Annotated in this window: 51 protein-coding genes and 2 pseudogenes (1 of these 53 running past the window's edge); 28 read left to right on the top strand and 25 right to left on the bottom strand. The window is 72.1% G+C overall.

What is annotated here, in order from left to right; translation table 11 throughout:
• The first annotated feature begins 121 nt into the window (after positions 1–121).
• On the top strand, positions 122–958 hold the full coding sequence (locus tag ACNAYW_RS14910) for a phage major capsid protein (protein WP_415850460.1): 837 nt from the start codon (positions 122–124) through the stop codon (positions 956–958).
• Between the two features lie 186 nt (positions 959–1,144).
• Here ACNAYW_RS14910 and ACNAYW_RS14905 read toward each other — a convergent pair whose 3' ends face one another.
• Together ACNAYW_RS14905 and ACNAYW_RS14900 are read right to left on the bottom strand one after the other, a co-directional pair.
• Positions 1,145–2,497, bottom strand: a complete 1,353-nt coding sequence (locus ACNAYW_RS14905; RefSeq protein WP_415850477.1) for a DEAD/DEAH box helicase — start codon at positions 2,495–2,497, stop codon at positions 1,145–1,147.
• A gap of 367 nt (positions 2,498–2,864) precedes the next feature.
• A complete protein-coding gene (locus ACNAYW_RS14900) occupies positions 2,865–3,116 on the bottom strand; it encodes a hypothetical protein (protein ID WP_415850459.1) in 252 nt (83 codons plus the stop codon).
• A 754-nt stretch (positions 3,117–3,870) separates the two neighbouring features.
• Here ACNAYW_RS14900 and ACNAYW_RS14895 point away from each other — a divergent pair.
• The 3 genes from ACNAYW_RS14895 to ACNAYW_RS14885 are packed head-to-tail and all read left to right on the top strand — an operon-like array spanning position 3,871 to position 6,415.
• Positions 3,871–5,418 (top strand): flotillin family protein, encoded by a 1,548-nt coding sequence (locus ACNAYW_RS14895; RefSeq protein WP_415850458.1) that lies wholly within the window; start codon positions 3,871–3,873, stop codon positions 5,416–5,418.
• A gap of 7 nt (positions 5,419–5,425) precedes the next feature.
• Positions 5,426–5,860, top strand: a complete 435-nt coding sequence (locus ACNAYW_RS14890; protein WP_415850457.1) for a MarR family winged helix-turn-helix transcriptional regulator — start codon at positions 5,426–5,428, stop codon at positions 5,858–5,860.
• A gap of 57 nt (positions 5,861–5,917) precedes the next feature.
• On the top strand, positions 5,918–6,415 hold the full coding sequence (locus ACNAYW_RS14885) for a DUF4395 domain-containing protein (protein WP_415850456.1): 498 nt from the start codon (positions 5,918–5,920) through the stop codon (positions 6,413–6,415).
• A gap of 86 nt (positions 6,416–6,501) precedes the next feature.
• Here ACNAYW_RS14885 and ACNAYW_RS14880 read toward each other — a convergent pair whose 3' ends face one another.
• The gene (locus tag ACNAYW_RS14880) at positions 6,502–6,945 is read right to left on the bottom strand and encodes a flavodoxin domain-containing protein (RefSeq protein ID WP_415850455.1); all 444 of its coding nucleotides are present in this window, start codon (positions 6,943–6,945) and stop codon (positions 6,502–6,504) included.
• 76 nt (positions 6,946–7,021) lie between these two features.
• Between ACNAYW_RS14880 and ACNAYW_RS14875 the strand changes: the two genes are divergently transcribed.
• The 4 genes from ACNAYW_RS14875 to ACNAYW_RS14860 all read left to right on the top strand — a co-directional run bounded on the left by ACNAYW_RS14875 (position 7,022) and on the right by ACNAYW_RS14860 (position 10,763).
• Positions 7,022–7,819, top strand: coding sequence for an alpha/beta fold hydrolase (locus ACNAYW_RS14875; RefSeq protein ID WP_415850454.1), 798 nt, complete (start codon positions 7,022–7,024; stop codon positions 7,817–7,819).
• A 22-nt stretch (positions 7,820–7,841) separates the two neighbouring features.
• Positions 7,842–8,981, top strand: coding sequence for an alpha-hydroxy-acid oxidizing protein (locus ACNAYW_RS14870; RefSeq protein WP_415850453.1), 1,140 nt, complete (start codon positions 7,842–7,844; stop codon positions 8,979–8,981).
• Complete coding sequence (locus ACNAYW_RS14865) at positions 8,978–9,520, top strand: hypothetical protein (RefSeq protein ID WP_415850452.1); 543 nt, start codon at positions 8,978–8,980, stop codon at positions 9,518–9,520. Before ACNAYW_RS14870 ends, ACNAYW_RS14865 begins: the two co-directional genes overlap by 4 nt.
• 79 nt (positions 9,521–9,599) lie before the next feature.
• On the top strand, positions 9,600–10,763 hold the full coding sequence (locus tag ACNAYW_RS14860; RefSeq protein WP_415850451.1) for a cation:proton antiporter: 1,164 nt from the start codon (positions 9,600–9,602) through the stop codon (positions 10,761–10,763).
• Here ACNAYW_RS14860 and ACNAYW_RS14855 read toward each other — a convergent pair.
• A complete protein-coding gene (locus ACNAYW_RS14855; protein WP_415850476.1) occupies positions 10,748–11,599 on the bottom strand; it encodes an exodeoxyribonuclease III in 852 nt (283 codons plus the stop codon). The genes ACNAYW_RS14860 and ACNAYW_RS14855 overlap by 16 nt on opposite strands.
• A 14-nt stretch (positions 11,600–11,613) precedes the next feature.
• Positions 11,614–12,780 carry a zinc-binding dehydrogenase gene (locus ACNAYW_RS14850; protein WP_415850450.1) on the bottom strand — a complete coding sequence of 389 codons (1,167 nt, stop codon included), beginning with the start codon at positions 12,778–12,780 and terminating at the stop codon, positions 11,614–11,616.
• A gap of 115 nt (positions 12,781–12,895) precedes the next feature.
• Between ACNAYW_RS14850 and ACNAYW_RS14845 the strand changes: the two genes are divergently transcribed.
• From ACNAYW_RS14845 to ACNAYW_RS14835, 3 genes are read left to right on the top strand one after another with little or no spacing between them, the layout of a single operon-like run.
• Positions 12,896–13,633, top strand: a complete 738-nt coding sequence (locus ACNAYW_RS14845) for a lipase family protein (protein ID WP_415850449.1) — start codon at positions 12,896–12,898, stop codon at positions 13,631–13,633.
• 46 nt (positions 13,634–13,679) lie between these two features.
• Complete coding sequence (locus ACNAYW_RS14840; protein ID WP_415850448.1) at positions 13,680–14,135, top strand: SRPBCC family protein; 456 nt, start codon at positions 13,680–13,682, stop codon at positions 14,133–14,135.
• Positions 14,132–15,376, top strand: a complete 1,245-nt coding sequence (locus ACNAYW_RS14835) for an APC family permease (RefSeq protein WP_415850447.1) — start codon at positions 14,132–14,134, stop codon at positions 15,374–15,376. Before ACNAYW_RS14840 ends, ACNAYW_RS14835 begins: the two co-directional genes overlap by 4 nt.
• Here ACNAYW_RS14835 and ACNAYW_RS14830 read toward each other — a convergent pair.
• From ACNAYW_RS14830 to ACNAYW_RS14800, 7 genes are read right to left on the bottom strand one after another with little or no spacing between them, the layout of a single operon-like run.
• Positions 15,348–15,887: a YdcF family protein gene (locus ACNAYW_RS14830; protein WP_415850446.1), complete on the bottom strand. Its 540-nt coding sequence runs from the start codon at positions 15,885–15,887 to the stop codon at positions 15,348–15,350. The two genes, ACNAYW_RS14835 and ACNAYW_RS14830, sit on opposite strands and share 29 nt — an antisense overlap.
• A gap of 14 nt (positions 15,888–15,901) precedes the next feature.
• The gene (locus ACNAYW_RS14825) at positions 15,902–17,503 is read right to left on the bottom strand and encodes an alpha/beta hydrolase family protein (protein WP_415850445.1); all 1,602 of its coding nucleotides are present in this window, start codon (positions 17,501–17,503) and stop codon (positions 15,902–15,904) included.
• Positions 17,490–18,485 (bottom strand): CgeB family protein, encoded by a 996-nt coding sequence (locus ACNAYW_RS14820; protein ID WP_415850444.1) that lies wholly within the window; start codon positions 18,483–18,485, stop codon positions 17,490–17,492. Before ACNAYW_RS14820 ends, ACNAYW_RS14825 begins: the two co-directional genes overlap by 14 nt.
• Positions 18,482–19,726, bottom strand: a complete 1,245-nt coding sequence (locus ACNAYW_RS14815) for an oligosaccharide flippase family protein (RefSeq protein WP_415850443.1) — start codon at positions 19,724–19,726, stop codon at positions 18,482–18,484. Before ACNAYW_RS14815 ends, ACNAYW_RS14820 begins: the two co-directional genes overlap by 4 nt.
• Positions 19,723–20,862, bottom strand: a complete 1,140-nt coding sequence (locus ACNAYW_RS14810) for a glycosyltransferase (protein ID WP_415850442.1) — start codon at positions 20,860–20,862, stop codon at positions 19,723–19,725. The genes ACNAYW_RS14815 and ACNAYW_RS14810 overlap by 4 nt, the downstream gene beginning before the upstream one ends.
• Positions 20,859–21,902: a glycosyltransferase family 4 protein gene (locus ACNAYW_RS14805; protein ID WP_415850475.1), complete on the bottom strand. Its 1,044-nt coding sequence runs from the start codon at positions 21,900–21,902 to the stop codon at positions 20,859–20,861. The genes ACNAYW_RS14810 and ACNAYW_RS14805 overlap by 4 nt, the downstream gene beginning before the upstream one ends.
• Before the next feature lie 17 nt (positions 21,903–21,919).
• Positions 21,920–22,873: an amino acid--[acyl-carrier-protein] ligase gene (locus ACNAYW_RS14800; protein ID WP_415850441.1), complete on the bottom strand. Its 954-nt coding sequence runs from the start codon at positions 22,871–22,873 to the stop codon at positions 21,920–21,922.
• Between the two features lie 140 nt (positions 22,874–23,013).
• Between ACNAYW_RS14800 and ACNAYW_RS14795 the strand changes: the two genes are divergently transcribed.
• Genes ACNAYW_RS14795 through acpS form a run of 3 tightly spaced genes read left to right on the top strand, consistent with a single transcriptional unit; the run spans position 23,014 to position 24,756 of the window.
• The gene (locus ACNAYW_RS14795; protein WP_415850440.1) at positions 23,014–23,250 is read left to right on the top strand and encodes an acyl carrier protein; all 237 of its coding nucleotides are present in this window, start codon (positions 23,014–23,016) and stop codon (positions 23,248–23,250) included.
• A 7-nt stretch (positions 23,251–23,257) separates the two neighbouring features.
• On the top strand, positions 23,258–24,364 hold the full coding sequence (locus ACNAYW_RS14790) for a glycosyltransferase (RefSeq protein ID WP_415850439.1): 1,107 nt from the start codon (positions 23,258–23,260) through the stop codon (positions 24,362–24,364).
• Positions 24,361–24,756 (top strand): holo-ACP synthase, encoded by a 396-nt coding sequence (gene acpS / locus ACNAYW_RS14785; protein ID WP_415850438.1) that lies wholly within the window; start codon positions 24,361–24,363, stop codon positions 24,754–24,756. The genes ACNAYW_RS14790 and acpS overlap by 4 nt, the downstream gene beginning before the upstream one ends.
• 4 nt (positions 24,757–24,760) lie before the next feature.
• On the opposite strand, the gene ACNAYW_RS14780 is transcribed toward acpS, so the two are convergent.
• Positions 24,761–26,131, bottom strand: a complete 1,371-nt coding sequence (locus ACNAYW_RS14780; protein ID WP_415850437.1) for a sugar transferase — start codon at positions 26,129–26,131, stop codon at positions 24,761–24,763.
• Positions 26,132–26,237: 106 nt separating this feature from the next.
• Between ACNAYW_RS14780 and ACNAYW_RS14775 the strand changes: the two genes are divergently transcribed.
• Positions 26,238–27,662 carry a condensation domain-containing protein gene (locus ACNAYW_RS14775; protein ID WP_415850436.1) on the top strand — a complete coding sequence of 475 codons (1,425 nt, stop codon included), beginning with the start codon at positions 26,238–26,240 and terminating at the stop codon, positions 27,660–27,662.
• 73 nt (positions 27,663–27,735) lie between these two features.
• On the top strand, positions 27,736–28,599 hold the full coding sequence (locus ACNAYW_RS14770) for a class I SAM-dependent methyltransferase (RefSeq protein WP_415850435.1): 864 nt from the start codon (positions 27,736–27,738) through the stop codon (positions 28,597–28,599).
• Positions 28,600–28,624: 25 nt separating this feature from the next.
• Here the strand turns inward: ACNAYW_RS14770 and ACNAYW_RS14765 are convergent, their stop codons facing one another.
• The 4 genes from ACNAYW_RS14765 to ACNAYW_RS14750 form a co-directional block, all read right to left on the bottom strand.
• Positions 28,625–29,242, bottom strand: coding sequence for an LGFP repeat-containing protein (locus ACNAYW_RS14765; RefSeq protein ID WP_415850434.1), 618 nt, complete (start codon positions 29,240–29,242; stop codon positions 28,625–28,627).
• A 62-nt stretch (positions 29,243–29,304) separates the two neighbouring features.
• On the bottom strand, positions 29,305–30,072 hold the full coding sequence (locus ACNAYW_RS14760) for an acyl-CoA thioesterase domain-containing protein (RefSeq protein WP_415850433.1): 768 nt from the start codon (positions 30,070–30,072) through the stop codon (positions 29,305–29,307).
• Positions 30,073–30,211: 139 nt separating this feature from the next.
• A complete protein-coding gene (gene katG, locus ACNAYW_RS14755; RefSeq protein WP_415850432.1) occupies positions 30,212–32,431 on the bottom strand; it encodes a catalase/peroxidase HPI in 2,220 nt (739 codons plus the stop codon).
• Between the two features lie 207 nt (positions 32,432–32,638).
• Positions 32,639–33,922, bottom strand: coding sequence for a serine hydrolase (locus ACNAYW_RS14750; protein ID WP_415850431.1), 1,284 nt, complete (start codon positions 33,920–33,922; stop codon positions 32,639–32,641).
• Positions 33,923–33,950: 28 nt separating this feature from the next.
• Here ACNAYW_RS14750 and ACNAYW_RS14745 point away from each other — a divergent pair, with 28 nt between their 5' ends.
• Both ACNAYW_RS14745 and ACNAYW_RS14740 read left to right on the top strand, forming a co-directional pair.
• Complete coding sequence (locus ACNAYW_RS14745) at positions 33,951–34,661, top strand: lysoplasmalogenase (RefSeq protein WP_415850430.1); 711 nt, start codon at positions 33,951–33,953, stop codon at positions 34,659–34,661.
• A 28-nt stretch (positions 34,662–34,689) separates the two neighbouring features.
• A complete protein-coding gene (locus tag ACNAYW_RS14740; RefSeq protein WP_415850429.1) occupies positions 34,690–35,523 on the top strand; it encodes a MerR family transcriptional regulator in 834 nt (277 codons plus the stop codon).
• Position 35,524: 1 nt separating this feature from the next.
• Here the strand turns inward: ACNAYW_RS14740 and ACNAYW_RS14735 are convergent, their stop codons facing one another.
• Positions 35,525–36,469 (bottom strand): DUF808 domain-containing protein, encoded by a 945-nt coding sequence (locus ACNAYW_RS14735; protein ID WP_415850428.1) that lies wholly within the window; start codon positions 36,467–36,469, stop codon positions 35,525–35,527.
• A 157-nt stretch (positions 36,470–36,626) separates the two neighbouring features.
• Between ACNAYW_RS14735 and ACNAYW_RS14730 the strand changes: the two genes are divergently transcribed.
• Positions 36,627–38,864: an NADP-dependent isocitrate dehydrogenase gene (locus ACNAYW_RS14730; protein ID WP_415850427.1), complete on the top strand. Its 2,238-nt coding sequence runs from the start codon at positions 36,627–36,629 to the stop codon at positions 38,862–38,864.
• A gap of 51 nt (positions 38,865–38,915) precedes the next feature.
• Here ACNAYW_RS14730 and ACNAYW_RS14725 read toward each other — a convergent pair whose 3' ends face one another.
• On the bottom strand, positions 38,916–39,521 hold the full coding sequence (locus ACNAYW_RS14725) for a TetR/AcrR family transcriptional regulator (RefSeq protein WP_415850426.1): 606 nt from the start codon (positions 39,519–39,521) through the stop codon (positions 38,916–38,918).
• Positions 39,522–39,656: 135 nt separating this feature from the next.
• Here ACNAYW_RS14725 and ACNAYW_RS14720 point away from each other — a divergent pair, with 135 nt between their 5' ends.
• On the top strand, positions 39,657–41,027 hold the full coding sequence (locus tag ACNAYW_RS14720) for a flavin monoamine oxidase family protein (protein ID WP_415850425.1): 1,371 nt from the start codon (positions 39,657–39,659) through the stop codon (positions 41,025–41,027).
• 1 nt (position 41,028) lies between these two features.
• Here the strand turns inward: ACNAYW_RS14720 and ACNAYW_RS14715 are convergent, their stop codons facing one another.
• The 5 genes from ACNAYW_RS14715 to ACNAYW_RS14695 form a co-directional block, all read right to left on the bottom strand.
• Positions 41,029–41,856, bottom strand: a complete 828-nt coding sequence (locus tag ACNAYW_RS14715) for an SDR family NAD(P)-dependent oxidoreductase (protein ID WP_415850424.1) — start codon at positions 41,854–41,856, stop codon at positions 41,029–41,031.
• Between the two features lie 13 nt (positions 41,857–41,869).
• A complete protein-coding gene (locus ACNAYW_RS14710) occupies positions 41,870–43,063 on the bottom strand; it encodes a lipase family protein (protein WP_415850423.1) in 1,194 nt (397 codons plus the stop codon).
• A 23-nt stretch (positions 43,064–43,086) separates the two neighbouring features.
• Complete coding sequence (locus tag ACNAYW_RS14705; RefSeq protein WP_415850422.1) at positions 43,087–44,478, bottom strand: MFS transporter; 1,392 nt, start codon at positions 44,476–44,478, stop codon at positions 43,087–43,089.
• Between the two features lie 126 nt (positions 44,479–44,604).
• Entirely contained in the window at positions 44,605–45,426 is an 822-nt protein-coding gene (locus tag ACNAYW_RS14700; protein ID WP_415850421.1) for a PaaX family transcriptional regulator, read from the bottom strand.
• Positions 45,427–45,473: 47 nt separating this feature from the next.
• Positions 45,474–45,884: a RidA family protein gene (locus ACNAYW_RS14695; protein WP_224647983.1), complete on the bottom strand. Its 411-nt coding sequence runs from the start codon at positions 45,882–45,884 to the stop codon at positions 45,474–45,476.
• Positions 45,885–46,011: 127 nt separating this feature from the next.
• Here ACNAYW_RS14695 and ACNAYW_RS14690 point away from each other — a divergent pair, with 127 nt between their 5' ends.
• The 6 genes and pseudogenes from ACNAYW_RS14690 to ACNAYW_RS14665 form a co-directional block, all read left to right on the top strand.
• Entirely contained in the window at positions 46,012–46,842 is an 831-nt protein-coding gene (locus tag ACNAYW_RS14690; RefSeq protein WP_415850420.1) for a fumarylacetoacetate hydrolase family protein, read from the top strand.
• 35 nt (positions 46,843–46,877) lie between these two features.
• On the top strand, positions 46,878–47,333 hold the full coding sequence (locus tag ACNAYW_RS14685; protein WP_068567505.1) for a cupin domain-containing protein: 456 nt from the start codon (positions 46,878–46,880) through the stop codon (positions 47,331–47,333).
• Positions 47,330–48,244, top strand: coding sequence for an acyl-CoA thioesterase (locus ACNAYW_RS14680; RefSeq protein ID WP_415850419.1), 915 nt, complete (start codon positions 47,330–47,332; stop codon positions 48,242–48,244). Before ACNAYW_RS14685 ends, ACNAYW_RS14680 begins: the two co-directional genes overlap by 4 nt.
• 14 nt (positions 48,245–48,258) lie before the next feature.
• Complete coding sequence (locus ACNAYW_RS14675; protein WP_415850418.1) at positions 48,259–49,908, top strand: AMP-binding protein; 1,650 nt, start codon at positions 48,259–48,261, stop codon at positions 49,906–49,908.
• Between the two features lie 31 nt (positions 49,909–49,939).
• On the top strand, positions 49,940–52,297 hold the full coding sequence (locus ACNAYW_RS14670; protein ID WP_415850417.1) for a bifunctional salicylyl-CoA 5-hydroxylase/oxidoreductase: 2,358 nt from the start codon (positions 49,940–49,942) through the stop codon (positions 52,295–52,297).
• A pseudogene (locus tag ACNAYW_RS14665) lies at positions 52,285–53,590 on the top strand (MFS transporter); the annotation flags it as partial. The gene ACNAYW_RS14670 and the pseudogene ACNAYW_RS14665, both read left to right, overlap by 13 nt.
• Positions 53,591–53,675: 85 nt before the next feature.
• Here the strand turns inward: ACNAYW_RS14665 and ACNAYW_RS14660 are convergent.
• On the bottom strand, positions 53,676–54,443 hold the full coding sequence (locus ACNAYW_RS14660; protein WP_415850416.1) for a cyclase family protein: 768 nt from the start codon (positions 54,441–54,443) through the stop codon (positions 53,676–53,678).
• Positions 54,444–54,680: 237 nt separating this feature from the next.
• Here ACNAYW_RS14660 and ACNAYW_RS14655 point away from each other — a divergent pair.
• Positions 54,681–56,074, top strand: a pseudogene (locus ACNAYW_RS14655) (indolepyruvate ferredoxin oxidoreductase subunit alpha); the annotation flags it as partial.
• Positions 56,075–56,076: 2 nt separating this feature from the next.
• On the top strand, positions 56,077–56,144 hold part of the coding region annotated (locus tag ACNAYW_RS14650; protein ID WP_415850415.1) for a thiamine pyrophosphate-dependent enzyme (this coding region is incomplete at its 5' end). The annotated region continues 714 nt past the right edge of the window; 68 of 782 annotated nt are visible.

Genomic DNA, 56,144 nt, shown 5'->3' with positions numbered 1-56,144 from the left:
CATGGCGCAATTCTGGAATGCGCATAGGGTAAAGGAATCAGGTAAGCCGTACGGCTCTGTGGCGCAGTCCTCCAGGTTGAGCGCGTCTCTAACAATTCGCACTCACCTTTAGGCAACTCTTATGGCAAATACTACTGTCACCACCGCCGCGCTTCTTAAGCCCGAAGAGCTTTCCGAAGCTTTCCTGCTGCCACTGGCTAAGGAGAGCATTGCCGCGCAGGTCTCTACTGTTCTCCATCCTGGCGCTGGTCAGGTCCGACTTCCCGTCGTGTCGCCCTCTACGGCTTCGTGGACTGCGGAAGCTGCGGAAATCAACGTTTCCGATCTTCCCGTGACTGAGGTCAACGTCGAGCACCACAAGCTGGCGCAGCTGGTGCCGCTCTCCAACGAGCTTCTCGATGACTCCGCATATCCCATCGAGCAGGTTCTTTCCGACGCCCTAGTGTCGGCTGTAGCGAACAAGATCGACGCCGCGTACTTCTCCGGCCTGGCAACCGCACCCGCTGGAGTTCCGTCCGGCCTCGGCACTGTTGCGGGCGTAACTGCGTTCACGCCGACAGCTTTCGGAATCGATAGCTTCGTCGAGGCTGTCATCGCCATTGAGGCAGCAGGCGGGCGACCGCAGGCCATCGTGATGGGCGCAGACCTCGCGAGCGAGCTGTACCGGATCAAGTCGAGCACCGGCTCGAATGAGTACGTGCTCAACCACGACTCGACCTCGGACTACCGCCGGACCATCCTCGGCATTCCGGTCGTGGTCTCGGACCATGTTGCTGCCAATACCGCGTGGATTCTTGATCCCTCGGCTTCGGTCCTGTCGATCCGCAAGGATGTGTCTGTGGAAATGGATTCATCGGCGCTTTTCTCGAAGGACATGACAGCATTCCGTGTCATCGCCCGAGTCGGGACCGGTTTCAGCCGCCCGGCGCGCATCGGCAAGATCGAATTTAACGTATAACTGAATACGTCTAGCAGGTCCCACACCGCAGGCATCCGGTATTTCCTGCCTGCTAGAAACGGCAGCATTGCGCCGCATCGAGTCCGATTAGGGATAGCCGGATTCCGTGCGGGCGGTCCTCCTAACCCGCCGCGATGCTGCCAGAAAAGCCCCACCAGTTCATTCTGGTGGGGCTTCTCGCTATTCTCAGCCTTTGACGCTGGCGAATATCGCGGCGAATTGTTCCTGGGATCGGCTCATGGCCTCGCGCTCGATCCGAGTGTTCTGCCCGACTGTGGCAATGTCCTCGATCTCGCACCCGATGCTCGCCCCGTGGATGCTCTTGGTGCGCTGCTTTGGTGCCGTGACAGCCTTCCGGGTGCGCTTGACGCGAGGCTTCAAGGCCTGGAGCGCTTGCTGGTCGATATCGAGGGCGATCTCCCACAGGTGCGGCAACGCCGGGATGAACATGCGCGCCCGCACGTCCTCGCCGCGCCGAGTACGAACAATGCGGCCCATGGTCTGTTGGAATAGCAACGGGGTCGCCTTATTGGTCGCGAACACCAGCGTTTGGAGCCTTGGCAGGTCTGTTCCCTCAGACACCAGCATTACGGAAACCAACCAGGGATCGGTCGACCGGCGGAACCGGTCAATCACAGCGGCCCCGTCGTCACTGCCGACTGCCACAGGTGCCTCGATACCCGTGGTCTCCGCGAGGACTCGACGGACCATATAGGCGTGCTCAACATCGCGGCACACGATCAAGCCGCCCGCATCGGGGATCTCGCGCCGCTGCATCACCAGGTGCGCGTGTGCCTCTGCCAGCACTCCGCGCAACCACTCGCCATCGTCCAACGTCGACCGCAGAACGGACCCGCGAGCCGACCGGGGGATAGGCCGCTCGATGCTCACCTTGACCGATTGCGCGCCCTTGGCGTCCTGCCAGTTCGCGGTAGTCGAGACTGCGACGAACTCGACAGGGCGGCACACCTTGTCGCGCAAGGCATCGGCGTAGGAGTACATGGAGTCGGCAATCATCTCCCCGTCCTTGGTCCATCGGACGAACGGGATACATTCGGATTGCTTGCTCCGCCATGGTGTTCCGCTGAGAAGTAGCCTCTTGCGTGCACGCGAGAATGCGCGCGTGAGCGCAAGGCCGTACTTGGAGTCCTCGGCGGCGTGATGCACTTCGTCAAGGACCACCAGAGTGCCGGATCGCCGGGTGTCTCGCTCGATGGCCTCGCGGATCCGCTCGCCCGTCGCGCCGAGCAGTGCCGCGTACGTGAGCACCAGACCCTCGCACCCGTCCGTGTCGATGCCCTCGGCTGGCAGCCCTGCCGCGAGCTTCAACAGACCGTGAGCCGCCCACTGAGACGCCACAGCGACGGTGGGAGCGACCACGATGACGCGCCGCGCCTTGCCGCTGTCGAGGTACTCGCGAGCCGCAGTGAGGGCGAACGTCGTTTTGCCCGCACCCGGACAAGCGACAGCAAGAAAACTCGAGCGACGGGAAATACGGAATTGCTCGACGGCCTCACGCTGCCATTCGCGGAGCTGCATCACTGCCTCACATTCAATGTGGACTTGAAACGGAATGCGTGCACGTTCTCCCTCGCGCTCACGCCCGAAGGATCGCACGCTTTGAAGCAGAGGGCAAGCCGCTACCCCCTGGCGGGGTACCCCTTGGCCCCCTACGGTTCCCGTGACGCTCATCCGGTGTCTGCCAGTGCGTATACGGGTTATAGGGGTGCCGAGATCAGCACGAATCAAAGCAATTCCCCACCTGTGCTGGAACGGCTACTATGAATTGGTCGGGTAATTGCTCGGCATACGTAGCTGCTTTACGCGCAAGCGTGACGGCTGCCTTGATACGACAATGGCCGCACCAACGGGGATTCATCGGTGCGGCCATTGTCGTATGCGTCTTCTATTCGGGTAGCCAGTCCCGCTGGGCGGTCAGCGCCGCGACGTACTGGTCCAACTCGGCGCGTGACCGGATCTCAAATCCGGCGGCTGTTGCTTCGTCCCCGTGTCCCTCTGTGGTCGCCAGATACAGGACCGGCGGCTGGCCGTCGAACTGCACGCGGGCGATCTCATGCGTGCCGCACTCGGTGAACAGGACGCCCTCAACGTCGTCGTGCATGCCGCCGAGGCCGAACGGAAGGTCTGTGTACCCCATAGTGGATCTCCTATCGGTTGGTGTTGGTGGTCGAGCTGGGATCAACCAAGCGGTGCACCCAAGGGTGCCGGTGTCGATGCCCCGTCCCCGTCGATCTCCACGAAGCCAAGCCCCTATCGCGTCCGGCCAGCACAACTAGACCTTCGCCGATTGGCGAAAGTCTGAGACTGGCACGTCCGTAGCGGCGATCAAGCGCGGCGGTCGTGGCCGTCGTGGCAGGCGACGGACTGGGCTACTGCCAGCGGGTTGGTTGTCGGCGAACTCCGCAGTAACGCCGGGTGCACGGTCGGATCGGTTGTGCACGTCGTGCCCCGAGCCGGAGTCGAACCGGCTCATGCGACCGTCGGGGCGGTCGAAAGGGTTAGGCGTGAAGGCCCAGGGCGAGCAGTACGTGGAGTGCGCCGAGTGTGGCGAGATACAGCACGACGATGAAGACGAGCGAGCCGACGAACTGTCGGACCGCTATCCGTTGGCGTGAAGGTAGAATGTGGCTACGCATAGACCGGGCTACTTCCGTTCTGTGTGAGGCTCGGCGGTGTTGGCGCACCGTTCGGGCCGACCTATAGGGCGGAAGTGGGGGAATGGAGGGAATTCGAGGATGCCATCGTGCGTGCAATACGTGTGCAAGACGGGCGGGTATCGGATCGTCTCCACGGACGCGAGATCGGGGCGCACGCACCACATCGCCAGATGGGTAATCAAGCTTAAATAGCCTGCACACCAACACTTTCAATCGAAACTGAAAGGCTCTCGAATGCTTGCTATCTTGCTCGCCGTAGGTGGCGCGGTCGTGGTGCTCCTACTCGCGCTGTGGCTCTTCTTCCACAACTACATCAAGTCGCCGCCCGACCAGGTGGCCATCTTCACCGGCCGCGGCGAGATGAAGGTGGTGCGCGGCGGCGCCCGGTTCAAGGTGCCGGGCCTCGAGCGCGTGGACTACATGCCGTTGCGCCCGTTCGAGGTGCGCATCGCGCTCAGCAACGCCCGCAGCATCGACGGCGTGCCCGTCGAGCTGCAGGCCGTCGGCCTGGTGCGCATCGGCACCACCGACGAGATGACCCGCACCGCGGCCCAGCGCTTCCTCACCGCCAACATGGCGGAGCTCGAGAACCAGATCAACGAGATCCTGGCGGGCAGCCTCCGCGGCATCGCCGCGACGATGACCGTCGAGCACCTCAACAGCAACCGCGAGGCCCTCGCCCGCGGCGTGGTGGAGGAGGCCGGCGGCGACCTCGCGCGCATCGGCATGGAGGTCGACATCCTCAAGATCGCCGGCATCGAGGACCGCAACGGGTACCTCGAATCGCTCGGCCAGAAGCGCATCGCCGAGGTCAAGCGCGACGCCGACATCGGCAAGGCCGAGGCCGAGCGCGACTCGCTCATCCGCTCCGCCGACGCCCGCCGCGCCGGCGAGATCGCCCAGACCGAGGCCGAGACCGCCATCGCCGAGGCCCAGCAGGGCCGCGACGTGCGCATCGCCCAGCTCCGCGCCCAGACCGAGGCGCAGAACGCCGAGGCGGACCAGGCCGGCCCGCTCGCCAAGGCCAAGGCGGAGAAGAACGTCGGCATCGCGCTGGAGGAGGCCGAGGCGGCCCGCATCGAGGCCCGCACCGAGGTCGAGCGCAAGCGTCGCGCGCAGGCCGAGGCCGCGCTCGAGGCCGACGTGATCGCGCCCGCCGAGGCGCAGCGGCAGGCGGCGATCACCCGCGCCGAGGGTGAGCGTCAGTCCGCGATCCTCACCGCCGAGGCGCGCGCGAACTCGACCCGCCTGGACGGCGAGTCGGCGGCGGACGCCCGCAAGTCGGCCGCGGCCGCCGTCGAGGCCGAGCTGCGCGCCGACGCGGCGGGCAAGCTCGCGCAGGCCGAGGTGCACGCCGAATCGATCCGGCTCGAGGGCGAGTCCAAGGCAACGGCCCGCAAGTCGGCGGCGGAGGCCCTCGAGGCCGAGCTGCGCGCCGACGCGGCGGGCAAGCAGGCGCAGGCCGAGGCGTTCAACCAGTACAGCGCGGACGCGGCGCGGCTGCTCCTGGTGCCCCAGGTGCTCGCCACCGTCGAGGGCGCGGTCAAGTCGCAGTCCGAAGCCACCGCAGCGATCGACAGCATCAACATCATCGGCGGCGGCCAGAACGACGCCACCGGGGGCCTGCTCGGCCTCTCGGCGCAGTCGATCGCGTCGATCGTCGCCGCCCTCCGGGCGCAGGGCATCGACCTGGCGAAGCTGCTCGACGGCGACGCCTCCGCGGCGGCCGCCGCGACCACGACGGTCGAGCCCGTCGAGCCGGCCGCGGTCGAGGCCGAGTAGCGCGCCGGTGAAACCCGGCGACGCCGAGGCGCTGCGCCTCGCGGTGGGCCTGCTGGAGCAGCGACTGCAGCAGCTGCCCGCCGCGGGGCTGCGCGGCTCCGAGCTGTTCGTGCTCGCCACCGTCGAGGCGCTCGGTGCGGAGGCCTTCCCCACGGCGATCGGGGACCGGCTCGCGATGAAGCGCTCGAACGTCTCCGTCGCGATCGCCGACCTGCGGCGCCGCGGCTTCCTGCAGGGCGACGCCGATGGGTCCGACGGCCGGCGGCGTCCCGTCGCCCTGACGGACCGCGGGCGGGAGGTCCTGCACGCCCGCGACGCCGCGCAGGACGCGTGGCTCGTGGACACCGGCGGCGCACGACTCACCGCCGAGGAGGCGGCCCGCCTGCGCGACGCCGTGCCCCTGCTGCTGCGGCTCGCCGCCGGAGCGGACCCGCAGGCGTGAGAATCACGGCGAGCGCAACCCTGGGCGGCGGCCTCGCGCGGCGATAGTCTCAGCCGCGTGAGTGGTCTCTTCTCCTTCCCGAACCCGGTCAACGAGTACGCGGCGCGCGCCACCGCGGGGCTCGTCGTCGTCCTCGCGGTCGTCACGATCGTCGCCGGGCAGTGGTGGCTCTACGCCGCCCTGGCGCTCGGCTTCGCGCTGCGCGTCGCGGGTGGGCCCAGGTACTCGCCCTTCGGCCGGCTGTCGGTGCACGTCATCGCGCCGAGGCTCGGCCCGGCCAAGCTGGTCCCCGGCCCGCCGAAGCGGTTCGCGCAGACCATCGGCCTCGTCTTCTCGACCGTCGCGCTGGTGCTGTTCCTGACCGGTAACCCCGTGGCCGCCCAGATCGTGCTCGGCCTGCTCGTCGTGGCGGCCCTGCTGGAGTCGGCGGCGGGCGTGTGCCTCGGCTGCATCGTCTTCGGGTGGCTGCAGCGCCGCGGCGTCATCCCCGCGTCGGTGTGCGAGGCCTGCGCGGGCGTGAACACCGCGCCGCCGACCCTCACGGTGCCGCGGTAGCCGCACACCCGGACGAAAGAACGCCGCCGCGGATCACTCCGCGGCGGCGTTCGTCTGTCAGGGGTACGCGTCCCTCCCGGGGGAGGTCAGATCTGGCCGACGATCTCCTCGGCCCACTCGACGGCCTTCTCGTCCACGTCGTCGGTGCCGGAGTTGTCGTGCTCGAAGCGGTCGCCGACCTGGGTGGCGCCCAGCCCCGTGAGGTGCTTGACGATCGTCTTGCCGCCGGCGTTGTAGGTGTCGACGTAGATGGTGTCGCCGAGGCCGAAGACCGCGAAGCGCAGGCCCGTGAGGTCGGGGGCGGCCTCGAGCAGGTCCTCGAAGAACTCGGTGGTGCCGGCGGGCAGCTCGCCCTCGCCGTAGGTGGCGCACGAGAAGACGTGGAAGTCCGCGGGATCCAGCGCGTCGATCTCGCCGTCCATCATGTCGTGCAGCTCGACGGAGCCGGCCTTGGCGAACACGGTGTACATGGCGTTCGCTGCGCCCTCGGCGGTGCCGGTCGAGGAACCGTAGAAGATGTGAACAGACATGGGACGAGATTCTAGCCAAGCCCCACCTCGTGGTGTGAGCTGCATCCTGTCGGTGTGACGTCCTAGGCTTGCCGCCATGCCTCACGCCCCTCTCCCCGACGGTGCCTCGCTCGCCTACACCGTGCACCCCGCGGCGGCCGGCGCGACGGGCCCCGGGGTGCTGTTGTTCGCCGGGCAGGCGCTCGCCGGATCGTCGTGGGCGCCCGTCGTGGAGGATTTCCGCGCCGCGGGGCCGGTCATCACCTTCGACCACCGCGGCATCGGGGCGAGCGACGACGTGTTCCCCCGCGGCTGGAGCACCCGGGACTGCGCCGCGGACGCCCTCGCGGTGCTCGATGCGGCGCGCGCGGACGGGGCGATCGGCGACGTCGTGGACGTCTACGGCTTCTCCATGGGCGGCCGCGCCGCCCAGTGGCTCGCCGCCGACCACCCCGGCCGGGTGCGGCGGCTGATCCTCGGCGCCACGACGGTCGGCGACGCGCACGGCGTCGCCCGGCCCAGCGAGGTCCTGCGCATCCTGGTCCGCTCGGACCGGCGGGCACTGCTCGAGCTGTTCTTCACCCGCGATTGGCTCGCCGGGCACCCCGAGGCGGCGGAGGCGATCCTCGCGCAGCCGCGGTCCCTGCCGGCGCAGCGCGCCCACTTCGCCGCGAGCACCGACCACGACGCCGCGGCCGCCCTGCCGTGGATCGAGGCGCCCACGCTGGTGCTGCACGGCGCCGACGACCGCATGTGCCCGGCCGAGAATGCCGAGATCCTCCGCGCGGGCATCGACGGCGCCCGGATGCGGGTGTACCGGGGCGTCCGGCACGGCTATCACCTGCAGGAGCCCGCGGCCACCGTCGACGCCCTGGACTTCCTCGCCGCGCCCTGACCTCCACTGCTACCGTCCACCCATGGCGGACTACGGCAGCTTCCAGGACGGGATCTACGCGGAGGGGCTGGTCGCGAAGCACCGCCACTTCCCGTACACCTTCGGCGATCTCGAGGCGCGGGCGCAGCAGGTGCTCGACCACGCGCTCTTCGACTACGTGCGCGGCGGTGCCGGCGACGAGACCACGCAGGACGCGAACGTCACCGAGTTGCGGCGCTACGGCTTCGTGCCGCGGATGCTGCGCGATCGCAGCGTCCGCGACCTGTCGACCACGTTCCTCGGCGCCGAGCTCGACGCCCCGGTGATCCTGTGCCCCGTCGGCGTGAACGGCCTCGTCCACGAGAACGGCGACCTCGAGGTGGCCCGCGCCGCCGCGACGATGAACGTGGCGGCGATGTATTCGACGCTGTCGGAGGCGCCGCTCGAGGAGGTCGCGGACGCCCGCGGCGACTCCTTCGCCGCCTTCCAGCTGTACCCGACCAAGGACGACCAGCTGACGGACAACCTGGTGCGCCGCGCCGACGAGGCTGGCTTCGATGCCCTCACCATCACCCTGGACACCGGCAGCCTCGGCTGGCGGCCGCGCGACCTGGGGAACGGCTACATCCCGTTCCTGCGGGGCCGGTGCCTGGCCAACTACCTCGCCGATCCGCGGTTCATCGAGCACTGCGGGGTGGAGAATCCGGCGCCGATGCACGCGGGGATCGTCTGGTCGTCGCTGTTCAGCAAGCCCACCTTCTCCTGGGAGGACATCGCCCGGATCCGCCGGGCCACCGACCTGCCGATCATCCTCAAGGGCATCTGCCACGCCGAGGACGCGCGGCGGGCGGCCACCGAGGGCGTCGACGCGATCGCCTGCTCCAATCACGGCGGCCGGCAGGCCAACGGCGGGCTGCCCGCGGTGAGCCACCTCGAGGGCGTCCTCGAGGCCGGCCTGCCCGTCACCTTCGACAGCGGCGTGCGCGACGGCGTCGACGTCCTGCGCGTCGTGGGCCTCGGCGCGACCCTGGCCGGTATCGGCCGGCCCTACGTCTACGGGCTGACACTCGGCGGTGCGGCGGGCGTCGAGCACGTGCTCCGCTCGATGCTCGCCGAGGCCGATCTGACGATGGCCGCGGACTGCCTCACGACGCTCGCCGACCTGCACGTCGTCAGGCGGTGACGGGCGCCGGCACCGGCGCCGTGGGCGACATCGGCTTCGACTGGTTCGGCTTCGAGGACGCGGTCTGCGCGGAGCTGCGGACCGTCGCGCGGGCGCTGGTCTACCAGGCCGACGGCGAGCTGCCCTACGCGTACGTCCTCACCGCCTTCTACGCCGAGCGGGGCTCGGTCATCCACCTGCCCCACCCCGTGCTGGGCACCGCCGAGTCCGTGCCGCCCGGCCGGCTGTGGGACCCGCCCGCGTGGCCGCGCTCCGACCGCGCCTGGGCCGAGCGGCCACCGCTCGACGCCTGGCAGGACCGGCTCGTGGACGCCGTCGACGGGCTCGAGGGGGCGGCGTGGGACGCGGCGCATGCGCGGTACGGGTACGCGCTCCTGGGCGCGCTGCGCCGCGCGAAGGCCGAGCTCGTCGCGGAGGGCGCCTTCCCGACGGAGATCGTGTGCGTCCTCGACGACGAGGACGGGGAGCTGCTCGCGCGGTCCGCGACGCCCCGCGAGCACCGGGCCTTCCGCGCGGCGCGGGGACGACTCGAGCCGTAGTACCGGCGCGGCGCCCTGCGGATCCGGGCGCGGGGTCTTTTCGGTCGCAAAGCCCGCGTCGCCGGATTACTGTCTGCGCATGACGTTCTCGACGTTGGCCCTGATCACGGCATTGGGGTTGCTGGGCCCGCTGCTCTCGGCGAAGCGGCGGTGGCACATTCCCGTCGTTCTCGGTCCGGTCCTCGGCGGTGTGATCTTCGGCGCCACCGGTTTCCGGGTGCTGGACGCGAGCGAGCCGACGTTCCAGTTCCTCGCCAACGTGGGGTTCGCGATCGTGCTGTTCCTCGTCGGCACGCACATCCCGGTGCGGGATCCGGCGGTGCGCTCGGCGCTGGGGGGCGGGGCGCTGCGGGCGATCGCGATCGGGCTGATCGCCGCCGTCCTGGGCGGGGTGCTGTCCCAGGTCTTCGACACCGGGCACGCCGCGCTGTACGCGGTGCTCATGGCGTCCTCGTCGACCTCCATCGTCCAATCCGTCATCAAGATGAACGGCCTGACCGACCCCTCCCTGCTCGGACTGACCGCGCAGGTGGCGATCGCGGACGTGGTCTGCATCGTCGCGCTCCCGTTGGCCATCAACCCGCCGACCGCGCTGCGCGCCGCGGTGGGCGCCCTCGCCGTGATCGCCGCGGCGTTCGTGCTCTACCTGATCCTGCGCTGGTCGGAGAAGACCGGGCTGCGCCGGCACCTCGAGGAGGTCTCCGAGGAACGCGAGTTCGCGCTGCAGCTGCGGATCAGCCTCGTCGGCCTGTTCATCCTCGCCGCGATCGCGACCACGACCCACGTCTCGATCATGATCGCGGGCTTCACCCTCGGGCTGGCGGTCTCCGCGGTGGGGGAGCCGCGGCGGATGGCCTCGCAGCTCTTCGCCGTCGGCGAGGGCTTCCTCGGGCCCCTGTTCTCGGTGTGGCTGGGCGCGGTCGTGGACCTGCGGCACCTGATCGAACACCCGAAGTTCATCGTGCTGGGGCTGGCCCTCGGGCTGGGCTCGCTCCTCGCGCACGGCGCGATGCGCTTCGCCGGTCTGCCGGCGCCGCTGGCCGTGCTGTCCGCGGCGCAGGTCAGCCTGCCGGTGTCGGCGGTGACGGTCGGCGAGGAACTGCACGTGCTCGCGTCCGGCGAGGGCGCGGCGTTCATCGTCGGCGGAGTGGTGACGGTCCTCGGCGTCGCGGTGGCGGCCAGCCGCGCGACGCGCCTGATGGGCGATCCGGCCATGGCGCAGATGAATCAGCTGAAGATGTAGTCGACGATCACCGGCGCGTGATCGGAGAGCCGCGCGTCGGGCGAGGGCTCCTTGTCGACGGTCACCGCGACCGCCGAACGCGCCAGCCGCGGGGTGGCGAGCTGGTGGTCGATCCGCCAGCCCACGTCCTTGGTGAAGGAGGCGCCCGCCCAGCTCCACCACGAGAGCGGGCCGGGCCGATCGCCGTGCAGCGTCCGCACCACGTCGACGAGGCGGCGCGGCCCGATCCGGGCGTCGATCCAGGCGCGCTCCTCGGGGAGGAAGCCCTCCATCCGCTGCGCGGCGCGCCAGTTGGTGACGTCATGCGGCAGGTGCGCCAGGTTCAGGTCGCCGAGCAGCAGGAATTCGCGGCCCGCGGCGAGCGCGGCGCGCCGGTTGCGGTCGAGTTCGCGGGCGAAGGCGTCCAGGAAGCGCATCTTCCGGGCGTGCTTCGCGCCGCCGTCGGGGGCCTCGCGCATGTTCCCGGGCCGTTGCAGGTGCGCGGGGAGCCCGCCCTTGGGCAGGTACAGGCAGGCCACCGTCAGGCCGGGGAGGTCCGCCTCGACGTACCGTCCCTCGTGGGCGTACTCGGCGAGCCCACGCGCGCGGGGCGGGTGGCTCACCCAGGTCCGCACGGCCGACGGTGCCTCCCGGGACAGGATCGCGACCCCGTTGCGGCCCGGGACGGAGCCGCAGTCGATCGCGGCGTGGTAGCCCGGGAACCCGCCCACCTCGGCGGGCGGGCAGCGCAGCTCCTGCAGGGCCAGCACGTCCAGGCCGCGCCCCGCGAGCCAGTCGTCGAAGCCGCGGCGCCGCGACGCCCGGATCCCGTTGACGTTGAACGTGCCGATCCGCAGGCCGGCGGGGGCGGTCAGGGCGCGGTCGCCGTGCTCGACGGGTCGATGAGGATCTTGGCGTGCACCTCGGGGTCGCCGAGGGCGTCGAAGGCGGACTCCACGCCGCCCAGCCCGACGGTGCCCGTGACCAGCGGCTTCACGTCGACCTTGCCGTCCGCCATCATGTGCAGCGTGTCGTGGAACTCGCCCGGGTCGTAGCCGAAGACGAACCGCAGGTCGATCTCCTTGTTGCCGGCGAGGGCGGGCATGATCTGGTCGGGTTCCATGCACACACCGACGACGATCACGCGGGTGCGCAGCGGCGCGGCCTCGATGATCGAGTTGATCATGCCGGGCACGCCCACGCACTCGAAGACCACGGGGCCGGACGGGGTCTCGCCGATCTTGTCCGCGAGCCGGAAGACGTGCCACCACGGCAGGGGCCCGGGGACCAGGGTGAGCTTGTCCATGGTGCTCACGCCCAGCTTGAACAGGTCGCTGGCCCTGCGGATCTCGGTCCGGGGCTGCTTGTAGGCGTCCCACGGCTGCTGCTCCCGCGGGTCGACGACGACGTGGGCGCCCATCTCCTTCGCGAGGGCGCGGCGGCCGGGGGAGAAGTCGCTCGCGATGATCTTCTTCACGCCCGAGGCGCGGAGCATCGCGATGACGGCGAGGCCGATGGGGCCGCAGCCGATCACGATCGCCGTCCGCCCGCGGCCGACCTCGGCGCGGCGCACCGCGTGCCACGCGACGGCCATCGGCTCCGTGAGGGCGGCCTCCTCGTCGGACAGCTTGCCGGGGACGGGCATCGTCATCGACTCCTGGACGAGCACCTGCTCGGCGTACGAGCCGGGGGACCGCTCCGACAGGCCGACGAGCTGCGGCTCGCTGCCGACCATGAGGGTCGGCAGGGCGACCACGCGCGTGCCCTCGGGCCAGCGCTTGCGGCAGCCGGGCCCGTACTCGGCGACGGTGCCCACGAACTCGTGGCCCATGACGATGCGCTGGTCGGTGCGCATGCAGTCGGGGTATCCGGCCTTGGCGGCGAGGTCCGCGACGAGGTCGGCGTGGTGACGGGCGTGCAGGTCGGAGCCGCAGATCCCGGTGCGGGTCACGTTCAGGAGCACCTGCCCGCGGGCCGGGCTCGGGGCGGGGAGGTCTTCGACGGTCAGGCGACCTTCGGTGCACACGACAGCTTTCATGCGTTCGAGAATAATCGCTGCGTCCGCCGGGCCCGGTTCCCGCACCCGACGGGTGCTATGAGCCGCCTCACGCGCTTCGTGTTGCAATCGCAATCACGACTGCTATGTTGCGATCATGCAGATCGTGAAGAAGTCCTTCATCGCGCTCGCAGCGGCCGTCGGTGCCACCGCGATCGTGCCCGCCGGCGCGCACGCCGAGGCCGCGCCGCTCGTGTACGTCATCGGCGGCTTCATCGCGCCCGGCACCATGTACGAGCCGCTCAACAGCCACATCCGGGCCGCCGGCTTCGACGTCGAGCCGCTGTGGCTGACGGGCCTCGACCACCGGGCGGACGCGAACCGCCTCAAGGGCATCGTCGACGCCGAGAAGCGGGCGAACCCGCGCCGCGACATCTCGATCCTCACCCACAGCAACAACGCGCTCGTCGACCGCTACTACCTGAAGGTGCTCGGCGGGTCCCGGGACGTGCAGCGCTCCGTCGTGCTCGGCGGCGTGGAGTACGGCTCGCCGACCGGCTGCGTCCTCCCCGCCCCCGCGAACCAGTCGTGCAACGGCTCCGCGCTGATCAACCGGCTCAACGCCGGCCTCGACACCCCCGGCCCCACCGAGTACTACGCGATCCGGAGCACCCGAGATCCGCTGTCGGGGAACCTCGACGGCCGCCAGTGCCGCGCGAGCGTCCAGGGCTATCTGCCCGCGGCCGCGTCGGTCGATCACGCGTGGCTCGGGTGGGACCCGCGCGTGGTGCCGCTGGTGATCAGCTCGCTCAAGGGGACCTGCCCCGGGCGATGGGTGACCTCGCCCGAGGGCTCGGTCACGTACGAGAACAGCGTCGACCTGAACCGCAGGTAGATTCCATCGCTGGGCGCGAAGCGGGTGGACCTGGTTCGATGACTGCGTGAGCACATCGGATGACACCCGCATCGTCTCCGCCTCCCGCGATGTCGCGGCCCCGGCGGACCTCGTCTTCGACCTGATCGCCGACCCCGCGCGCCAGCCCGAGTGGGACGGCAACGACAACCTCACGGAGGCCGCACCGGGCCAGCGGGTCCGCGCCGTGGGGGACGTCTTCACGATGACCCTGACCAACGGCCAGGTCCGCGAGAACCACATCACCGAATTCGACGAGGGCCGGCTCATCGCGTGGCGGCCCGCGCCCGTCGGGGAGCCCGCCCCGGGGCATCTGTGGCGCTGGGAGCTGGCGCCCCTGGCGGACGGCGGCACCCGGGTGACCCACACCTACGACTGGACGCGGCTGCACGACGAGCAGCGTCTGCCGCGCGCCCGCGCGACCACCGCGGACCGTCTGGCGGCGTCCCTCGACCGGCTCGCGGCGCGCGCCGAGGACCAGTGACCGGACCCGAACTGCGGCGCACGCTCGGCCTGGCGGACGCCGTCACCGTCGGCCTGACCGCCATGATCGGTGCCGGCGTCTTCGTCGCCTTCGGTCCGGCCGCCGCGGCCGCCGGTTCCGCGCTGTTCGCGGGCCTCGCGATCGCCGCGCTGATCGCCTACTGCAACGCCAGCAGCTCCGCCCGCCTCGCCGCGAGGTACCCGCAGTCCGGCGGCACCTACGTCTACGGGCGGGAACGCCTCGGCCCCTTCTGGGGACACCTCGCCGGCTGGAGCTTCGTCGTCGGGAAGACCGCGTCCTGCGCGGCCATGGCGCTCACCGTCGGCCACTACGCCTGGCCGGCCCAGGGACACGCCGTCGCCGCGGGCGCCGTCGTCGCGCTGACGGCGCTCAACGTCGCGGGGGTGGAGCGCTCGACCCGCGTCGCCCGGGTGGTCGTCGCCCTCGTGCTCGCCGTCCTCACCGCGCTCGTGGTCGCCGCGTTCGCGACGGGCGCAGCGGAGCCGTCCCGGCTCTTCGACGGTGCCGCCGCCGGCCCGTTCGGCGTGTTGCAGGCCGCGGGCCTGCTGTTCTTCGCGTTCGCGGGATACGCGCGCATCGCGACCCTCGGCGAGGAGGTGCGCGACCCCGCCCGCACGCTCCCGCGCGCGATCCTGCTCGCCCTCGCCATCGCGCTCGGGGTGTACGCGATCGTCGGTGTCGTGCTGGTCGCGGTGCTCGGCACGGAGGCGCTCGCGGCGTCGGCCGCGCCGCTCGCCGACGCCGCCCGGGCGGTGGGTCTCCCGGTCGCCCTGGTCACCGTCGCCGCCTGCGTCGCGGCGCTCGGCTCATTGCTCGCGCTGCTCCTCGGGGTGTCCCGGACCGCCCTCGCCATGGCCCGCGACGGGCACCTGCCGCGCGCCCTCGGCACCGTCCACGAGGCGCGCCGGGTCCCGGTGCACGCCGAGGTCGCCGTCGGCGTGGTCGTCACGGTGGTGGCCGCGACGGCCGACCTGGGTGCCGCCATCGGCTTCTCGTCGTTCGCGGTGCTGGTCTACTACGCCGTGGCGAACGCGTCCGCGTGGACGCTCGACTCCGCGGTCCGTGCGCGGATCGTTCCGGCCGTCGGACTGATCGGGTGCGTCCTCGTCGCGCTCTCACTGCCGACGGGTTCGGTGTCGGCCGGCATTCTCGTGCTGGTCGCCGGTGCGCTCGCGTACACCGTGACCCGCTCTAACAGCCCGTCTGGTACAGCGCCTTGAGCCAGCCGGCACTCTGATAGCCCCAGCCGAACACCGTCTCCGCGGTGCCGCGCCGCTCGGGGTAGTCCGTCATCTGCATCGACTTGTCGTAGCAGCGCTCGAGGATGAAGCGGGCACGTTCCAGGTGGGCGGTGGTGGTGACCACGATGATGTCGTTCCAACCGCGGGCGGCGGCGAGCCGCTGCACCTCCTGCGCCTCGCCGCGCGTGGTCCACGGCTGCGGGAGGAAGCACGTGACCTGCACGCCGGTGATGGGCCGCGCACACAGCTCCTGCATCCGGGTGTCGTCGGGGCCGACCGAGTTCGACAGCACGACCTGCGTGGACAGGCCCTGTTCGGCGAGCCGGAGGCCGTATTCGAACCGGTCGTAGGGGTTGCCGCCGAGCACCACGATCGCGTCCGCCGGCTGCAGGGTCCGGTCGATCTTCGGCTGGAGGTAGGCGCGGTCGAGCGCGATGCCGACGGCGACGACGAGCGCGAGCGCCACCAGGCCCGCGACGAGGCGACGCATGCCCCGCCCTCCCGTCACCGCTCTGCGCACCACTGCAGTATCGCGGTTGCAACATCAGCCCGCACATCGGGGTGGTACGCCGGGTGGTCTCCGGCGGCGGGGCGCAGGGTCCGGACGGTGCCCGCGCCGGGTCGGCGGGCGAGGCGGCGCAGCCCCTCGGGGCCGCGTTGGGCGTCGAACCAGCCGGCGTCGGGCGGTGCGAGCACGAGGACGGCGTGGGTGCCGCGCGCCACGACGGGCCGCAGCAGCACCTCGGGGACCTGGGTGACGCCGCGCCGGCCCAGCAGCCGCCAGGCGGGGTAGGGCAGCCCCCGGCGGAGCAGTTCCTTGACCCGCCCGCGCGGGCTGCGCGCGAAGGCGGGATCCGTCCGGGGCACGCCCAGGTCCGCGGCCGCCGGCGCGGCGGTGATACCGGGCTTGAGGCGCCACGAGTACAGCACAGCGTTCACCAGGACCGTGGCGTCGGCGACGGCCGCGCGCGCGGCGTGGGCGGCGTACCAGGAGCCCGAGCAGACGCCGGCGGTGAGCAGTGGGCCGTCGAGCGCGTGGGCCGCCGCGGCAGCGTCGTCCACCCCGGTCGGGGGGAACAGCGCGACGGCCTCGCCGGCGGCGACGTCCCCCGATTCGCCGGCGCCCCGGCGGTCGAAGCGCAGCGCGGCGCAGCCCGCCGCGGCCACCTCGCGGGCCAGCTCCACCCAGGCGCGGTTCGGGCCGTGCCGGGTGTCGTTGGCGGTCGCGCACAGCAGCACCGAACCGCGCGGCGCCGCCCCGCCGGCGGGGACGGTCCGGATCGCTGCGGCGCCGCCCACCTCCTCGATCCGTTCCTCGGCGCCGCGCAGCCGGGCACTCGTGCGGATGGCGGGATCGACGGTGACGCGCTCCGCGCCGGGCAGCGCCGCCCCGAGCCAGGCGGCGATGTCCGCGATGGCGGCGTCGGGGATCCGCACGAGGTGCGCGTCCGGTTCGACGAAGTCCGGCATGCCGTCGACGGTGATCCGCTCCGCACCGTCGGGACCCGCGGGCGCGGCGCCGGGGCGCCCCACGAGCAGGAGGCGCGGCGCCGTCAGGCGGTCGGCCGGGAGCGCCGAGAGCTCGGCGATCGCGTTCGGATGCGCGTCGAGGCCGATCCACGTGCCGGACCCCGCGCCGATCGTCATGCGCGCGAGCGCTGCTTGCGCGCGCGCGAAGGCCCTGCCGCCCACGGGGTCCCACAGCACCGCGGCGGGCGGGGTCAGGCCCGCGGCGCCCGCGATCGCCGCGCCCACCCGCAGCGCCACCACCGCCGGTGATCCCACGCCGAGACCGCGCAGGTACGCGTCCGCGTGACGCACGGAGGCGACCCATCCGTCGGCGCCGCCGGGGAGGCCCGCGGCGCCCGCGGAGTCGCCGGTCCCGAGGTAGTCGAAGCGGAGCACGGCGACACCGTCCGCGGCGAGCAGCGCCGCGAGCCGCCGCAGCCCGCGCAGGGCGTCGTACTGCTCCTTCGCGAGCGGCGGTACCAGCAGCACCGCGCCGCGGACCCGGCGCGATGCGGGCAGGTGCAGCGCGCCGTACAGCGGCGCGTCGGCGGGGCCGAAGTAGGTGCGCAGCTCCACCGGCCGGTCAGTCGAGGACATCGAGGATCTCCCTCGCCCGGTCCGCGTAGGTGTGCCCACCCCGGGTGATCGCGGCGTGCCCGGCGGCGGCGATCCGCGCCGCGGCCGCCGGGTCGGCGCGCACGCGCGCGACGAGGCCGTCGATCTCGGCGGGGTCGTCGTAGAGCAGTGCCTCCCGGCCGTCGGCGAGCAGCTCCGCGTGTTCGACGGTGCGCGGGCCGACGAACAGTCCGCCCGCCGCGGGCACCTCGAAGGTGCGGCACGTGTGCGTGTCGCGGTTGTCGGAGTTGAGCAGCACGAGGTTCGCGTCGACCGCCGCGATCGCGGCCGACAGCGCGGTGCCGTACTGCGGGCCCCGCACCGTCGCCCGGCTGCGCAGGGCGGCGGGCCTGCGGCGCCATCCCGGGCCCGCGAGGTAGAACTCGGGTCCGAGGCGGGTGGCGAGGCCCGTGAGCAGGTCGGCCCGGTCGGGGCGCGCGTTGCCGATGAACCCGGCCGCGTACCGCCGGGCGGAGCGGGGCACCACCGGTCGGTGCCACGCCGGGTCGTAGGCGCTGCGCACGAAGATCGCGTGGCGCGCGCCCCGCGCCAGCAGTTCGGGCACGTTGTGCGCCTTCGTGGTGACGACGGCGTCCCACCGGGGTTCCGCCGCGAGGTACTCGGGGGTCGTGTTCACGGGGTTGGCGACGTCGTCCGCGCTGTAGTGCACCCGCCGGCCGGCGGGGAGCGCGAGCAGCCGCTCCTGGTCCAGGTGCACCGACGTGTAGCAGAACAGCAGGTCGGCGACGGGCTGCGCCTCCAGCCGACGGTGCACCGCCTCCACGGTGCCGGGCGCGCGCCGCCCGGTGCGCTTGGCGTACCACCACGCCGCGCTGCCGCGGCGGGGGAGCGTCACCGGCGTGGTGTCGACGACGACCACCTCGTGGCCGGCGCGGCGGAAGCCCTCGGCGAGTGAGCGCGCGTTGCTGCCGTACCAGTCGTCGCCCGCGAACAGGATCCTCATGCCGCACCGCCGCCCGCCGCGGTCGGAGCCGTGTCCGCGGCCTCCAGGCGCCGGGCCCGCAGGACCGAGAACCCCGCGGCGGCGGTCTGCGCCACCACGATCCCGATCACCACCGTCCTCGGGTCGTGCGTGCGCAGCGCCGCGGCGACGGTGCCGGCGATGACGGCGGCGCCCACCGCGCCGGCCAGCAGCACGCCCCGCGCGTCGCCCAGGACCGGCAGGACGGCGGTCGCGACGAAGGAGGCCACCGCGAGGCCGGGCAGGGCCCACGCCTGCGCCTGCAGCAGCGGGACGGCTCCGTCGAACTCCGCGCCGAAGACGAGCGGCACCAGGCACGGCGCGAGCACCGTTGCGACGGCGGCGAGCACGGCGCCGCCCGCCGCGACCAGCACGGTGCCGCGGCGCGCGGTGGCCCAGAACGCGCCCGTCCCGCGGCGCGCCAACCGGGGGAGCAGGCTCACGCCCACGGCGTCGAGCAGGGCCCCGGCCGCCTGGACCGGGCGGTCGCTCGCGCTGAACAGGCCCAGCGCGGGCGGGGGGAGCGTCGGCGCGAAGACCGTCGCCACGCCCGGCCCGTAGGACGAGGAGAGCAGCCGTGCCGCGAACACGGGTCCGCCCGTGCGCAGTAGCTCGGTCGGCGGCCCGGGCCGGCGGGGCCGACCGAAGTCGCGGAGCGTCCGCGCCCAGGACCAGCCGACCGCGACGAGGTTGCCGGCGAGCAGGCAGGCCATCGCCGCCTCGGGCGTCCGCACCTGCGGCAGCACGCCGACCAGGAGCGCGAGGTAGACGACCCGGCCCGCGGTCTGCTGCGCGACGACGGCGCCGAACCTGCCGGTGCCGAGCAGTACCCAGTCGTCGCCGCACGCGCTCACCGAGCCCACGACCAGGCCCAGCGCGCCCAGCTCCACGGCGCGCGGCACGGGCAGCGCCGCGGCCAGGAGGAACGCCGCCGTGAACACCGCGAGCGCCGCGACGCGGAGTCCCGCGTAGTCGCCCCGCAGCCGGGCCAGTCCGGGTTTCTCGGCGTGGGCCGCGACGAACGCGGTGATGCCGAGGTCGGTGCAGAGGGCGCCCAGGAAGCAGGTCGACATCGCGATCGCGAGCAGTCCCATTCCGGCGGGGCCGAGGAGTCGCGCGCAGAGCGGGATGGTCACGAGCGTGATCGCGTACTGGCCGTAGCGGCCCGCGGAGACGAGGGCCACGTCGCGGAGCACCCCCGCGGTACCGCGGAGCGGGCTCATCGCTCGTCCCGCGCCACCCGGGCCAGCAGGGAGTCCGCGATCGCGGCGGAGGTCTTGAGGTCCAGATCGCGGCCCCGGTCGCGCGCCGCGGCGCTGAGCTGCTCGCGCAGTTCCCAGTCGGCGATCAGCGCGTCCAGCGCGACGGCCAGGAGGTCGGGCCGGCGGGGCGCCACGAGGACGCCGTCCTCCCGGTCGACGATGAGCTCCGTCGGGCCGCCGGCGCGGGCGGCCACCACGACCCGGCCCGCGGCCATCGCCTCGGCGACGACCTGCCCGAAGGGCTCGGTGAGCCGCGAGTAGTGCACGACGATGTCGGCGTCCGCCGCCTCGGCGATCGGGTCCGCGACGTGCCCGGTGAAGGTCACGCGGTGCGCGATGCCCAGGCGCGCGGCGAGTTCTTCGAGCTCGGCGAGGTACCCGTCGTCCCCGTCGAAGTGCGTGCCGCCGACGAACCGCACCGCGGGCTCGGCGTCCATCTGGGCGAGTGCCCGCAGCAGCAGGTCCTGGCCCTTCCACGGCGTGATCCGGCCGATCATCGCGATCTTCACGTTCTTCGGGGCGCGCTGGGGTTCGGGGACGGGGACCGCGCTCAGGTCGACGCCGGGGTGGCACACCGCGGTCGGGCTGCCGCCGGTCGAGATCGTGCGCAGGGTGCCGCGCGAGTTGGCGAGATACCCCGAGGCGGCCAGCCGGCCGAGGAGTCGGAGTGCGAAGCGCTTGCGGCCGAAGTACTCCGCACTGACGCGATCATGCACCTGCCACACCAGGGGGATGCCCGTGCGGCGGGACGCGACGGCGCCCACGAGGAGTGCCTTGGTCGACTCGGCGACCACGACGTCCGCGTCGGCGTCGAGCAGCAGCGGCGTGAGCCGCCGCCCGGCGCGGTACAGGCCGACGGCTCCGCGGAGCAGCCCCACCGGCCCGGTGTCGCGCCGCACCGTCGACGGCCGCCCCGGGACGACGGTGACGGGCACGTCGGCGGCCTCGAGCACGTCGGTCAGGGGGCCGGGGGCGAGGAGCACGACGGTGGCCGGTACCCCGCGGTGGCGCAGTTCGCCGGCGAGGCGGGCGAAGGCCAGTTCCGCACCCGAGGGCGCTGCGGTGTGCCCGAGGAAGACGGGGCGGCGGGCGCTCACGCGGCGATCGCCCGGTAGAGCGCGGCGTGGCGCGCGGCCGCGACGTCCCAGCCGAACCGTGCGGCGTGCGCGCGGCAGTCGTGCGCCGAGGGGCGGGCGCCGTCGAGTCCCGCGGCCAGGCGGTCCGCGAGGGCGCCGAGATCCCCGGCGGGGACGACCAGGTCGGGGGCGAGGTCGCGGACGGCGTCGGGAAGCCCGCCGACGTCGGTGACCACGGGGGCGCGTCCGGAGGCGAGGGACTCGAGGGCGACGAGACCGAAGCCCTCCCAGGCCACCGACGGAACGGCCGTCAGCGTCGCGGCGGCGTACCTGCGCGCGAGGTCGGCGTCGTCGATCGTTCCCACGAACGTCACAGTATCGGTGATCCCCAGTTCCGCCGCGCGTTGGCGCAGAAGCGCGCGCTGCGTGCCGTCGCCCACCACATCGAGGCGGGCGTCGGGATGTCGGGCGAGTACCGCCGGCCACGCCCGCAGCAGCACGTCGATGCCCATGCGGCGCTCCAGCCGGCGCACGCACAGCACCCGCGGCGGACCGTCGGGGGCGGGGGCGGCGGTGAAGCGTTCGAGGTCGACGCCGGGCGGGATCACGGCGATCGCGCCGCGGTCCGCCCCGTACCGGGACACGAGGACGTCGGCGAATGCCTGCGAGAGCACCACGAAGCGGTCGCTGCCGCGGTAGCGGGCGCGCTCGACGAGCGCTTTCACCGCGACCGCGACCCGGCCCTCGCCGGCCGTGGCGCTCTCCTGCGCCCACGGCCCGTGGAAGTGGGTGACCAGGGCGGCGCCGCGGGGTGCGGGCCCGAACAGTGCGAAGTGCCGGTCGAGGACCGCGGTGCCGTCGGGGGCGCGGCGGCGCGACGCCCGTACCCGTGCCGCGGTGCCGCCGGTGTCGGCTCCCCAGCTGCCGCCGCCGGGCTCGGGATCGCCGAACGCGGACGCGCTGGCATCGACGTCCGGGCGGCGCCGCAGGGCCGCGAACAGGTCCGCGAAGTATCGCGGCAGGCCACCGGGCGTCGCACCCGGCCAAGTGGTCCCGGTCAGGTGGACGCGGACAGCCGTCACAGTTGTGCGGAGACGGATGCGGGCCAGGCCGCGCGGTCGAGGCCGTGGGTGGCGAGCAGTGCGAGGGCGATCCGCTCGATGCCGAAGCCGAGGCAGGCACTGTGCGCGGGCGCGCCGTCCACGGTGGTGATGTCGAAGTGCACCCCGAAATGATCCCGGTGGTAGTTGCTGGACGCGACGGCGACCCCCGGGACGTCCTCGCCGTACATCGGCACGAGGATCTCGGTCTTGAGGTTCTCCGCGGACTGATCGGCGGCGAGCAGCCGGCCGGCACGGCCGAAGAACGGGTCGGTCGCGGGCGTCCGCCGGACGGCCAGGCCGAGATCGGCGAGCAGATCGGCGGCGCGGGCGACCCAGGTGTCGCGGTGCGCGACCGCCGCGCGGTCGGTGCCGACGCGGACGATCTCGCGCATGCGGAAGGACTGCATCCGAGCGGGATCCACGGAGGGCTCGCGTCGGAAGCAGTGGCCGGAGACGTCGACCCAGGCGCCGTCGCGCGGGAGCTGCCCGCTGAGAACCGGGTACACCGAGTGGCACGCGGACGGGACCAGCGCGACGTCGCTCGCGTGGAAATGGCCGCCCCAGTCGTGGCCCGCGTTGCGGCCCGCGAGCAGCAGGCGGTGTTCGGCGTCGCCGCCGGTGTACGTGGACACCGCCGCGGCGAGCTGGGGGAAGGACGCGATGTAGTCGGTGCGGTCGAGGTACTCGCGCGGCATCACCGGCGGGAAGGACAGCACCGTGGCGGCGCCGCCGTGCACCTCGCGCACCGTCGCGCCGATGAGCGCGTCGATCGCGGTGGTCAGGTCCGCGAACGCGGCGCTCTGGCCGTACACGCCGTCGACCCCCGACGGGATGAGGAGCCCGGCATCGAAGAGGGACGTGCGGAACTCCTGCTGACGCGCGTGCAGGTCAGTAAAGTCGATCGCACGGGTTGCCGTTGCCTGCGTCATCGGTCTCTTCTCCATGGCTGGAACCGTTGTCACTGCAACACGTTACCAGGCTAGGGTGTGCGACGGTGGTGTGGGCGTCGCGACTGCAAAGGGATTCGCCGTCGGCTCGGTGTCGGGGCGCAGTGCAGGTGGGAGGTGCGATGGACGAGGTGATCCGCGCGATCGTCGCGGTGCACGGCCGGTTGACCAGGCCGATCGCGGAAATTGCAGGTGGTGATGATCTGTTTGCGCTCGGGCTCACGTCCCACGCCGCCGTGAACGTCATGCTGGCTGTCGAAGACAGATTCGCGATCGAGTTCCCAGACTCGGTGTTGAGCAAAAACACATTCAGTACGCTGGATTCGATCGCGGCGACGGTCCGCGGGCTCACCGGCTGAGCCGCCGATGACCCGCATCGCCGTCGTCCACGAGCGGTGGACCGAGCAGGGCGGCTCCGAGAACGTCGCGCGGGCCCTCGTCGACGCCTGGCCCGACACCCGCCTGCACGTCGCGTTCGCCGATCCCCGCGCCGTACCGGGGGACCTGCGTGAGCGGATCGCCGTCACCGGACTCGATCCCGTGCACCGCGCGCTCGGCCGCCGCTCCCACGCCCCGCTCATCCCGCTCGCGCCGGCTGCGTGGCGCCGGCACCGTCCGGACCCCGGGGCCGACGCCGTCGTCATCAGCCATCACGCGATGGCCGTGTCCGCGGCGTCGGCCTGGCCCGATGCCGCGGTCGTCGCGTACGTCCACTCGCCCGCGCGGTGGGCCTGGATGCCGGAACTGCGCTCGGGCGAGGCCTTCGGCGCCGCGGGCCGGTTCGCGTTGACGGCCCTCGCCGCGCAGACGCGCGCGGTCGAGACCGCCGCCGTCCCGCACCTCGACGTCGTCGTCGCGAACTCGAGCGCCGTCGCGCACCGCATCGAGCGCTGGTGGGGCGTCCCGGCGCGGGTGGTCGCGCCGCCGGTCGACGTCGCGCGGTTCACGCCCGACGGTGCCGTCCCCGGCGACTACTTCCTGGTCGCGGGCCGGCTCGTGCCCTACCGCCGCGTCGACCTCGCGATCCGCGCCGCGCAGCGCGCCGGAGTACGGCTCGTCGTGGCCGGCGACGGTCGGCACGGCGCCGCGCTGCGCCGCATCGCCGGCGCGGAGACCGCCTTCCTCGGCCGCGTCTCGGATGCGGAGATGGTGCGCCTGCAGCGCGAGGCCGTCGCCACCGTCATGCCGGGCGAGGAGGACTTCGGCATCGTCCCCGTGGAGGCCATGGCGGCCGGCACTCCCGTCCTGGCGCGCGCCGCGGGCGGCGCGCTCGACACGGTCGTCCCCGGCGTCTCCGGCGTCCTCGTGCCCGACGTTCCCGACGAGGCGTTCGTCGAGGCCCTCGCCGCGGCGATGCGGGGCCTGGACCCGGCCGGGTTCGACCCGGCGGTGCTGCGCGCGCACGCGGAGCGCTTCTCCGTGCCCGCCTTCCAGGAACGGATGCGCGCGATCGTCGCGGAGGCGGCGCGATGAACCGGGTCGGGATCGACATCGCGGAGGTGGCGCGCATCGAGGAGTCGATCGCGCAGTTCGGGGCGCGCTTCACCGCCCGGGTGTTCACCCGCGGGGAGCTCGCCGACTGCGCCGGGGACGCCCGGCGGCTCGCCGCGCGGTGGGCGGCGAAGGAGGCCGTGGTCAAGGCGCTGCGCCTCGGGCCGGGCGTGGCGACGCCGCCTCGCGAGGTCGAGGTGATCGGTACGCCGCGCGGTCCGGAGGTGCGGCTGCACGGCGGGCTCGCGGCGCACGCGCGCGAGCAGGGGTGGCTCCGTGTCGAGCTCTCGCTCACTCACACGGACGGATCCGCCGCGGCGGTGGTGCTCGCCGAGCTCACCGAGCTCGCCGCGGGTGGGCGCGGCGCTCAGTAGCCCCCTAGCGCCCGCCGCGGCCGAAGAGCACCGTGCCCACCGAGATCAGCAGGATCTTCATGTCGAGCCACAGGCTCCAGTTCTCGATGTAGTAGTTGTCGTAGGACGCGCGGTCCCGGATGTCCGTGTCGCCGCGGAGCCCGTGGATCGCGGCCCATCCGGTCAGGCCCACCATCACGCGGTGCCGGGACTGGTAGGCGGGGATCTCCGCGCCGAAGCGGTTCGCGAAGTGCGGGCGTTCCGGCCGCGGGCCCACCACCGACATGTCGCCGCGCACCACGTTCCACAATTGCGGCAGTTCGTCGATGGAGTGCCGGCGCAGGAACCCGCCGAGTCGGGTGATCCGCAGCCGGTCGTCCGTCCAGTCGCGGTCCGACTCCTCGTCGGGCACCGGTCGCATGGTCCGGAACTTGTACAGGGAGAACAGCCGCCCGTCCTGGCCCACGCGGGTCTGCCGGAACAGGATCGGCGCGCGCGGCTCCTGGAGCTTGATCGCCACGGCCACCAGCAGCAGGAGCGGTGACAGCAGGACGAGCCCCAGCAGGGAGGTCACGAACGAGGTGACGCGCTTGACGCGCCAGTGGCTCGAGCGGAGCGCGAGGCGGCGCACCAGCACGAGGGGGGTGGTGTGGATGCGGTCCATGTCGCGGTCCTGGTGCACGAACTCGTACAGGCGCGGGACCACGTAGATCTCGCAGTCCAGGGTGTCGCAGTCGCGCAGGGGCTCGACCAGCGTGGCGTCGCGATCGCGGGAGAAGGCGACGATCACGGTGTCGATGTCGCGCTCGCGGATCAGCCGGGCGAGGTCGTTGCGGCGCGGGATCACCTCGACGGGGAAGAGGGTGGCGTCGAGGGGGTCGTCGTCCATCACCAGGACGGGGCGCAACCCGTACTCCGGGAACTCGAACATCGAGTGGACCAGCTCGCCCGCGACCTTGCCGCCGCCGATGACCAGCGTGCGCCCGCCGCGCTCCGGATGCCGGGCACGGTGCCGCCGGACCGCGCCGTAGTACAGCACGCGGACCGCGAACAGCACGATCCAGCAGGCCACCGCGTCGATCAGCTGGGAGTGGTCGTCCTGCCACACGGTGATGACCCCGAGCGGTGCGATCATCCACCCCGCGATCGCCAGCTGCGGCGCAGAATCGAGGGCGCTCAGCGTGATCCGCGTGCGGTACAGGCCGAACAGGTAGAAGACGCTCACCGTGAACGCGGCGCCCACGAATCCCTGGATCGCATGGCCGATGTGGGACGGGGTGCTGTGGTTCGTCGCCGCGAGGAACGCGTAGACGACGATGAAGTCGAGGAACGCGAGCGCCCACGAGTGGCGGCGCATGCGGCGGCCGCTACCGGCCGGTGCACCGTTCGTGGTCATGCGCTCCTCGGGGCCGTCGGGGTCATCCGTCGCTTGAATATAGGACATCTCCGCCGGGCTGTGACAACCAGTGCAGTCCTGTCGCAGCCCGCGTACTGTGAGCGTCGTGCAGCCCCTCCCGTCGCAGACCGCGCTGCTCCAGTCGGCCGCGCACCATCCCGGCGGTCGGGCGCTCGTGATCGACGCGGTCCTGTGGACCACGTTCCAGGGCGAGAGCGACGCGCTCGCACGCGCCATGGCGGAGACACTCGCCGAGACCGAGACCGCCGGGGTCGGTGCGGTCCTCGCGCCCGACGGGTCGGTTCGGCTGGTCGCCGCCGACCGGGCCCCGGTCACGGTCCGCGCGTTCGGCGACGAGGACGAGCTCCGGCGATGGCGTGCGCGCGGCGCGCTGGCGTTGGACGGCGGCCCGTTGGTCCGCGCGACGGTCGTGCGCCGCGGGAGCGAACACGGTGTGCGTCTGCTCGCGCACCATGCGCTGCTCGACGGCTACTCGTGCATCCGTCTCTTCCGCCGGCTCGCGGACCGGCTCGCCGCCGAGGACGCAGGGGCGACGCTCCCGTTCGCCCGGCGCGGTGATCTCGCGGCTCTCGCGGCTGCGGCCGCCCCTCTGCGGGCGCCGGACCCCGCGTTCTGGGCCGTCGCGACGGAGGGGCTCGGCGAGCCGGGCCACGAGATCGCGTTCACCGATCGCACGGCGCCGCCCGTCGATCATCCGTTGCAGTACCGCACGACCGTGCCGGCATCGGACTTCCTGGCCCGTCGGTCGTGGCCCGAGGAGGCCGTCGGCACCGTCGCGGCGTACGTGGCCCGACACCTGGGCACCGATGTCGCGCAGGTGGGGGTGACCGCCGCCCTGCGGAGGACCGCGCTCGAGCGGGCCACCCCGACCGCCTGGGTGGCCGTCGTCCCGACCCGGCTAGCGGTGCCGGACGACGCCACGCCCGTTTCCCTGGCCGGGGACCTGCGCCGCTGGCTGGACGCCGCGGCGGAGCGGATCGCCACCGGCGAGCGGCCCGAGCAGCTCCTCACCACGATCCCCGCCGCGTGGCGCACGAGGCGCGTGTTCGGGCCCGTCATCAACGTGCTGCCGGACCTCGGACTGCCGGGGTGGTCGCTCGACGTCACCGCCTGGGGGCCGGTCCCGGACTGCCTGCTCTCGGTGTACCCGGATCGGAACGGCGAGGTGATCGTCGACGGGGTCTTCCACCCCGACCTCTACGACGCCGAGCAGGCCGCCGCGCACGTGGAGGCCATCGCCGCGCTCGTGCCGGCGGCGTTGGCCCGGCCGAACGCGCCGCTCCCGCCGATCCCGGCGAGGCCCGTGGATCCGGATCGGGTCGCTGTGCCCGGCGGTTGGGTGTCGCCCGGGCGACTGCGGGCCGCGCTCGACGCCGCGGGATTCACCGCGGAGGAGGCGGAGCTGCGTCTGCGAACGCCGGCGACCGTCGTACTCCATGGGGTCGGCGCCGATCGAGTCCCGTCCGCGCGGGCGGTCGTGCCGCCGGGAGTGCGTGTGCGGCGGGCGTGAGCACCACGCCCGGATTTTGCTGGAATGGCACTGAAACTTGCCGTCTCGACGAATCTCGATGCACGGTGGATCCATGACCGAGCACGCACACGCACAGCCGCACGCGCACAGCCATCCGGATTGGGCCGCGCTCGCCGCGGAGATCGAGGCCGAGGGCGAGACCCTGCTGCCGTACGTCGAGCAGGCCGCCGATGTCATCGGAGGGCGACTGGCAGCGCCCGGAACGATCCTCGACGTCGGCTCCGGGCCGGGTGTCTTCGCCGCCGCTCTGGCCGGACGGTTCCCGTCCGCGCGGGTGATCGCGGTGGACGGATCCCCGCAGCTGCTGGACCGGGCCCGGGACCGCGCGGCGCGGGCCGGGCGTCCGATCGAGACCCTGCACGCGGAGCTGCCCGACGGCTTCCCGGCGCTGCCGGCGGCGGATCTGATCTGGACCGCGCAGACCATGCACCACCTGGGCGACCAGGCCGCGGCGGTCGGTGCGCTCGTGGGCCGTCTCCGCCCGGGCGGGGTGTTGGCGGTGGCCGAGGGCGGCCTGCCGTCGCGTTTCCTCCCGCGCGACATCGGCATCGGCCGCCCCGGGCTCGCCGAGCGGCTCGACGCGCTGCAGGCCGTCGGCTTCGGGGAGATGCGGGCCGCGCTCGACGGCACCGTCGACGTGCCGGAGGACTGGCCCGCGGTGCTGCGGGCGGCGGGGCTGCGCGACGTGCACGCCCGGACCTTCCTGGTGGACCGCCCGGCGCCGCTCGACGACGCGTCCCGGGCGGGCGTGGCCCACCATCTCGGCCGCTACCTGCGGATGGCCGACCGCCTCGATCCCGACGACGCGGCGGTGCTGCGCAGGCTCACCGACCCGGAGGACCCGCACAACGTGCGACGCCGCCCCGATGTCTTCGTGCTCGCCGCACGAACGGTGTACATCGGGACGGCGCCGTGACCGTCGTCGGGGACGAGTCGGGGGACTAGGAGACCGTCGCGACCCCGTCGCGGAACGTGATCGTCCCGTTCTGGAAGGTCTGCTTGATCGCGCCGTTCTCGGCGGTCTCGTCGCTGGTCGGGTAGCCCAGCTTGCCGGCCTCGTGGCCCGCGTCGCCCCACTTGTCGCCGATCACGCCGTGCACGACGTGCGCGCCCGAGGCCTGCGACCAGTAGATCGTGCCGCCCTTGAGCGTGAGGTACTTGCCCTTACCGTCGGGCAGCGCCGAGACGGGGCCGAGCGGCGCACCGAGGTGCCCCTTCTCGTAGCCGTACTTCGCGTACTCGCCGATGATCGGGCCGTCGGTCAGGGTGACCTCCGTGCCGCCGGGCGTCGCGATCTTCGTCGACGGCACAGCGGCCTTCGACTCGGAACCCGCGCCGGACCCGCCTGCACCGTTCGCGCCGGACTCGCCCGCACCGGACTCGCCCGCACCGGAACCGTTCGCGCCGGTGACCGCGGAGGCCGCGCTGCCGGCCGCCGACGTCGCGGCGTCCTTCGCGTCGTTCGCCGTGTCCTTGGCGCTGTCGCACGCGGCGAGGGCAACGGTCAGCGCGGCGGCGGCGGCTACTGCACCGATCGTCCGAGTGATCCGAGTATTCATAAGAGCTCCCTTCGGCAGGGTGAATTGAACGCTCGAAATGTAACCACACTCCTGCCCGGATTTCAGCGCAGACGCACCGTTTGTATCTGATCCACCGTTCCGACCGGGCCCGCGATGTCGTGAATGACCGAATGGGTCAGACCTGCGCCATCGGGTCCGGTGGACACCCGCGTGTCGAAGCCGATGGCACTGCCGACCGGGTCGCGGAACAGGTGCGCGGTGAGGTCGAGGTTCGGATACGCCACGTCCTCCGGAGTGAACCGGGGTGTCATTCCGTTCGCGATATCAAAAAGGCGCGCCGCCCGGGCGATCGGCCCCGTCGGCTCGTCGAGCAGCTCCACGTCGGACTCCACCCAGTACGTCGCGCGGCCCGGGCGCACCTCGGCGCGCCGGGTCCGGGCGGAGGCGATGAAGCCGCCCGGCCAGACGGTGCTCGGCTCGTACTCCGGCAGCTGCTCCGCAGGCGGGATCGGGTCGAGTTCCGTCCCGGCGACCTCGCGCGTGTCGCGCCGATCGAGCAGCCAGGCGCGCAGGACGAGACCGGCGCGGCCGCCGTGGCTCAGGGTGGCCTCGACGAGCTCGATGGTGCGGCCCGGGCGCACCACCCGCACGTCTACCTCGACGACGTCCATGGGCAGGGTGCCGAGGATGTCGTAGGACAGGCGCGCGATCCGCAGGTCGTCGTCGCGGCGGGTGTTCCGGTCCTGTTCCACTGCGTGCGCGAGGAGCCCCATGGGCGGAGCGATGTGCTGTTCGGCGGTGTTCCAGCCGCCGGAGACGTGCTCGGTGGGACGGAACGCGGTCGCGGAGACCCGATCGAAGTACGGCATGGAGTGAGCGTACGCCCGCGACCGGCGCGTATCGCACTTAGGGTTAATTCTCACTAACTGGAATTCCGGTGCCGACACGACCGCGCCCCGCACACCGGGAACGGTGTACGGGGCGCGGCTGCCGGCCGGAGGAAGAGGATCAGGCCTTCACATCGAACCGGTCTGCGTTGGCGAGCTTGGTCCATGCGGCGACGAAGTCGCTCACGAACTTCTCGCCGGCGTCGGCGGCGCCGTAGACCTCGGCGATGCCGCGGAGGATCGAGTTCGAACCGAAGACGAGGTCGGCGCGGGTGGCCGTCCACTTCTTCTCGCCCGTGGCGCGATCGGTGCCCACGTAGGTGGCGTCGTCGTCGGACGCCGGGGCCCACTTCGTGTTCATGTCGAGCAGGTTCACGAACCAGTCGTTGCTCAGCGTGCCCGGGCGGTCGGTGAAGACACCGGCCTCGGAGCCGCCGTAGTTGTTGCCCAGTACGCGGAGTCCGCCGAGCAGCACGGTCATCTCCGGCGCGGTGAGGCCGAGCAGGTTCGCCTTCTCGACGAGGAGGTACTCCGCCGGCATCGGCGCGCCCTTCGCGACGTAGTTGCGGAAGGCGTCGAAGCGCGGCTCCAGCACGGCGAACGACTCGACGTCCGTGTCCGCCTGGGTCGCGTCGGCGCGGCCGGGCGTGAACGGGATCGTGACGTCGACGCCCGCGGCCTTGGCCGCCTGCGCCACGCCGGCGTTACCCGCGAGGACGACGACGTCGGCGAAGGAGACCTTCTTGCCCGACTCGGCGTTGAAGGCCTCGACCACGCCCTCGAGCGTCCGGATGACCTGCGCGAGCTCGTCCGGCTCGTTGACCTCCCAACCGGCCTGCGGCTGCAGGCGCAGGCGGCCGCCGTTGGCGCCGCCGCGCTTGTCGGTGCGCCGGAACGAGGAGAAGGCCGCCCACGCGGTCTTGACCAGCTGGGCGGTGGTCAGGCCGGTCGCCAGGATGCGCTCGGTGATGACGTCCGCGTCGGCCGCGTCGATCGGCGCGCCCTCGGCCGCGGGGATGGGGTCCTGCCACAGGTGCTCGGTCTTGGGGACCAGCGGGCCGACGTAGCGGGCGGTCGGGCCCATGTCGCGGTGGAGCAGCTTGAACCAGGCCTTGGCGAAGGCGTCGGCGAGCTGCTGCGGGTTGTCGAGCCAGCGCTTGGTGATCTCGCCGTAGATCGGGTCGAAGCGCAGCGACAGGTCGGTGGTCAGCATCGACGGGTGGGTCTTGCCGGTGCCGAAGGCCTCCGGCACCGAGTTCGCCCAGCCGCCGTCCTTCGGGCGCCACTGGTTCGCGCCGGCGGGGCTCTGGAAGAGCTCCCACTCGTTGCTGTAGAGGATCTCCAGGAAGCTGTTGTCCCACTTGGTCGGCGTGTGCGTCCAGATGACCTCGAGTCCGCTGGTCACGGCGTCCTTGCCGACGCCGGTGCCGTTGCCGCCCTTCCAGCCCAGGCCCTGCTGTTCGATGGGGGAGGCCTCGGGCTCGGGGCCGTTCTCGACAGGGCCCGCGCCGTGCGTCTTGCCGAAGGTGTGGCCGCCGACGATGAGCGCCGCGGTCTCCTCGTCGTTCATCGCCATCCGGCCGAAGGTCTCACGGATGTCGTCCGCGGCCGCGATGTAGTCCGGCACGCCCTCGGGCCCCTCGGGGTTGACGTAGATCAGGCCCATGTGGGTGGCGCCGAGCGGCTGGTCCAGGTCGCGCTTGCCGGAGAACCGGCCGTCCGAACCGAGCCACGTGTGCTCGGGGCCCCAGTACACGTCCTCCGGCTCGGCGACGTCGGCGCGGCCGAAGGCGAAGCCCTCGGTGGTGAAGCCCATGTCCTCGAGGGCGACGTTGCCCGCGAACAGGATGAGGTCCGCCCAGGAGAGCTTGCGGCCGTACTTCTGCTTCACGGGCCAGAGCAGGCGGCGCGCCTTGTCGAGGCTGACGTTGTCGGGCCAGCTGTTGAGCGGCGCGAAGCGCTGCAGGCCTGCGCCGCCGCCGCCGCGACCGTCCGTGGTGCGGTACGTGCCGGCGGAGTGCCACGACATGCGGATGAAGAGGGGGCCGTAGTGGCCGAAGTCGGCCGGCCACCAGTCCTGCGACTCGCGCATGAGCGCGACCAGGTCGGCGCGGACGGCGTCGACGTCGAGCGTCGCGACCTCGGCCGCGTAGTCGAAGTCGGCACCGAGGGGGTCACCCTCGGCGGGGTTGTTCGCGAGCACCTTCAGGTTGACCTCGTCGGGCCACCAGTCACGGTTGCCGCCGCCGGCCACCGGCGGGCGCAGCGACCCGTGGGCGACGGGGCAGCCGCCGCTTCCGCTCGTCTGTTCCTGGGGGGAGGTGGTCTGATCCTCGGACACGGCGTTCCTCTCGGGTACGGATGTGTGTACGGCTGTTGAAGTGAGGCGGCCGGGCTGGCGGGCCGCGCGTCACTCACTCTACGTCCGCGGCGCGCCGGTTTCCAGCGTTTCTGGAATTATTCTAGAAATACGTGAAAGTCGAGGTGAAACGCCCTATCGGTACGGTAGGGATGCCCTATTGACGGGCGCGACACGGCGCGCCGGCGATCAGTCGCGCCGCCGGGCGAAGGCCGCGCCGATCGCGTCCAGGAGGGCGGGGTAGCGCTTCGCCTCGGGGTGGCCGCCCGGCTTGCCGCTCGACACCACGGCGGCCGCGAGGTCGCGCTCCGGATCGGCCCACATCGCGATCTCGGTGAGGCCCGTGTGCCCGAAGGCGGCGGGTGCGTGCCGCCCGAACGGGCCGAACCGCTCGGACCCCAGCATGTAGCCCGTGCCCCACCGGAGCGGCGCGCCGCCGGTGGCGAAGTCGGGGCGCAGGCGCCGCGCCTGCCGGGTGGCCGCCGCGAGGGTGTCCGGGCGGAGCACGCGCACCCCGTCGAGTTCGCCGCCGCGGCGGAGGATCTCGGCGAACCGGGACAGCTCCTGCGCGTTCGACACCAGGTTGGACGAGGGCACGATCCCGGTGAGGAACTGCGGCGAGTTCGACATCGGCACGATCTGCTGCATGGTGCCGCCCACCACCTTCCGGAAGGCGGCCTCGATCGCCGGCGGCGCGGGCCTGCCCGTCGCGTAGCTCAGGCCGACGGCGGGCACGTCCGACGGGGCGACGCCGAAGTTCGTCCACCGGAAGGCCAACGGCTCCAGGATCTCCGCGGCGGCGATCTCGCGGATGGACCGCCCCGTGGCGGCCAGTACCAGCTCGCGGACCAGCGGCCCCCAGGTCAGCGCGTGGTAGAAGTGCAGCCGGCCGGGGGAGTAGACGGGCTTGATCCCGGCGAGCATCGCCCGGGTGTACTCGCTGTCCTCGGACCGCTTCAGGTCCGGGCGCGGCCCGGTGTTGATCGGAATGCCCGCGCTGTGGGTCAGTACGTGCCGCACCGTGATCCGGTCCTTGCCGTCGGAGACGAACTCGGGCATGTAGTCGCAGACGCGGGCCTCGAGCGCGAGGTCGCCACGCTCGATCAGCCGGTGCAGCACCGTGACCGCCACGCCCTTCGCCGTGGAGTAGGTGCAGAACGGCGTGTCGACGGTGACCGGCACGGGCTCGACGGCCTCGTCCCGGTTGGACGGGAGATCGGGGCCGTTGCCGCGGGCGTGACCGATGGCGCGGTTGAGGACGACGCGGCCGCGGTGCCGCACGCACACCTGGATCGCGGGCTGCATGCCGGCGGCGTACCAGGAGCGCGCCGCGAGCCAGATCCGCTCCGTCGCGCGGGGATCCGCGCCGGAGCCGTCCTCGGCGCCGACATCGGTGATCGCGTCCAGGTCGCGAGGGACGCGGATGCGGCCCTCCTCGGGGGTGGGGGCCGCCGGCGCGGTGTCGCTGCTCACGGGACGAGCCTACGGATAGATTGGCGCGGTGACCCGCGCCAGCACCTCGCTCAAGCTCGCCTACGCCGCCCTCGCCGCCGTCGACACCGCGCTCTCGGCCTCGCCGAAGCCCGCCCATCATCACGCTCGGCGCTGCACCAAGCCGCTGCTGCTGCCGACCCTCGCGGCGTCGTTCGCGACCGACCCGCGGGCGCGGCGCTCGCCGCTGCGGCGCAGCACCCTCGCTGGACAGGCCGCGGGCTGGGTGGGCGACGTGGCGCTGCTCGGCGACGAGCCGCAGCACTTCGCTTTGGGGGCCAGCGCCTTCGCCACGGGCCACGCCTGCTACATCAGCGGGCTCCTGGCACAGCGCGACCCGGACGCCTCGCTCGCGCGGCCGGCCGCCGTCGGCGTCGCCTGGGCCGTGGGCGCCCCGCGCACCCTGCTCGCCGCGTACCGCGTCGCTCCGGCGCTGGCCCCGGTGCTCGCCGGCTACTCCGCCGTGCTGAGCGGCACCGCCGCCGCGGCGACGGTGCTGGGCCCGCAGATCCCCGCCGACGCCCGGCGCGCCACCCTCGCCGGCGCCGGCCTGTTCCTACTCAGCGACTCGCTCCTCGGCCTGCGCAAGTTCGTGCTCGCCGACCCGCCCGCGTGGCTGGAGGGTGCCGTCATGGCGACCTACACCGGGGCGCAGTTCCTCCTCGCCGAGGGCGCCGCGCGCGCCGGGCGACTCGAGCGGGAGCCCCGCGCCGGGGCTTGACCCTCACACCGTGTCAGGAGGCACAGTGATGCCGGTGACCGACATCCCGGACCTCATGCCCATCGGCAGGTTCTCCTCGCTCAGCCGGATCAGCGTGCGGATGCTGCGCCACTACGACGCCCACGGCGTCCTGGTGCCTGCGGACGTCGACGCCGCGACCGGCCGCCGCAGGTACGACGGTGCGCAGCTCGCCGAGGCGGCCGCCATCCGACGCCTGCGCGACGTGGGGTTCGGCGTGTCCGCCATCGGCGCCCTGCTTGCGGTCCGCGGAACCCCGGCGTACGAGGAGGCCCTGCGTGCGCAGCGCCTCGAGCTCGTCGCGGCCGCGGACCAGACGGTGGCGCGCCTGTCCCTTCTCGACTCGATCCTTCAGGAGCCCACCATGACCGACACCGTTTCCGAGACCACCCTGCCCGCCCGGACTCTCGTCTACCTGCGCGGCACCGTCCCCGACTACGCCGGGGAGGGCCTGCTGTGGCAGCGTTTCCTGCCCGCGCTCCAGCAGCAGGGCATCACCGCCGGCGCCACCGGCGGGTGCATCGAGCACGACGACGAGTTCCGCGAGGCGGACGTGGACGAGTCCGTCTTCGTCGAGGTGGCCGACGGCACCACGGCAGCGGCGCCGCTCGGCGTCCTGGCGACGGGGCCGCTGCGGGCCGTCGTCGCCACCGTCGAGGGGCCGTATCCGCAGGCCATCGGCCGGGCGCACGAGTTGATCGGCGCCTACGTGGCCGAGCATGGACTCGAACTCTCCCGGACCCCGGACGATCCGTCGACGCACCACTTCAACGTCTACCTCAACGATCCGTCGATTGTGCCCGAGGCGGACCTGCGCACGCAGGTCTTCGTGCCGGTGCGCTGAGTCAGTGCGCGGCGGGGGCGCCGCGGAGCTTCGCGATGAGGGACACGATCACGACGACCACGGCGCCCACCGCCAGGCCGAAGAGGGCCGAGCCGAGCGTGTTCGCCAGCCAGCCCACCACCGAGCCGATGGCGGGGATCAGGTCGTGGGCCCAGGTCTCGAAGTGGTGCACCACGGAGTAGGGCCAGTGCCAGCCCAGCTCGTCGAGGCCGACCAGCAGGATGTGGCCGCCGACCCAGCACATGGCGACGATGCCGACGTTCGCGAGCACGCTGAGCACCACCGGCATGGCCTTGACCATCGCGGTGCCCACCTTGCGGCTGAACTCCGACGGCCGCTGCGCGAGCGCGAGGCCCACGTCGTCCATCTTCACGATCGCCGCGACCACGCCGTACACCAGCGCGGTGATGACGATCGCCACGACGACGAGGATCAGCGCCCGGGACCAGATCGACTCGCTCGCGACCTCGTTCATCGCGATCACCATGATCTCCGCGGAGAGGATGAAGTCGGTGCGGATGGCGCCGGCGACCACGGTGTCCTCGTCCACCTCGCCGGTGGACGAGGAGGGTTCGGCGGGCTCGGCGTGGCCGCTGACCTTCTCCCAGATCTTCTCGGCGCCCTCGTAGCAGAGGTACGTGCCGCCGAGCATGAGGATCGGCGTCAGCGCCCACGGCGCGAGCCAGCTCAGCAACAGGATGGCGGGCAGGATGAACACCAGCTTGTTGCGCAGCGAGCCCTTCGCGATGCGGGCGACGATGCTCAGCTCGCGCTCGGGCTTGATGCCCTGCACGTACCGCGGCGTGACCGCGGTGTCGTCGACGACGACGCCCGCCGCCTTGACGCTCGCGCGGCCCGCGGCCGCCGCGACGTCGTCGACCGACGCCGCGGCGAGTCGCGCCAGCGCGGCGATGTCGTCGAGCAGGGCAGCGAGTCCTCCGGCCATGGCGACAGCGTAATCGGGGCGGGCCGCCCGCGTTTGCCGGACTGCCGTCGCGGGTCGTCGGCGTGGGGGAGGATAATGGAGGAACCGTTACATGGAGACTGACAGAGCAGTTCGTACAGAGTCGACCGACCACGACATTCGGGAGAAGCAAACACACATGAGTGCGCAGCAGCAGACCATCATCTACACGCTGACCGACGAGGCCCCCCTGCTGGCCACCGCGTCGTTCCTGCCGATCATCCGCGCCTTCGCCGGGCCCGCCGGCATCGACGTGCAGACGAGCGACATCTCGGTCGCGGCGCGCATTCTGGCGACCTTCCCCGAGCGCCTGACCGACGAGCAGAAGGTGCCGGACAACCTGGCCGCGCTCGGCGAGCTGACGCTCGACCCCTCGGCGAACATCATCAAGCTCCCGAACATCAGCGCCTCGGTGCCGCAGCTGCTGGCCGCGATCTCGGAGCTGCAGGGCAAGGGCTACGACATCCCCGATCTGCCCTCGGAGCCCAAGACCGACGAGGAGCGCGACATCGCGACGCGGTACTCCACCATCCTCGGCAGCGCGGTGAACCCGGTGCTGCGGCAGGGCAACTCGGACCGTCGCGCGCCGCGCGCCGTCAAGGAGTACGCCCGCAAGAACCCGCACAGCATGGGCGAGTGGTCGATGGCCTCGCGCAGCCACGTCGCGCACATGAAGCACGGCGACTTCTACCACGGTGAGAAGTCGACGACGCTCGACCGCGAGCGCGACCTGCGGATGGAGCTCGTCACCGCCGACGGCCGGACCCACGTGCTCAAGGAGAGCGTCAAGCTCGGTGCCGGCGACGTGATGGACTCCATGTTCATGAGCAAGAAGGCGCTGCTCGAGTTCTACGAGGAGCAGATGCAGGACGCCTACGAGACCGGTGTCATGTTCTCGCTGCACGTCAAGGCCACCATGATGAAGGTCTCGCACCCCATCGTCTTCGGCCATGCCGTGAAGGTGTTCTACAAGGACGCCTTCGCCAAGCATCAGGAGCTCTTCGACGAGCTGGGGGTGAACGTCAACAACGGCCTCGGCGATCTGTACGACAAGATCGCCACGCTGCCCGCCAGCAAGCACGAGGAGATCGTCAAGGATCTGCACGCCTGCCACGAGCACCGCCCGGAGCTGGCCATGGTCGATTCGGCGCGCGGCATCTCCAACTTCCACTCGCCGTCCGACGTCATCGTCGACGCCTCGATGCCCGCGATGATCCGCGCCGGCGGCAAGATGTACGGCGCCGACGGCCGCACCAAGGACACCAAGGCCGTGATGCCGGAGTCCACCTTCGCGCGCATCTACCAGGAGATCATCAACTTCTGTAAGACGAACGGCGCCTTCGACCCCCGCACCATGGGCACCGTCCCGAACGTCGGCCTGATGGCGCAGAAGGCCGAGGAGTACGGCAGCCACGACAAGACCTTCGAGGTCCCGGCCGCCGGCACCGCCAACATCGTCGACAACGCCACCGACGAGGTCATCCTCTCCCAGGAGGTGGAGGAGGGCGACATCTGGCGCATGTGCACCGTCAAGGACGCCCCGATCCGCGACTGGATCAAGCTGGCCGTCAACCGCGCCCGCAATTCCGGCACGCCCGTGCTGTTCTGGCTGGACCCGTACCGTCCGCACGAGAACGAGCTCATCAAGGCGGTCAAGGCCGAGCTGAAGAACTACGACACCGAGGGCCTCGACATCCAGATCATGTCCCAGGTGCGCGCCATGCGCTACACCCTGGAGCGGGCGATGCGCGGCCTGGACACCATCGCCGCGACGGGCAACATCCTGCGCGACTACCTCACCGACCTCTTCCCGATCCTCGAGCTCGGCACCTCGGCGAAGATGCTGTCGATCGTGCCGCTCATGGCCGGTGGCGGCATGTACGAGACCGGCGCCGGCGGCTCGGCGCCGAAGCACGTCAAGCAGCTCACCGAGGAGAACCACCTCCGCTGGGATTCGCTCGGCGAGTTCCTCGCGCTCGCGGTGAGCTTCGAGGACATGGGCATCAAGAACGAGAACGCCGCCGCGAAGGTGCTGGCGACCACGCTGGACGCCGCCACCGGCAAGCTGCTCGAGAACAACAAGGCGCCGTCGCGCAGCACGGGCGAGCTGGACAACCGCGGCAGCCAGTTCTACCTGGCCCTGTACTGGGCGCAGGAGCTCGCCGCACAGACCGAGAACCCCGAGCTGGCCGCGAAGTTCGCGCCGCTGGCGAAGGCGCTCAGCGAGCACGAGGCCACGATCGTGGAGGAGCTGCGCGCGGTCCAGGGCGAGCCGGCCGACATCGGTGGCTACTACTACCCGGACCCGGAGAAGATGGCGAAGGTGATGCGCCCCAGCGCCACCTTCAACGCCGACCTGGCGTCGCTGGACGACTGACCGAAACGCTGGAACGGGCATCGCCGACCTCGGTCGGCGGTGCCCGTTCGGTCATTCCGGGACGGGTGCGGCCAGCGCGACGACCATGTCGATGACGGTGTCGAGGTCGGCGGCCGACCGCGACGGGTCGGGGTCGGCGACGTGTTGCAGGATGAGGCCGTCCACGGCGGCGAGGATGACGCGGGCGAGCCGGTCGAGCGGGACGGCGCTGGTCTCGTGGGCACGGTCGGCGGCCTCGGCGCACCACGCCCGCACGGTCTCGGTGTAGCGCGAGTACTGCATCCGTGCCAGGTCCTCGAGTCCCGGCGTGCGCAGGGCATGGGTCACCAGCTCGTACTGCAGCACCTGCAATTCGCGCTCGTCCGCGACGAGGGCCGTCCAGAAGTTCCGCATGCCGTTGCGGATGGCGTGCGCGAGCCCGTCGTCGGTCTCGGCGGTGCGCCGGAGCACGTCGGCGATGTCGTCGACGACGCGCTCGATCACCGCCTGGAGCAGCAGCTGCTTCGTCGGGAAGACGTGCTGCAGGGTGCCCAGGGGAATGCCGGCCTCTGTGGCGACCGCGCGCACGCTCGTCTTGGCGACCCCGTCGCGGATCAGGACCGCGCGGGCGGCCGCGACGATCTGCGGACCCCGCACCGCGGACTCGACGTAGGGCATCCGGCCTCCGGCTGACGTTGGGTGGGTGTCCAGCAAAGCACACCGGATTCGGGCCGGGCTCTCGACACGGGGGTGTGGCGCGGCTTACAGTACCCAAACCAAGTCATACAACTGACTGAGATGAAGGGGCGAAACATGACGGACGTGGACGTGATCGTGGTGGGTGCGGGGTTGGCGGGGCTCTCGGCCGCGCGGGAGCTAGCGGCGCAGGGATGCACGGTGCGGGTGCTCGAGGCCCGCGATCGCGTCGCCGGTCGCAACCGGGGCGGGCGCTTGAGCAACGGGGTGCCGGTCGAACTGGGAGGCCAGTGGATCGGGCCCGATCAGACCGCCGCCCTCGCCCTCGTGGCCGAGCTCGGTCTGGAGATCTTCCCCTCCTACGACGACGGCGACGCGATCACCTACGTCGACGGGCGGGCCATCCGGTACGCCGATGAGACCTTCGGGCTCGACGAGCAGTCCCTGGCGGAGGTCGGGCGCCTGTGGGAGACGATCGAGACCCTCGCCGCCGGTGTCGACCCCGGCGCGCCCTGGGAGGCCGACGGTGCCGCCGATCTGGACCGGCACAACGTCGACACCTGGGTGACCGCACAGACCGAGAACGCCATGGCCCGCAGCTTCTTCCGGATCATCGTGCCGGCGGTCTTCTCCGCGGAGACCGCCGAGCTGTCGTTCCTGCACTTCCTCGCCTACATCCGCTCGGGAACCAGCCTGGCGATGCTGCTGAGCACCCGCAAGGGCGCACAGGACTCACGCGTCGTCGGCGGCACCCACCTGATCTCGGAGCGGATGGCGCAGCAGTTGGGGGAGTCGGTGCGGCTCGGCGCCGTGGTCCGCACCGTCACCCAGGACGATTCCGGCGTCACCGTGGCCTACGAGAACGCCGACGGCACGCCCGGCGGCGTGCTCACGGCCGACGAGGTGATCGTCGCGATCCCGCCGACCCTCGCCGGCCGCCTCCGCTACCTGCCGGCCCTGCCGTCGGCCCGCGACGGCCTCACCCAACAGATTCCCGCCGGCTCGGTGATCAAGGTGCAGGTCGGTTACGACCGGCCCTTCTGGCGCGAGGACGGGCTCAGCGGCTTCGTCATCAGCCTCGACGACGCCTTCAACGTGGTCCTCGACAACTCACCGCACGACGCGAGTTGCGGCGTGCTCGTCGGCTTCCTCGAGGGGGCGCACGCGCGCGCGGCGGAACGCCTGACCCCGGCGGCGCGGCGCGACCTGGTCCTCGGCGCCCTGGTGAAGTACTTCGGTCCCGAGGCGGCGACGCCCTTCGACTACGTCGAGATGGACTGGTGCGCCGAGGAGTTCAGCCGCGGCTGTTACGGCGGCCGGCTCGGCTGCGGCGTCTGGACCCAGTACGGGCACGCGCTCGCCGAGCCGGTCGGGCGGATCCACTGGGCGGGCGCGGAGACCGCGAGCCGGTGGAACGGCTACATGGACGGCGCGATCCGCTCCGGTCGTCGCGCCGCCGGGGAGATCCTCGCCGCGCGTCGCCGATGACTCAGAGGAACCGCTTCGACTGCCCGTCGACGAAGGACATGAGCCGCTGATAGCCCGAGCCGGTGACCCGGACGAGCAGGTCCAGTGCCACGGCGTCGGGGCCGATGAGAATGCGGCCGTGGTTCTTCTGCACGCCCCGCAGGATCGTGCGCGCGGCGGAATCCGCCTCCGTGCGAGCGAGGTGCTTGTTGAAGAAGTCCGCGAAGGACGCCTGGTCCTGGCCTTCGGCCACCGTCGCGTTGTTGCAGATGTCGGTCTTGATGCCGCCCGGGTGCACGCAGCTCACGCCCACGTTGTGGCCGCTCGCGAGCATCTCGATCCGGAGCGCCTCGGTGAACCCGCGCACCGCGAACTTGGCGGCGTTGTACGCGCTCTGGCCGCCGACGCCGAACAGGCCGAAGATCGAGCTGGTGTTGGCGATGTGCCCGTCGCCGGAGGCGATGAGGTGCGGCAGGAAGGCCTTGGAGCTGTTGACCACGCCCCAGAAGTCCACGTCCATCAGGCGGTCGTAGTCCTTGAACGAGGTCTTCTCGACGCTGGCGTGGTGCGCGATGCCGGCGTTGTTGAAGACCAGGTTGACCACGCCGTAGTGCTCGGCGACCTCGTCGGCGTAGGCGAGGATCTGCTCGCGCTCGCCGACGTTGACGACCTTGGTGTGCACCTCGGCGCCCAGCGCGCGGGCGTCCTCCACGGTCTTCTCGAGGCCTGCGGGGTCGTAGTCGCACAGCGAGAGCCGCGCGCCCTGGCGCGCCAGTTCGAGGGCGAGTTCGCGGCCCATGCCCGACGCGACGCCGGTGACGACGGCGACCTTGCCGTGGAAGTCCTTCATGGTCTCTCTCTCCTTAATGCATGACCCGCGCGAGGAACGCGGCGGCGTCGTCGGCGGCCGCGTACACGGTGCCGAAGTGGTCGGTGGGATACAGCTTGAGCGTGACCGGCTGGCGGTGCAGCGCGAGCGCCGCGGCGAGCGAGAGCCCGGAGGCGACGGGCACGTCGATGTCGGCGAGGCCGTGCCCGAGGAGGATCGGCCGGTCGTAGCCCTGCGTCGGGGTGCCCATGTGCTCGTGCAGGGCGTCGTACACGCCGGGGATGGTGCGCAGCGGCGCGGAGACCCAGGTATTGATCCGCGCGCCGCGCACGGCCTCGCGGGTGTCGTACAGGCTCAGGCGCTCGGCCAGGTCCACGACGCGCCGGCCCTCGGCGGTGAGCAGCCCGTCGATCCCGAGGTCGGGGCGGGCGTCACGCATCCCGGCCAGGATGTAGGCGGCGTAGACGGTGGTCAGCGGCGGCAGTGCGATCGGCGGGAACGACGGCCGGAGGAACTGCGCGACGCGCTCGATGTTCGCGGGGGTGCCGGTCGCGACCGTCCCGCGCAGGTCGAGGTCGTAGCCCGCGCCGAACTCGGCGGCGTAGCGGGCGCCGTTCATCGCCGCGCCCGCGCCCTGGGACTGCCCGACGAGGGCCCACCGTCGGGCCAGCGGAAGCCCCAGCCGCCGCGCGGCCTGTACCGAGTCGATGAGGTTGTGCGCCTCCACCTTCCCGTTCAGGTAGCTCATCAGGCCCGGGGTGCCCATGCCGGCGTAGTCGGTGGCGACCACGGCGTAGCCGTTGCGCAGCCAGTGTCCGAGGTAGAAGACCTGCCGCTCGGACTGGGGCTGGGCCGACGGGGTCGCGTCGTCGCACAGCCCGACGGTGCCGTGCGCCCACGCGACGACGGGCCAGCCGCCGTCGGGGGCATCGCCCGCGGGCAGGAACACGGCGGCGGTGCTCACCGCCGGCCCGTGCTGATTGGTCGTCCCGTACAGGAACCGGTACGCCTCGGCGGCGTCGGCGAGGCCGAGCTCCGCGGCCAGGGGGACGCGGTCGATCGGGGTGCCGGGCGCTGCGGGGGGACCCGTGTGCTCCCGGGCGTCGAGTCCCGACCAGTTCGGCGGTCCGATGGGCGTAATGGGATCCGGGGTCGCGAGGCCCCGGAGCAGGCCGCCGACGCGGCGCGTCAGCGCGCGCGGCAGAGCGGACGGCGTGATCGGCACCACGTCAACCTAACAGCCCGGCGCGTTCAGGCCGTCGCCCGACGCCGGGGAATGGCGAGCGAGCAGAGGACCGCGAGTGCGCACACCGCGAGGCTGATCACGATGGTCGCCTCGTAGGCGCCGGCGGACGGCGTGCGGACGGCCCCCGCCGGGGTGGCCGTCACCACGGTCGCACCCGTCAGCACCATGCCGACGACGGCCGTCGCCATCGACGTGCCCACGGACCGCATGAGGGCGTTGACCCCGTTCGCCTCGCCGGTCTGCGAGACCGGCACCACGGACATGATGAGGGCCGGCATCGCGGAGTACGCGATGCCGAGGCCCGCGCCCACCAGTGCGCTCGCGGCGAGGATCCACAGCCAGTCGATCCGCCACGGGCCGGCCAGCGCGGCCAGCAGCACGAGGTAGCCGCAGGCGATCACGACGGCGCCGATGGCGAGCGACAGGCGCGCGCCGTGCCGGTCGGTGATCCAGGAGCTGACGTAGGAGAAGGCGAACATCACCAGGCCCGTCGGCATGAGCACCAGGCTCGCCGGCACCATGTCCAGCCCGAGGCCCGCCGGCGCCTGCTCCGGCGCCATCAGCAGCTGGATCGGCATCATCTGCATGGCGTAGAAGGCGAAGCCGGTGGCGACGGACGCGATGTTGGTGAGCAGGATCGGCCGGCTGACCAGGGTGTCGACGTCGATCAGCGCGTTGGGGACGCGCCGCTCGTACCGCCACCAGGCGGCGGCCGAGACCGCGAACGCGGCGAACATGCCCAGCGTCAGCGGGCTCGTCCAGCCCCATGCGGAGGCCTTGGACAGCGGGAGCAGCACGAACGTGAGGACGGCGGTGAGGCCGAGGGTGCCGATGACGTCGAACCGTCCGCCCGCGTCCGACGGGCCCTCGGGAACGAACCGCAGGATCGCCACGGCGCAGACCACCGCGGCGACGGCACAGATCCAGAAGAGGGCGTGCCAGCTGATGTGGCGGGCGATCGACGCCGCGAACGGAAGCCCCAGTGCGCCTCCGACGCCCAGCGACGCGCTCATCGCGCCGACGGCGGAGCCCAACCGCCGCGCGGGCACGATGTCGCGCAGGATGCTGATGCCGACCGCGATCGCGCCGATGCCGAGCCCCTGGAGGCCGCGGCCCACCAGGAAGGGGACGAGCGCCGTGGAGACGGCGCACACGGCCGAGCCCACGGCGACGGCGCCCATGTTGCCGAGGAGGACGCGGCGCTTGCCGAACATGTCGCCGAGACGCCCGGCGATCGGGGTGCCGACGGCGCCCACGAGCAGGGTGATCGTCAGCGTCCACGACGCGTTCGAGGGCGTCGTGCTCAGCAGGTCGGGGAGCTGCGGGATCAGCGGCACGATGATCGTCTGCATGAGCGCCACCACGATCCCCGCGGCGCACAGCACCGCGACGGGCACGCGCGAGTATGACTGGGTCAGGGTGATGCCTTCGTGATCGGCGGTGGGCTGCTAGCAATCCTAAACAATCGAGCGGGAGCCGCGAATCCGGTGTGATCGGTTCGCCACCGGACCTCCAGGGGTGGATCAGGCGTGCCGTTCCAGGTCGGCGTGGCCCGCGAACCGCGCCGCGGGCCCCGCCAGCACGCCGCGGAGGTGCAGGAAGAGCTCCCGGGCGTTCGCCCCCGGCCAGTCCGTGGGGAGCGCGTCCGCGGGCAGGCCGGGATCCCGGTACGGCAGGTCGCGCCAGGCGGTGACGAGGCGGAGGTGGTCGGCGAAGGCCTCGGCGTCCGGCCCCGGCTCCGCGTCCCACCGCGCCCGCACCGGGGCGAACTCGGTGAGGAAGGCGCGGTACTCGTCGGCGAGGGCGTCGAGGTCCCACCACTCGCCGGCCTCGGCGCGGAGCCGATCGGAGGCCGGGGGGTGCAGGTCGAACCACGCCACGTAGCCGTCCAGATCGAGCTGGCCCAGGCGTGCGCGGGCCTCCGCGCCGATCCCCGACGGGGCGATGTACACGCTGGCCCCCACGACGCCGAAGCCCATCTCGCCCAGTGTCTTCTTCAGCAGCACGCGGCGCGCGCGCTGCGACTCGGGCACCGAGAAGACGGCGAGGGACCACGGCGCCGCGGGATCGTAGGGATGATCGCCGAAGATCCGGCTGTCGCCCGCCTCGAAGGCCGCGGCGCGGCGCCCTGCGAGGCGGTAGTGGCCGGGCGTCGCCACGTCGAGCAGGCCGCGCGACTTCATCCGGGAGACGCTGGAGCGCACGGACTGCTCGTCGGGCCCGGCGGTGCCGATCAGAGCGATGATCTGGGAGATGGGGAGCGGCTCCGCGCCGCGGCCGTAGAGCCCGAAGAGCGACACGATGAGGTCGCGGACCAACGGCTGCGGTCGAACTGCTTCCGTCATCGCCCCTCCTCGGTGCCGCGCGGCGCGGGCGCCGGCTCCCCGCGAGGTTACCCCCGTGCGCCCGATCCGATCTCGGCGATGCCCGCGATCTCGATGAGCGCCTCGGGCTGCCACAGCTCACTGATCCCGATGCCGGCCATCGCGGGGTAGTGGTCGCCCGCGAGCTCGCGCCACACGCGGCCGATCTCCTTCCCGTTGCGCTGGTAGTCCTGCACGTCGGTGAGGTAGATGGTGACCGAGACCAGGTCGTCGGGCGTCCCGCCCGCTTCGGCCACCGTCGCCAGCACGTTGGAGAAGGCGCGGCGGAACTGCTCGACGATGCCGCCGGGCACGATCGCGCCCTCGGCGTCCATGGCGGTCTGGCCGCCCAGATGGAGGGTGTTCCCGACGCGCGTGCCGTGCGCGAAGCCGCGGGGGACGGCGAGCTGCGGGGGATTGACGGTGACCTTGGCGGACATGGGGTTCCTTTCGTGCAGAGGCGGATCGGTGACGAAGAAGGGGCTGGCCCAGGGGTGTGATCCGTGCTACATTCAGCCTATCTGACGGACGTCAGAAGCGCTATATACGAGTTCGGAGGCTTCTCCCGTGCGGCTCGCAACCCATCAGCTCGGCGATCGGACGATCGCCACCGTCGACACCGGATCCGGTCCGCGATGCGCGGGCGCGGCGAGCGTCGACGAGCTTCTGCGGCAGGACGACTGGCGTGCCGCTGCGGGCCGCGCCGCGGAGGAGGGAGAGCCGCTCCCGCCCGCGGCCCGCCCGCTCGCGCCGATCCGCGCCCCCGGCAAGGTGCTGTGCTGCGGGCTCAACTACCGCGCCCACATCGAGGAGATGGGCCGCGGCGTCCCCGAGGTACCCACCTTCTTCGCGAAGTGGGCGGATACCCTCGTCGGTCCCGAGGCCGACGTCGCCCTCGCCGCCGGCGACACCGCGAAGCTGGACTGGGAGGCGGAACTCGCCGTCGTCGTGGGCGCCGATCTGCGCCGCGCTTCCGTCGCCGAGTGCGCGGCCGCGATCGCCGGCTACACCGTGAGCAACGACGTCTCGCTGCGCGACCGGCAGTGGGCCACCACCCAGTGGCTCTCCGGGAAGGCCTGGGACGCGACCACGCCCGTCGGGCCCGTCGTCGTCACCACCGACGCCTTCGACCCCGCCGAGCACGTCGTGACCTGCCGCGTCGACGGGGAGACCGTGCAGCACGCCCCGCTCGACGACCTGCTCTTCCCGCCGGCCGAACTGCTGCACCACGCCTCGCTGTTCACCCGATTGCGCCCCGGCGACCTCGTGCTCACCGGTACCCCCGCCGGCGTGGGCGCGGGCCGTGATCCGCAGCGCTTCCTCTCCGACGGGCAGGTGCTCGAGACCGAGATCTCGGGGATCGGACTCCTGCGCAACACCATCCGTATCCGAGCCTGACCGCAACCGCGTTCACCACCAGAAAGGCGAAGCCCATGAGCGAACAGATCGTCGACCCCGCACTGCTACCGACCGGCGACGTCCCCGTCGTCACCCGCCACGGCGCGGAGAGCACCGACACCGCGCAGTCCGGAGACTGCATCCGCGTCTCCGGCGTCAGCATCCAGCACACGCCCGCCACGAAGATCTGGTACGGCCAGGTGCGCAACAAGCCCGGCTACCGGTCGCTGCCGCACCACCACGGTGAGGCCGAGACCGGCGGCTACGTCCTCTCGGGCCACGGCCGCATCTACTACGGCGAGGGCTACACCCGGTACACCGACATGACCGAGGGGGACTGGGTCTTCGTGCCGCCGTACATGCCGCACGTCGAGGCCAACATGTCGATCACCGACGACCTCGTCTGGCTCACCTGTCGCACGCCCGAGAACATCGTCGTGAACCTGGACGACGTCGACGACGCCACGCTCGAGGGGTACCGCCGCGCATGACCACCGTCAACGAGTTCGACAGCAACGTGGCCGATTCCGCGCGTTTCCTCGACGCGGTCCGCCTCACGGAGACCGACGACGCCCCCGCGGGGCACCGCGCCTTCACCGCCACCACCCAGTACGTCCCCTGGCCCAAGGCCTACGGCGGCGACCTGGTGGCGCAGGCGGTCGCCGCGGCGTGCGCGACCGTCGAGGGCAAGACCGTGCACTCCGCCCACAGCTACTTCCTGCGCCCGGCGGAGATCGGCGGCGACGTCCGCTACGAGGTCGAGATCCTGCGCGACGGGCGGGGATACGCCACCCGGCACGTCCGCGGCCTGCAGGGCGGCAAAGTGATCTACACCTGCTACGCCTCCTTCGCCGCCGGTGCGGACGGCACCGAGGTCCCCGGGGCGCCGCTCGTCGGGGAGGTCGCGGGCACCGGTCTCGCCGGTGTCCCCGCGCCCGAGGGCCTCCCGACCTCCGCCGAGGCCCTCGCGGGACGCGACGGCGCCGACGCCGACTACTGGTCGCACGGCCGCAGTTTCGAGATGCGGCACGTCCCCGACCCGATCTACCTCCCCGGCGACCGTGACCGCGTCCCCCGGCAGGCGGTGTGGATCAAGGCCTTCTCGACGTTGCCCGAGGAGCAGACCGTCCACGACATCGCGCTGGCCTACTGCTGCGACTACACGATTCTGGAGCCCTCGCTGCGGGCGCTCGGTGCGTCCTGGTCCGACGACGGCCTGCGCACCGCCAGCCTCGACCACGCGATGTGGTTCCACCGCCCGGCGCGCCTGGACGACTGGGTCCTCTACTCCCAGGAGTCGGTGAACGTCGGCTCCTCCCGCGGCCTCAACACCGGCCGCTTCCACGACCGCAACGGCACCCACCTGGCCACCGTGTGCCAGGAGGGGCTGCTCGCGCAGTGACCAGGAGGCCCACGATGACCCTGACGCCCAGCGCCCACGAGGACACCTTCGCCCGCGACCACCTGCCGCCCGCGGAGCAGTGGCCGACGCTCGAGTTCACGCTGCCCGAACTGCGGTACCCCGATCGCCTCAACGCCGCCGTCGCCCTCATCGACGAGGGCGCGGAGCGGTTCGGCGACCGGACCGCGATCCGGACGCCCGAGGGTCTCGTGTGGACCTACCGGGACCTGCGCGAGGCCTCGGACCGGGTGGCGCAGGTCCTCGTCGACGAGTTCGGCGTGCGGCCGGGCAACCGAGTGCTGCTCCGCGAGGGCAACACCCCCTGGCTCGTGGCCGCCTGGCTCGGCGCGCTGAAGGCCGGCGCCGTGCTCGTGACGACGATGCCCATGCTCCGCCCCGCCGAGCTGGTGGACCTCCTGGAGCGGACGACGCCCGTCGTCTGCGTCAGCGGTGCGGCGGCGGCCGCCGACCTCCGCGCGGCGCTGCGGAGCACCGGGTCCGGCGCCGCGCTGGTCCTCCTCGGCGGCGACGATCCCGACCGGCTCGAGGAGCGCGCCGCCCGTCGGGACGGGGTCTTCACCCCCGTGACGACGGCCGCGGACGACGTCGCCCTGCTCTGCCCGACCTCGGGCAGCACCGGCAGGCCCAAGATCACGATGCATTTCCATCGCGACGTCCTGGCCAACGCCGACACCTTCGCCCGGCACGTCCTCCGCCCCGGACCGGAGGACGTCTTCGCGGGATCGCCGCCCCTCGCGTTCACCTTCGGCCTCGGCGGTCTCGTCGTCTTCCCGCTGCGCTTCGGGGCGAGCACCGTGCTCACCGAGCGGGCTACCCCGGCGCAGCTCGCCGACGTCGTCGCCGAGCACGGTGTGACGGTCCTCTTCACCGCGCCGACCGCCTACCGCGCGATCATCCGGGGCGGCGGCGCGGGACGGCTCCGCGGCGTCCGCGTCGGCGTCTCCGCGGGCGAGCACCTGTCGGAGGAGACCTTCGAGCTGGTCCGCGACGAGTGCGGCATCGAGCTCGTCAACGGCATCGGCTGCACCGAGCTGCTGCACGTCTTCCTCTCCACCGCGCCCGGCCGCACCGTCCCCGGCGCGCTCGGCACCCCCGTTCCCGGCTACCGCGCCACGGTGCTCGGCCCGGACGACGAGGAGGTCGGCCCGGGGGTCGCGGGTCGCCTCGCCGCCATCGGCCCCACCGGCTGCCGCTACCTCGACGACGCCCGGCAGCTCGGCTACGTGGTGAACGGCTGGAACGTCACCGGCGACACCGTCGTCCGCGACGCCGACGGGACCTTCCGGTTCCAGGCCCGGTCCGACGCGATGATCGTCTCCTCCGGCTACAACATCGGCGGTCCCGAGGTCGAGGCCGCGATCTGCGCCGACGACGCCGTCGTCGAGGCCGCAGTGGTCGGCCGGCCCGACACGGAGCGCGGGGTTGTCGTCTGCGCGTTCGTCGTGCTGCGCGAGGGCGAGGACGCCGGCGACGCGATGGTGCAGCGCATCCAGGACGGCGTGAAGGCGCGCCTCGCGCCGTACAAGTACCCGCGGGACGTCCGCTTCGTGGACGCACTGCCGCGCAACCCCTCCGGCAAGCTCCAGCACTTCCGGCTCCGAGAACAACTGGCCCGCGAGGCCGACGCCGCGGTCCGCGGCTGATCGGCCCACTTCAGCACGAAGGACTACAGAGATGAAGATCGCAGTGATCGGCGGTGGCCCCGGCGGCCTCTACTTCTCCGCCTTGATGAAGCAACTCGATCCCGCCCACGAGATCACCCTGTTCGAGCGGAACCGGGCCGAGGACACCTTCGGCTTCGGCGTCGTCTTCTCCGACGAGACCCTCGGCGGCATCGAGAGCGCCGACCCGGTGATCTACGGGCAGATGGAATCGCTGTTCGCCCGGTGGACCGACATCGACGTGCACTACCGCGGTCGATGGAACACCGTGGGCGGCCAGGGCTTCGCCGCGATGAACCGGCACGACCTCCTCGCCCTGCTGCAGCGCCGCTGCCTCGACCTGGGCGTCGACGTGCGGTTCGCGACGCCCGCCCCCGACGTCGAGGAGCTGATGGCCACGCACGATCTCGTGCTCGCCGCCGACGGCCTGAACTCCGCCGCCCGCAGCCGTTTCGCCGAGGGCTTCGAGCCCGACCTGGACCGGCGGCGGTGCAAGTACATGTGGCTCGGCACCGACAAGGTCTTCGAGGCCTTCACGTTCATCGTCGAGGACACGCAATGGGGCACGATGCAGATCCACGGCTACCCGTACTCGGACCAGGGCAGCACGTTCATCGTCGAGATGGCCGAGGACGTCTGGCGGCGCGCCGGATTCGACGCCACCGAGCGCCGGGCCTTCGCGCCGGGAGAGAACGACGAGGCCGCCATCGAGCGGATCGCGGAGATCTTCGCCCCGTACCTCGGCGACAGCCGCATCCTCGCCAACAACTCGCAGTGGATCACCTTCACCACCGTCCGCAACACCAGCTGGGTGCATCGGAACCTGGTGCTGCTCGGCGACGCCGCGCACACGGCGCACTTCTCCATCGGCTCCGGCACCAAGCTCGCCATGGAGGACGCACTCTCGCTGGCGGCGTGCCTGCACGAGAACGGCGACCTCGGCACCGCCCTCAAGGTCTACGAGGAGGAGCGGCGGCCCGTCGTCGAATCGACGCAGCGCGCCGCGCAGGCCTCCCTGGAGTGGTTCGAGACCATCGGCACCTACCGGGAGCAGGACCAGGTGCAGTTCACCTTCAATCTGCTCACGCGCAGCCGCCGCATCACGTTCGACAACCTGCGGCTCCGTGACGCGGACTTCGCCGACCGGGTCATGCGCTCCTTCAGCGCGGGTACCGACGCGGGACCCGAGACCCCGGCGATGTTCCATCCCCTCAGCATCGGCGACCTGACGTTGAAGAACCGGATCGTGGTCTCGCCCATGGACATGTACTCCGCCGTGGACGGCATGCCCAACGACTTCCACGTCATGCACCTCGGCTCCAAGGCGCTCGGCGGGGCCGGCCTGGTCATGACCGAGATGGTCTGCGTCTCCGCGGACGGCCGGATCACACCCGGCTGCACGGGCCTGTACACCGACGATCAGCGCGAGGCCTGGCGCCGTGTGGTCGACGCCGTGCACGTCTACTCCGGCGCCAAGATCGGACTGCAACTGGGCCATTCGGGGCGCAAGGGCTCGACCAAGCTCATGTGGGAGGGCATCGACGACCCGCTCGACGCCGACAACTGGGAGACCATGGGCCCGTCGGCGCTGCCCTACGGGCCGAACAGTGCGGTGCCCCGCGCGATGACGCGCGCCGACATGGACCGCGTCGTCGAGGAGTTCGCCGACGCCGCGCGTCGCGGCGCCGAGGCGGGATTCGACCTGCTCGAATTCCACGCCGGCCATGGCTACCTGATCTCCTCGTTCCTCTCGCCGATCGCCAACACCCGCACCGACGAGTACGGCGGATCCGCGGCGAACCGGCTCCGTTTCCCCCTCGAGGTCTTCGACGCGGTCCGGGCCGCCTGGCCGGCCGACCGTCCGATCTCGGTGCGCCTCTCGGCCACCGACTGGATCCCGGACGGCAACGACATCGAGGACGCGCTGGCGATCGCCCGCGCCTTCTGCGAGCACGGCGTCGACCTCGTGGACGTCTCCACCGGCCAGGTCGCCAAGCACGAGCGCCCCGCGTTCGGCCGGAGCTACCAGACCCCGTACGCCGATCGCATCCGCAACGAGGTCGCCGGCCCCGCCGGTGTGAAGGTGATCGCCGTCGGCGCCATCTCCTCCTACGACGACGTCAACTCGATCGTGCTGGCCGGCCGCGCGGACCTGTGCGCGCTCGGCCGAGCGCACCTGTACGACCCGCAGTGGACGCTGCACGCCGCCGCCGACCAGGGGTACACCGGGCCGGGGGCGCCGTGGCCCGATCAGTTCCGAGCGGGCAACCGCAAGCCGCCCAGCGCCCGCACCGACGCCGTGCGCCCGCGCCTCGCGCTGCTGCGCGACGAGGAGCCCGAGCTCCCCGCGCACGTGCGGTGGACGCCGTGATCCCCGCCGCGGTGACCCGCCGCGTCCTACTGTGCTGCTGGCTCGCGATCCTCGCCGAGGGCTACGACGTCGGCGTCTTCGGTGCCGTGGTCCCGGGCCTGCTGGCCTACGAGCCGTGGTCGCTGAGCGCCGTCGAGATCGGTGGGCTCGCCGCCTGGTCGCTGGTCGGCATGCTCATCGGGGCCACCACGATCGGCGTGCTCGCCGAGCGGGTGGGGCGCAAGAACATGCTGCTGGTCGCCGTGGCCCTGTGCGCCCTGCCGCAGCTCGGGGTCGCGCTGGCACCGAGCCCGGAAGTCCTCGGGCTGTTCCGGTTCATCGGCGGCCTCGGCCTCGGCGGCGTCATCCCGATCGCCGCGGCGTACACGATCGAATTCTCTCCGCCGGAGAAGAAGTCGCGGAACTACGGGCTCATGTACTCCGGCTACTCGCTCGGCATCATGCTCGCCGCCCTCGTCGCCGTGCTCGCCCTCGACGCGCTCGGATGGCGCTGGGTGATGGGCCTCGGCTTCGGCGCGATCATCCTCGTGCCGGTCCTGGCCGCCGCGCTCCCGCCGTCGATGGAGCAGCTCGCGGCGAGCGGACGGGTCGACGAGGCCGACGCCGCGGCCCGCAGGCTGGGCATCGATCCGACGGTCGCCGCGCGCCCCGCCGCGGCGCGGGCCGCGTCGGGAGAGACGGAGGGCTTCGCCGGCGCGGTGCGGGTCGTGTTCTCCCCGCGCTACCGCCTCGCCACGTGCTGCTTCTGGATCGCCCTGTTCTGCGGGCTGCTGCTGGTCTACGGGCTCAACACCTGGCTGCCCCAGATCATGCGCAAGGCCGGGTACGACCTCGGATCGTCGCTGATGTTCCTGCTGGTGTTCTCGCTGGCGTCGGCGGTGGGCGGCATCGGGGTGGGTGTCCTCGCGGACCGCCGGGGCGAGAAGCCGGTCCTGGTGCTCTGGTACACGATCGGCGCGCTCGGGATCCTCGCCCTGATGTTCCGCGGCCCGATGCTCGTGAACTACCTCCTGGTGGGCATCGCGGGGATCGGTTCGATCTCCACGTCGCTGGTGCTCACGGGCTGGGTGGCGCACTACTACCCGGCCCGGGTGCGCGCGGCCGCCACGGGAATGGCGTTGTCCTTCGCGCGGGTCGGGGCCATCGTAGGGCCCATCGTCGGTGGCTTCATCGCCGGCGCGGGCTTCGGCTATCGCGCCAACTTCGTCTTCTTCGCGGTGGTCGGCGGCGTCGCCGCCGTCGCGGTGGCCCTGCTGCCGCTCCTGCGCACCCCGTCGGCGGACACGAGTTCCGNCGACGAGATCGCTCCCGCACCNAGCTGATCGAGGCCACGAACNGCGGCGCCCCCGCGGGGGCGCCGCCGTTCGCGTCTCTCCGGTCAGTCCTCGACGAGGGCGAGCACGCGGGCGGGGGAGCCGGTGCCGCCGACGATGGGCAGTGGCGAGACCACGACCACGGCGCCCTGCGGAGGCAGCTGGGCGAGGTTCCGCAGACTCGTGAGGCCGTACTTGTCGGCGCCGAGCAGGAAGTTGTGCGCCGGGAAGGGCGGCTCGAGCATCGCCGCGTTGCCGGCGTCGATGCCCACGGTCTCCACGCCGAAACCGGAGATCGGGACCTCCTCGGCGAGCCAGCGGGCGCAGGCCGCGGAGACGCCGGGCGTGTGCGAACCGCCCTCGGCGGCGCCCAGGAAGCGCTCGCGGTCGCCGCCGTACTGATCCCAGCCCGTGCGCAGGAGGAGCCACGCGCCCTCCGGGACGGCGCCGTGCTCGGCGATCCAGCCCTCGACGTCGGCCACCTCCAGCAGCCAGTCCGGGTCCGCCGCGGCGCGATCCGCGAAGTCCATCACGCAGGCGGGGCCGACGAGGCGCTCGGGCGGCAGCTCGCTCACGTCGGCACCGTCACGACCCGTGATCCAGTGGCACGGGGCGTCCACGTGCGTGCCGATGTGCTCGCCCGTGTGGATGTTGTTGTGCTGCCACGCCGGCGCCGTCGGCTCGAACGCGGCGACCCGCTCCAGGCTGAAGTCGATGAGGTTCACGAAGGGCTCCGGCAGGCGGAGCGTGGGGGTGTCCGCGGAGAGCGGCGTCGTCAGATCGAGTACCCGGATCCTGCCGCCTGCGAGGGCGGTGGCGAGTTCGGTGAGCATTGGGTCCTCTTCTCCCCGGCACGGGCCGGCATCGGCTGAGCGGCGCGCGGGCCGCACCGTCGGCGAACGGCGGCTGCGCCCGACGGTAGGACGCGCCGCAGCACCCCGCTATCCAGATCGCGACGGCCCGCTGTCCCGATCGGAGCGGGCCCCCGGCGGGCCCTTCAACCCGTCCCGTGGCGAGGCTAGCGTGGTACGCATCACACGGCCCGTGATACGTGAAAGGCAGGTCGGGGCATGGCGGAACGCTCCTTTGCGAAAGAGGTCCTCAAGCTGCGCCAGGAACCGGGGACCCGGTTCGAGGGCGAGGGGATCCTGGCGGTGACCAAGGCGCTGCTGCAGTCCGGCGTCGCGTACGTCGGCGGCTACCAGGGGGCGCCGATCAGCCATCTGATGGACGTTCTCGGCGACGCCCGCGAGATCCTCGACGAGTACGGTGTGTACTTCGAGAACAGCGCCTCGGAGGCGACCGCCGCGGCGATGCTCGCCGCCTCCGTGCACTATCCGCTGCGCGGCGCGATCACCTTCAAGTCGACGGTGGGCACCAACGTCGCGTCCGATGCGCTGGCGAACCTGGCGAGCGGCGGGGTGACGGGCGGCGCGCTGATCATCGTCGGCGAGGACTACGGCGAGGGCAGCTCGATCATGCAGGAGCGCTCCCACGCCTTCGCGATGAAATCGCAGATGTGGCTGCTGGATCCGCGACCCGACCACACCGCGATCGTCGATGCCGTGGAGCACGGTTTCGCCCTGTCCGAGGCGTCGAACACCCCGGTCATGCTGGAGCTGCGGCTGCGCTCGTGCCACCTGCACGGCACCTTCACCACCCGGGAGAACCGCCGCCCGCAGATGACGGTCGAGCAGGCCATGGAGAACCCGAAGCGGGACGTGAGCCGCGTCGTGCTGCCGCCCGCGAGCTTCCAGCACGAGCAGGAGAAGATCGCCCACCGCTGGCCGGCGGCGGTGGAGTACATCCGCGAGCACCGGCTCAACGAGACCTTCGGGCCCACCGACGGCCGGGTCGGCCTCATCGTGCAGGGCGGCCTGTACAACACGCTCAACCGCGCGCTCGAACTGCTCGGCTGCTCGGACGCCTTCGGCGACACCGCGGTCCCGCTGTACGTGATGAACGTGACCTATCCCGTGATCGACGAGGAGATCGTCGAGTTCTGCGCCGACAAGGACGCGGTCCTGCTCCTCGAGGAGGGCCAACCCGACTACATCGAGCAGAACCTCAACGCGATCCTGCGCCGCAACGGCCTCGACACGGCGCTGCACGGCAAGGACGTGCTGCCGAAGGCGGGGGAGTACACCCCGATCGCCGTCACGAAGGGCGTCGCCGAGTTCCTCGGCCGCTACGTGCCCGAGCTCGTCACCGGCGATCCCGCTGTGCTCCTCCCGGCCGGCGACCCTCGCAGCCCGTTCACCGAGCGGGTCGACGGCCGCGCGGTCCAGCCCCGCCCGCCCGGCCTGTGCACCGGCTGCCCCGAACGGCCGATCTTCTCCGCGCTCAAGCTCGCCGAACGCGAGACCGGCGTGGAGCACCACGTGAGCGCCGACATCGGGTGCCACCTGTTCGCCATCAACGAGCCCTTCAACCTGGGCGCCACCACGATGGGCTACGGCCTCGGNNCCGCCGGCGGAGCCGCGCTGAGCAGCAAGGACGCCGACCGGCGCGGCATCGCGGTGATGGGCGACGGC

Source organism: Tsukamurella ocularis (assembly GCF_965138335.1).
GTDB classification, from domain to species: Bacteria; Actinomycetota; Actinomycetes; order Mycobacteriales; family Mycobacteriaceae; genus Tsukamurella; species Tsukamurella ocularis_A.
Note: the sequence above shows the minus strand (reverse complement) of the source record. Positions and strands in the feature narration are given on the sequence as shown.

Bases quoted from the DNA above. Each gene is read 5' to 3' on its own strand.
- ACNAYW_RS14695 (WP_224647983.1), bottom strand. From the start codon at position 45,884: ATGTCCGCCAAGGTCACCGTCAATCCCCCGCAGCTCGCCGTCCCCCGC.
- ACNAYW_RS14790 (WP_415850439.1), top strand. From the start codon at position 23,258: ATGACCCGCATCGCCGTCGTCCACGAGCGGTGGACCGAGCAGGGCGGC.
- ACNAYW_RS14720 (WP_415850425.1), top strand. From the start codon at position 39,657: ATGACGGACGTGGACGTGATCGTGGTGGGTGCGGGGTTGGCGGGGCTC.
- ACNAYW_RS14815 (WP_415850443.1), bottom strand. From the start codon at position 19,726: ATGAGCCCGCTCCGCGGTACCGCGGGGGTGCTCCGCGACGTGGCCCTC.
- ACNAYW_RS14825 (WP_415850445.1), bottom strand. From the start codon at position 17,503: ATGTCCTCGACTGACCGGCCGGTGGAGCTGCGCACCTACTTCGGCCCC.
- ACNAYW_RS14780 (WP_415850437.1), bottom strand. From the start codon at position 26,131: ATGACCACGAACGGTGCACCGGCCGGTAGCGGCCGCCGCATGCGCCGC.
- ACNAYW_RS14730 (WP_415850427.1), top strand. From the start codon at position 36,627: ATGAGTGCGCAGCAGCAGACCATCATCTACACGCTGACCGACGAGGCC.
- ACNAYW_RS14685 (WP_068567505.1), top strand. From the start codon at position 46,878: ATGAGCGAACAGATCGTCGACCCCGCACTGCTACCGACCGGCGACGTC.
- ACNAYW_RS14700 (WP_415850421.1), bottom strand. From the start codon at position 45,426: ATGACGGAAGCAGTTCGACCGCAGCCGTTGGTCCGCGACCTCATCGTG.
- ACNAYW_RS14845 (WP_415850449.1), top strand. From the start codon at position 12,896: ATGCAGATCGTGAAGAAGTCCTTCATCGCGCTCGCAGCGGCCGTCGGT.
- ACNAYW_RS14725 (WP_415850426.1), bottom strand. From the start codon at position 39,521: ATGCCCTACGTCGAGTCCGCGGTGCGGGGTCCGCAGATCGTCGCGGCC.
- ACNAYW_RS14860 (WP_415850451.1), top strand. From the start codon at position 9,600: ATGACGTTCTCGACGTTGGCCCTGATCACGGCATTGGGGTTGCTGGGC.
- ACNAYW_RS14680 (WP_415850419.1), top strand. From the start codon at position 47,330: ATGACCACCGTCAACGAGTTCGACAGCAACGTGGCCGATTCCGCGCGT.
- ACNAYW_RS14735 (WP_415850428.1), bottom strand. From the start codon at position 36,469: ATGGCCGGAGGACTCGCTGCCCTGCTCGACGACATCGCCGCGCTGGCG.
- ACNAYW_RS14765 (WP_415850434.1), bottom strand. From the start codon at position 29,242: ATGAATACTCGGATCACTCGGACGATCGGTGCAGTAGCCGCCGCCGCC.
- acpS (WP_415850438.1), top strand. From the start codon at position 24,361: ATGAACCGGGTCGGGATCGACATCGCGGAGGTGGCGCGCATCGAGGAG.
- ACNAYW_RS14770 (WP_415850435.1), top strand. From the start codon at position 27,736: ATGACCGAGCACGCACACGCACAGCCGCACGCGCACAGCCATCCGGAT.
- ACNAYW_RS14850 (WP_415850450.1), bottom strand. From the start codon at position 12,780: ATGAAAGCTGTCGTGTGCACCGAAGGTCGCCTGACCGTCGAAGACCTC.
- ACNAYW_RS14760 (WP_415850433.1), bottom strand. From the start codon at position 30,072: ATGCCGTACTTCGATCGGGTCTCCGCGACCGCGTTCCGTCCCACCGAG.
- ACNAYW_RS14870 (WP_415850453.1), top strand. From the start codon at position 7,842: ATGGCGGACTACGGCAGCTTCCAGGACGGGATCTACGCGGAGGGGCTG.
- ACNAYW_RS14830 (WP_415850446.1), bottom strand. From the start codon at position 15,887: ATGCGTCGCCTCGTCGCGGGCCTGGTGGCGCTCGCGCTCGTCGTCGCC.
- ACNAYW_RS14715 (WP_415850424.1), bottom strand. From the start codon at position 41,856: ATGAAGGACTTCCACGGCAAGGTCGCCGTCGTCACCGGCGTCGCGTCG.
- ACNAYW_RS14900 (WP_415850459.1), bottom strand. From the start codon at position 3,116: ATGGGGTACACAGACCTTCCGTTCGGCCTCGGCGGCATGCACGACGAC.
- ACNAYW_RS14820 (WP_415850444.1), bottom strand. From the start codon at position 18,485: ATGAGGATCCTGTTCGCGGGCGACGACTGGTACGGCAGCAACGCGCGC.
- ACNAYW_RS14660 (WP_415850416.1), bottom strand. From the start codon at position 54,443: ATGCTCACCGAACTCGCCACCGCCCTCGCAGGCGGCAGGATCCGGGTA.
- ACNAYW_RS14675 (WP_415850418.1), top strand. From the start codon at position 48,259: ATGACCCTGACGCCCAGCGCCCACGAGGACACCTTCGCCCGCGACCAC.
- ACNAYW_RS14880 (WP_415850455.1), bottom strand. From the start codon at position 6,945: ATGTCTGTTCACATCTTCTACGGTTCCTCGACCGGCACCGCCGAGGGC.
- ACNAYW_RS14905 (WP_415850477.1), bottom strand. From the start codon at position 2,497: ATGCAGCTCCGCGAATGGCAGCGTGAGGCCGTCGAGCAATTCCGTATT.
- ACNAYW_RS14800 (WP_415850441.1), bottom strand. From the start codon at position 22,873: ATGACGCAGGCAACGGCAACCCGTGCGATCGACTTTACTGACCTGCAC.
- ACNAYW_RS14875 (WP_415850454.1), top strand. From the start codon at position 7,022: ATGCCTCACGCCCCTCTCCCCGACGGTGCCTCGCTCGCCTACACCGTG.
- ACNAYW_RS14740 (WP_415850429.1), top strand. From the start codon at position 34,690: ATGCCGGTGACCGACATCCCGGACCTCATGCCCATCGGCAGGTTCTCC.
- ACNAYW_RS14910 (WP_415850460.1), top strand. From the start codon at position 122: ATGGCAAATACTACTGTCACCACCGCCGCGCTTCTTAAGCCCGAAGAG.
- ACNAYW_RS14795 (WP_415850440.1), top strand. From the start codon at position 23,014: ATGGACGAGGTGATCCGCGCGATCGTCGCGGTGCACGGCCGGTTGACC.
- ACNAYW_RS14895 (WP_415850458.1), top strand. From the start codon at position 3,871: ATGCTTGCTATCTTGCTCGCCGTAGGTGGCGCGGTCGTGGTGCTCCTA.
- ACNAYW_RS14670 (WP_415850417.1), top strand. From the start codon at position 49,940: ATGAAGATCGCAGTGATCGGCGGTGGCCCCGGCGGCCTCTACTTCTCC.